42 protein-coding genes and 1 pseudogene (1 of these 43 running past the window's edge) are annotated in these 57671 nt (G+C 60.5%); 2 read left to right on the top strand and 41 right to left on the bottom strand.

The window, feature by feature from the left end; genetic code table 11:
* The 38 genes from LKX83_RS20065 to LKX83_RS19875 all read right to left on the bottom strand — a co-directional run.
* Positions 1–499 carry the start of a LacI family DNA-binding transcriptional regulator gene (locus LKX83_RS20065; protein WP_227884219.1) on the bottom strand. Its footprint begins 515 nt before the window's first position, so only the first 499 of its 1014 coding nucleotides appear in the window; it begins with the start codon at positions 497–499; the stop codon falls past the left edge of the window.
* A gap of 75 nt (positions 500–574) precedes the next feature.
* A complete protein-coding gene (locus tag LKX83_RS20060; protein ID WP_227884218.1) occupies positions 575–1468 on the bottom strand; it encodes a phosphoesterase in 894 nt (297 codons plus the stop codon).
* A gap of 24 nt (positions 1469–1492) precedes the next feature.
* Positions 1493–2401 (bottom strand): carbohydrate ABC transporter permease, encoded by a 909-nt coding sequence (locus LKX83_RS20055; protein ID WP_227884216.1) that lies wholly within the window; start codon positions 2399–2401, stop codon positions 1493–1495.
* A 104-nt stretch (positions 2402–2505) separates the two neighbouring features.
* The gene (locus tag LKX83_RS20050; RefSeq protein WP_227884215.1) at positions 2506–4218 is read right to left on the bottom strand and encodes an extracellular solute-binding protein; all 1713 of its coding nucleotides are present in this window, start codon (positions 4216–4218) and stop codon (positions 2506–2508) included.
* Between the two features lie 88 nt (positions 4219–4306).
* Entirely contained in the window at positions 4307–5251 is a 945-nt protein-coding gene (locus LKX83_RS20045) for an ABC transporter permease (protein ID WP_227884213.1), read from the bottom strand.
* Positions 5252–5427: 176 nt separating this feature from the next.
* Positions 5428–6138 (bottom strand): glycerophosphodiester phosphodiesterase, encoded by a 711-nt coding sequence (locus LKX83_RS20040; RefSeq protein WP_227884212.1) that lies wholly within the window; start codon positions 6136–6138, stop codon positions 5428–5430.
* Positions 6139–6315: 177 nt separating this feature from the next.
* Complete coding sequence (locus LKX83_RS20035; RefSeq protein WP_227884210.1) at positions 6316–7044, bottom strand: MgtC/SapB family protein; 729 nt, start codon at positions 7042–7044, stop codon at positions 6316–6318.
* 48 nt (positions 7045–7092) lie between these two features.
* Positions 7093–7857 (bottom strand): sugar phosphate isomerase/epimerase family protein, encoded by a 765-nt coding sequence (locus LKX83_RS20030; protein ID WP_227884208.1) that lies wholly within the window; start codon positions 7855–7857, stop codon positions 7093–7095.
* Entirely contained in the window at positions 7854–8783 is a 930-nt protein-coding gene (locus LKX83_RS20025) for an aldo/keto reductase (RefSeq protein WP_227884207.1), read from the bottom strand. Before LKX83_RS20025 ends, LKX83_RS20030 begins: the two co-directional genes overlap by 4 nt.
* A gap of 390 nt (positions 8784–9173) precedes the next feature.
* Positions 9174–10181: a LacI family DNA-binding transcriptional regulator gene (locus LKX83_RS20020; RefSeq protein ID WP_227884205.1), complete on the bottom strand. Its 1008-nt coding sequence runs from the start codon at positions 10179–10181 to the stop codon at positions 9174–9176.
* A gap of 76 nt (positions 10182–10257) precedes the next feature.
* Positions 10258–11082 (bottom strand): 5-deoxy-glucuronate isomerase, encoded by an 825-nt coding sequence (gene iolB / locus LKX83_RS20015; protein WP_227884204.1) that lies wholly within the window; start codon positions 11080–11082, stop codon positions 10258–10260.
* Positions 11079–12143: an inositol 2-dehydrogenase gene (gene iolG / locus LKX83_RS20010; protein WP_227884202.1), complete on the bottom strand. Its 1065-nt coding sequence runs from the start codon at positions 12141–12143 to the stop codon at positions 11079–11081. The genes iolB and iolG overlap by 4 nt, the downstream gene beginning before the upstream one ends.
* Before the next feature lie 20 nt (positions 12144–12163).
* Positions 12164–13624: a CoA-acylating methylmalonate-semialdehyde dehydrogenase gene (locus LKX83_RS20005; protein ID WP_227884197.1), complete on the bottom strand. Its 1461-nt coding sequence runs from the start codon at positions 13622–13624 to the stop codon at positions 12164–12166.
* A gap of 19 nt (positions 13625–13643) precedes the next feature.
* Positions 13644–14642 (bottom strand): 5-dehydro-2-deoxygluconokinase, encoded by a 999-nt coding sequence (gene iolC / locus LKX83_RS20000; RefSeq protein WP_227884195.1) that lies wholly within the window; start codon positions 14640–14642, stop codon positions 13644–13646.
* 16 nt (positions 14643–14658) lie between these two features.
* The gene (gene iolE / locus LKX83_RS19995; protein WP_227884194.1) at positions 14659–15567 is read right to left on the bottom strand and encodes a myo-inosose-2 dehydratase; all 909 of its coding nucleotides are present in this window, start codon (positions 15565–15567) and stop codon (positions 14659–14661) included.
* A 24-nt stretch (positions 15568–15591) separates the two neighbouring features.
* On the bottom strand, positions 15592–17460 hold the full coding sequence (gene iolD / locus LKX83_RS19990) for a 3D-(3,5/4)-trihydroxycyclohexane-1,2-dione acylhydrolase (decyclizing) (RefSeq protein ID WP_227884192.1): 1869 nt from the start codon (positions 17458–17460) through the stop codon (positions 15592–15594).
* 871 nt (positions 17461–18331) lie between these two features.
* Positions 18332–19252, bottom strand: a complete 921-nt coding sequence (locus tag LKX83_RS19985) for a carbohydrate ABC transporter permease (RefSeq protein WP_227884288.1) — start codon at positions 19250–19252, stop codon at positions 18332–18334.
* 44 nt (positions 19253–19296) lie between these two features.
* On the bottom strand, positions 19297–20271 hold the full coding sequence (locus LKX83_RS19980) for an ABC transporter permease (RefSeq protein WP_227884191.1): 975 nt from the start codon (positions 20269–20271) through the stop codon (positions 19297–19299).
* Positions 20272–20352: 81 nt separating this feature from the next.
* Positions 20353–22065 carry a type 2 periplasmic-binding domain-containing protein gene (locus LKX83_RS19975; RefSeq protein ID WP_227884189.1) on the bottom strand — a complete coding sequence of 571 codons (1713 nt, stop codon included), beginning with the start codon at positions 22063–22065 and terminating at the stop codon, positions 20353–20355.
* Between the two features lie 101 nt (positions 22066–22166).
* Positions 22167–23918, bottom strand: a complete 1752-nt coding sequence (locus LKX83_RS19970) for a sensor histidine kinase (protein WP_227884187.1) — start codon at positions 23916–23918, stop codon at positions 22167–22169.
* Between the two features lie 50 nt (positions 23919–23968).
* Positions 23969–25543, bottom strand: coding sequence for a response regulator transcription factor (locus tag LKX83_RS19965; RefSeq protein ID WP_227884185.1), 1575 nt, complete (start codon positions 25541–25543; stop codon positions 23969–23971).
* Positions 25544–25636: 93 nt separating this feature from the next.
* The gene (locus tag LKX83_RS19960; RefSeq protein ID WP_227884183.1) at positions 25637–26788 is read right to left on the bottom strand and encodes a glycosyl hydrolase family 8; all 1152 of its coding nucleotides are present in this window, start codon (positions 26786–26788) and stop codon (positions 25637–25639) included.
* Positions 26789–27011: 223 nt separating this feature from the next.
* Positions 27012–28163 carry a Ger(x)C family spore germination protein gene (locus LKX83_RS19955; protein ID WP_227884181.1) on the bottom strand — a complete coding sequence of 384 codons (1152 nt, stop codon included), beginning with the start codon at positions 28161–28163 and terminating at the stop codon, positions 27012–27014.
* Entirely contained in the window at positions 28160–29653 is a 1494-nt protein-coding gene (locus LKX83_RS19950; RefSeq protein ID WP_227884179.1) for a spore germination protein, read from the bottom strand. The genes LKX83_RS19955 and LKX83_RS19950 overlap by 4 nt, the downstream gene beginning before the upstream one ends.
* Entirely contained in the window at positions 29593–30744 is a 1152-nt protein-coding gene (locus LKX83_RS19945) for an endospore germination permease (protein ID WP_227884178.1), read from the bottom strand. Before LKX83_RS19945 ends, LKX83_RS19950 begins: the two co-directional genes overlap by 61 nt.
* 205 nt (positions 30745–30949) lie before the next feature.
* Positions 30950–31753, bottom strand: coding sequence for a sugar phosphate isomerase/epimerase family protein (locus LKX83_RS19940; RefSeq protein WP_227884176.1), 804 nt, complete (start codon positions 31751–31753; stop codon positions 30950–30952).
* Between the two features lie 890 nt (positions 31754–32643).
* A complete protein-coding gene (locus LKX83_RS19935; RefSeq protein ID WP_227884175.1) occupies positions 32644–33630 on the bottom strand; it encodes a phytanoyl-CoA dioxygenase family protein in 987 nt (328 codons plus the stop codon).
* Between the two features lie 89 nt (positions 33631–33719).
* Positions 33720–34619: an AraC family transcriptional regulator gene (locus LKX83_RS19930; RefSeq protein WP_227884174.1), complete on the bottom strand. Its 900-nt coding sequence runs from the start codon at positions 34617–34619 to the stop codon at positions 33720–33722.
* 83 nt (positions 34620–34702) lie between these two features.
* Positions 34703–35536 (bottom strand): carbohydrate ABC transporter permease, encoded by an 834-nt coding sequence (locus tag LKX83_RS19925; protein WP_227884172.1) that lies wholly within the window; start codon positions 35534–35536, stop codon positions 34703–34705.
* Positions 35537–35551: 15 nt separating this feature from the next.
* Positions 35552–37468 carry an outer membrane protein assembly factor BamB family protein gene (locus tag LKX83_RS19920; RefSeq protein ID WP_227884170.1) on the bottom strand — a complete coding sequence of 639 codons (1917 nt, stop codon included), beginning with the start codon at positions 37466–37468 and terminating at the stop codon, positions 35552–35554.
* A 129-nt stretch (positions 37469–37597) separates the two neighbouring features.
* A complete protein-coding gene (locus LKX83_RS19915; protein WP_227884167.1) occupies positions 37598–39268 on the bottom strand; it encodes an ABC transporter substrate-binding protein in 1671 nt (556 codons plus the stop codon).
* Between the two features lie 256 nt (positions 39269–39524).
* The gene (locus tag LKX83_RS19910; RefSeq protein ID WP_227884166.1) at positions 39525–40637 is read right to left on the bottom strand and encodes a GntR family transcriptional regulator; all 1113 of its coding nucleotides are present in this window, start codon (positions 40635–40637) and stop codon (positions 39525–39527) included.
* A 123-nt stretch (positions 40638–40760) separates the two neighbouring features.
* Complete coding sequence (locus LKX83_RS19905; protein ID WP_227884164.1) at positions 40761–43142, bottom strand: family 78 glycoside hydrolase catalytic domain; 2382 nt, start codon at positions 43140–43142, stop codon at positions 40761–40763.
* A 35-nt stretch (positions 43143–43177) separates the two neighbouring features.
* Positions 43178–43381, bottom strand: a complete 204-nt coding sequence (locus tag LKX83_RS19900; RefSeq protein ID WP_227884162.1) for a hypothetical protein — start codon at positions 43379–43381, stop codon at positions 43178–43180.
* Between the two features lie 1137 nt (positions 43382–44518).
* Complete coding sequence (locus LKX83_RS19890) at positions 44519–46237, bottom strand: alpha-keto acid decarboxylase family protein (protein ID WP_227884161.1); 1719 nt, start codon at positions 46235–46237, stop codon at positions 44519–44521.
* A gap of 80 nt (positions 46238–46317) precedes the next feature.
* Positions 46318–47793 (bottom strand): protein adenylyltransferase SelO, encoded by a 1476-nt coding sequence (locus LKX83_RS19885; protein ID WP_227884159.1) that lies wholly within the window; start codon positions 47791–47793, stop codon positions 46318–46320.
* Between the two features lie 281 nt (positions 47794–48074).
* On the bottom strand, positions 48075–48632 hold the full coding sequence (locus tag LKX83_RS19880) for a dihydrofolate reductase family protein (protein ID WP_227884157.1): 558 nt from the start codon (positions 48630–48632) through the stop codon (positions 48075–48077).
* A gap of 83 nt (positions 48633–48715) precedes the next feature.
* Positions 48716–50683, bottom strand: a complete 1968-nt coding sequence (locus LKX83_RS19875; RefSeq protein ID WP_227884156.1) for a glycoside hydrolase family 127 protein — start codon at positions 50681–50683, stop codon at positions 48716–48718.
* Positions 50684–50814: 131 nt separating this feature from the next.
* Between LKX83_RS19875 and LKX83_RS19870 the strand changes: the two genes are divergently transcribed.
* Entirely contained in the window at positions 50815–51684 is an 870-nt protein-coding gene (locus tag LKX83_RS19870) for a helix-turn-helix transcriptional regulator (RefSeq protein ID WP_227884154.1), read from the top strand.
* A 16-nt stretch (positions 51685–51700) separates the two neighbouring features.
* Here the strand turns inward: LKX83_RS19870 and LKX83_RS19865 are convergent, their stop codons facing one another.
* Positions 51701–52834, bottom strand: a complete 1134-nt coding sequence (locus LKX83_RS19865) for a DUF2264 domain-containing protein (RefSeq protein ID WP_227884152.1) — start codon at positions 52832–52834, stop codon at positions 51701–51703.
* A gap of 284 nt (positions 52835–53118) precedes the next feature.
* Here LKX83_RS19865 and LKX83_RS19860 point away from each other — a divergent pair, with 284 nt between their 5' ends.
* Positions 53119–54690: an MFS transporter gene (locus LKX83_RS19860; RefSeq protein ID WP_227884151.1), complete on the top strand. Its 1572-nt coding sequence runs from the start codon at positions 53119–53121 to the stop codon at positions 54688–54690.
* A gap of 67 nt (positions 54691–54757) precedes the next feature.
* On the opposite strand, the gene arfA is transcribed toward LKX83_RS19860, so the two are convergent.
* Both arfA and LKX83_RS19850 read right to left on the bottom strand, forming a co-directional pair.
* Positions 54758–56284, bottom strand: a complete 1527-nt coding sequence (gene arfA, locus LKX83_RS19855) for an arabinosylfuranosidase ArfA (RefSeq protein WP_227884149.1) — start codon at positions 56282–56284, stop codon at positions 54758–54760.
* A 1150-nt stretch (positions 56285–57434) separates the two neighbouring features.
* A pseudogene (locus LKX83_RS19850) lies at positions 57435–57671 on the bottom strand (group II intron reverse transcriptase/maturase); the annotation flags it as partial.

The raw sequence follows: 57671 nt of genomic DNA, 5'->3' as shown, positions 1-57671 counted from the left end.
CGTACGCTGCCTTGTAGTCGTCCACGATGACCGACACGAAGGTTTGGTCCATCGGCTTGACGCTGGAGAAGATCACGGGCGTTCCGATCTTGTGGATGAACTGCCGGATCGGTTCGTTGATCTTTTCGTGCATGATAATGATGCCTTCGACCCGCATCTCCTGAAATACGTTCAAGTATTTGAGCTCCTTGTCGATATCCTCGCTGATGTTGCAGACCAGCAGATTGTACTCGTTCTCGCTGGCTACGCGCTCGATGCTGCTCAGAATCGTCGAATAGAAGCTGGAAGTCAAATCGGGCACGATGACGCCGATGAGATTCGTCTTTTTGCGCACCAGACTGCGGGCGATCTGGCTCGGCGCGTAGCCCAGCTCCTCGATCACCCGGTTGACTTTGGCGCGGAGATCGTCCTTGACGTACTTCTCCCCGTTCAGCACCCGGGATACGGTCGTGACGGATACGCCGGCGCGTTTCGCCACGTCTTTGATTTTGACCGTCATCTTGCTCACCTCGTTCATCCGTCTTCTTCGTTTAACAGGATGAATTCGGCGGGAAAGCCCCTATCTCCTGTCTGATTACAGGTCTTGGCCAATAAATAATGGCTGGGAAAACGCGCTGTACCCACCTTCGAGATAGACCGCGATTCGGACGTAATCTTCGTCGCCGCGGCACACGTATTTCGCCTCGCGGATCCGGCCGGTCGTCTCCTGCAGCACGCGGCCGTCCTTGCCGAAGAAGGTGACGTATTTGTACATCCGGTCCAGCAGGTCGTTCGAGCGAAGCTCGGCGACGATCGCGTCGCCCTCCGTGCGGATCGCCTCGAAGCCGTAGCCCGTCGACACGTAGAAGTCGCCGCGCCGGATCGCCTCGAGGATCGCTTCGGGCGAATTTTCCCGCGCCCGCACGACGTTCCAAGCCCGCTTCTCCTGCCCGTAGACGTGGGAATCGTCGTTGCCGAAGCCCCATACGTGGCGCCCGGCGGACAGCAGCGCGTCCCATTTGTCAAAGGCGATGTCGTATTCCGGGTTGCCGTCCCCGTTGTAGACCTCCACGCCGAGATAGCGTTCCATTCGAAGCATGTCTTCGAGCTTCCAGTAGTTGGAGAAATACCGGTTCGGATGGACGAGCACCGCGAATCCGCCGTTCTCCGTCGCGAGGTCGACGAACCGCTGATAATTGCCGATCGTGAATTCGTTGCTGTAGTCGTCCATGATCGCGCGCGGCGGCTGAACGAGGAGCATATGCGTTTCCTTGCTGCTCACCTCGATCGCTTCAAAGACGGTCGGGATGTCGCGCTTGCCGTCCAGCGGCGTGATTTTGTCGTGATCGGAGATGCCCAGGAAGTCGTAGCCGCCGTACATTTTGTAGACCGATTCCAGCGGGAACCAGCCGTCGCTGTTGGTCGTGTGGTTGTGGAAGCTTCCGCGCAGCCACGCGCCCTCGTTCGTATACGGATTGCCGATCTTCATCGTTGTCCCGCCCTTTCGGATCCCCTATTCTTTCATCGAGCCGATCATGATCCCTTTGGCGAAGTATTTTTGCACGAAAGGATAAATGAGGATGATCGGCGTCACGACGACGATGATGGTCGCCATTTTCAAGGAATTGCCCGTGATCTGAATCTTCTCGAGCATGTCGTACTTGACGCCGGCCGCTTGGCTGAGCGTATCCCGCATCGCTTCCGCGCTCATGAGCATCTCCTGCAGCAGCGTGGATAACGGACGAAGCGCCGCTTCGCGCACGTAGAAGGCGCCCGTGAACCAATCGTTCCAGTGGCCGACGGCGTTGAACAGAGCGATGACCGCGACGACCGGGCGGCTCAGGGGCATGATGACGCGCAGAAAGATCGAAAAGTCGTTGTAGCCGTCGATTCGGGCCGACTCTTCCAGACTCGGATGGATCTGCTGGAAAAACGTCCGGATGATGATCAGGTTCCAGGCGCTGTACAAGCTCGGGATGACGTACACCCAGATCGAATTGGTCAGGTGGATCGACTTGAGGAGCATATAGTACGGAATGATGCCGCCGCTGAACAGCATCGTGAAGAAGACGAGCATCATGAGAAATTTGCCGCCCGGCAGCGTCTTGCTCTTCAGCGCGTAGGCGGCCATGGCGGTCAGGAAAACGCTCGCGATCGTGCCGACGACGGTGCGGAAGACGGAGATCGCGAACGCCGTACCGATGTTCGCCGCCTGGAACACCTTCTCGAAGTTGTCCAGCGACCAGATGCGCGGCCAGAAATAGATGCCGCCCCGCTCCGCGTCTTTGCCGGGGTTGAACGACAAGGCCAGGATGTTCAGAAAAGGAAGAATGATCGACAGGCACAAAGCGATGATGAGCAGGTAATTGACGATCTTGAACGCTCTCTCGCCCGCGCTCAGCTTATAAAATTCGTTTCCCACGGTCCTCAACCTCCAGTTGGGGCGGAACGGCGGTTCGGTCCGCGGATCGGACCGCCCGCCGTTCGACCGCCTCTGTCAGACGCAAGCTGATCTGCTTCGACTTCTTAATTGAAGTTGACTTTCGTTTTTGGATCGTTGTTTTTGTCGGCAACGAGCTTCAGGTAATCGTCGAGCCCCGCCGCTTGCATTTGCTTCAAGGCGTTGTCGAGGATTTTTTGCGCGGCTTCCGGCGTCTTGCTGTAATACGCCTGAACCAGGCTGTCTTTGTAGTTGTCGAAGGCCGCCTTCAGATCGGTCCCGCGGTCGAATTCGCCGAGGAAGGCGTTCGGCGTGTAGCCGTCGACGACGTTCGCGGCTTTGCGTTTGTCGTCCCAATGCCAGTAGTTCGCGATTTTCAACGCGCCTTGGTCTTCGCTCTTCTTCAGCTTGTCGCCGTATTCCATCTCGCCGAAGTCAGCCATGTAGTCGATGTCGGTACTGCCGAGCAGCTCGCCCCAGTAGTTGCCGACGCCGCCGAAGCCCAGCTTTTTCGCTTCGTTCGGATCCTTCGCCTTCAGGTCGAGCACCTCTTGCTTCACGAGCGGGTTGCCGTCCGCGTCCAGCGTGTAGTCGCGGCCTTCCAAGCCGTATCTCCAGAGCAGCTTGCCTTCGCGGCTGGCGAGGAAATCGGCGAACTTGACGACTTCTTCGGGCTTCTTGGTCGAGGACGGAATCGCCCACGCGGAGTAGCCCGACTTGAACGCGACTTGCATCTGGAAAGCACCGTCGACCGTGTTCAGCGGGCCGAGCGGCACGTAGTGCATGTCTTGGTTAAAGTCCAGATAATTGTGCATGTCTCCGATAATCGCCCAAGATCCGTTCAGGGCGCCTTCGGTCGCGCGGCTTTCGTCCATCGTGAAAAACTCCGGCTGCAGCAGCTTTTCCTTCAGCAGCTTTTGGACGTACTCGACTTTTTTCATCGCGTAAGGCGTCTCGGATTCATGAAGGACTTTGCCGCTTTGATCCTGCTTGATGAACTGGCCGACTTCGCCCCATTCCAGATCGCCGAAAAGCTTGCCGATCTCTTGTCCGCCCCAATAGTTCGGGCCGATCGGATATACTTCCTTGCCGTTGCTGTCCTTGAAGTGGCCGTCCTTGATCTTTTTCGCGAGCTCGTACAGTTGATCCGTCGTCTTGATCGTGCTCGGATCGAGGTTCAGCGCGTCCGCGATATCCTTGCGGATGTACGGGCCGCCGACGTACTTGCGCGTGTCGTAGCCGCCCTGGCGATTGACATTCATGTGGACGAAGTAGGTGGAGCCGTTGAACTCCGGACGGAACATGACGCCGTACTGGGTATCGAGCGGCAGGAAACCTTCTTGCTCGTATTTGCTGTAGATTTTCGTGTTTTTGAGCAGCGGGGTCAGGTCGGTGAACATGCCTTCGCGTGCCGCTTTCAGCACGACCGGCATCTCCGGCCGTCCGCTGTTGTTCAGGTAGAAGGCGATGAAGTCCGGCAGATCGTTCGCGGCGAGACCGGCGATCAGGCCGTCGATCGAGTGGTCCGCCTTCATGATCTGGATTTCGAAGTCGACGCCGGTCATCTCTTTGATCTTCGCCTTGATCTCCGGGTTCATGTCTTCGGTATAGTCGTCGGTGCCCATGAACACGAGACCCTTGATCTTGCGGTCCGCCACCCAGGTCGCCGGCTTGCCCTCGGCGCCGGCCGATGCCGTACCGCTCGCGGACGAGTCGTTGTCCTTGCCGCCCGTGCAGCCGGCCAGCAGCATCGAAGCCATGACCGGTATCGTCCATACTTTCGCCCATCTCTTGCTCATACGTTTATCCCCTTTTCAGATGATGGTGTATGAAATTCGTCCGAAGACGGCTTTCACCGAAATTGGGTGTTACGCGAATCTGGTACCGTTACCATAATGAGGTATCGGAAACTTTGCGCGAGATACGGTTCGCTACGATGACGAGCACGAGTCCGATCAAGCCTTGCATCATGCCGACCGCGGTGGCGTATCCGTACTGCCCGCTCTGCAAGCCGACGCGGATAATGTAGGTATCCAGGATGTCGGAAAGCTGCATGTTGCCCGGCGTACGGAGCAGATAGAGCTGGTCGAAGCCCGCCGAGAGAATGTTGCCGAGCGACAGGATGAACAGGATGACGATCGTCGGCGTGATGGATGGCAGCGTAATGCTCCATACCTCCCGCAGCTTGCCCGCTCCGTCGATTTTGGCCGCTTCGTACATGTCGGGGTTGACGCCCGAGATGGCGGCCATGTAGATGATCGAATCCCAGCCGATGGACTTCCACAGGTGGCTGCCGAACATGATCTGGTAGAAGTACTTGGGCTCCATCATGAAGTAGGTGCCGCCGTCGCCTCCCATGCCCGAGATCAGCTGGTTCAGCAGGCCGTTGTCCGGCGCCAGCACGCGCTGGAGGAGCCCGACGACGACGACCCAGGACAGGAAGTGCGGGAGATACATGACGCTCTGCGAAACGTTCTTGAACCATTTGGAGCGGACTTCGTTAAACATGAGCGCCAGGATGATCGGGAACGGCAGGTACAAAAACAGCTTCATCGCGCTGATGATCAGCGTGTTCTTGATCAGCTGGCCGCTCTGGTACGAGTTGAAAAACGTCTTGAAGTAGTCGAAGCCTACCCACGGGCTGCCCAGGATGCCTTTGTTGAACTTATACTCCTTGAAGGCGAGCAGCAATCCGCCCATCGGAATATACGAGAAGACGATGAAAAACGCGATGCAGGGCAACAACATGAAGTACAGGTAGCGGTGCTGCAAGATGCTTTTCCATAGGGCGCTTCCACGGTTTTCGGACGGTACGGAGCTTTTTTGCCGCATCAATCTTGGATCACCTGCTTTGTGGGATTCGGCCTTTCGCCGGTCCATCTGCGCCCGATATGGTAGCGATACCAGAAAGGGCGAAAAAAAGAGGGACGCGGACGCAGCCTATTTCTGAAAACGCTTACCTGATGTCGAGTGTAACACGTCCCGCGCGAATTGGCTACCGTTTTTTTTCACGAACGGAGCAGCTGCAGCAGCCGATCGGGCCGGCGGGTCGTGATGGCATCCACCTCCATTCCGGCGTACTTGGCCATCGCGGCCTTGCCGTTCACCGTGTAGACCCAAACGAGCAGGCCGCGGTCATGCGCCGCCTCGACCACCTCCCGGCGGCACGTCCTGGCATTCATGTTGAGTCCCGCGCAGCCGCCTTCCTCCGCCTGGCGGCAGACGGATGCCGCGTAGGACGCGTACCGGAACGCCTGCGCCGGCGTGAGGAAATCCGGCGTGTTCATCATCGCCCGGATGTCCGGGAAGCGCTCCGGGATGCCGTCCGTGCAGCCGGTGACGTAGACGCGGTCCTGCGCGCCCCTGCGCCGGACGAGCTCCATCGCGGGCGCAATGGCGTCCGCTACTTTCACGTCCAGATTGAGCCGCGTCCCCTCGCGTTCCGAGAGCGCGATCGCCTCCTCGAGCGTGGCGAGCGCATAATCGCGATAGATCGGGTCCAGCCGGCTGCGGACGTCCGCCCGATTCAGCTCCCCGAACGCGTGCTCCCGCAGCAGCGGCGAGTCGTCGTGCAGCAAAATCGGCGTACCGTCGGCCGCGATGCGGACGTCGACTTCGACGATGTCGGCGCCTGCGTGCATCCCTTCGAGAAACGACTCGATCGTGTTGTCCGGGTGTACGCCGCAGCCCGTATGCGCCGCTACGAGCGTTTGTCCCATGATAATCCCTCCCCTCGCCGTTCAGCTCGCTCCGCTCCAGCAGCCGATCGGCCGGGCGTCACGGTATCGGAAGCCCTCCAGCTCCTGCAGGCGTTCTTTGATTTTCGATTCGACAGCAGCATATCGTGCAAGTCTCCTAGCTTTGTGAAGTAAGGTATCGCTCGCAGCTTCCGCGTCTCAAACGGCCAGACTCGCCGTTTCGAGCCCGACGACGCCCTCCATGCCGATCAGCGTCGCGATGGCTTCCTCGTATTTTTGCGCCTTCTTCAGCTTCACTTGCACCCGAATCGTCAAGTAGCGGCCGCCCGGCGCGGACGATTCCGCCTCCACTTCGACCGAGAGCTGACGGATCGCGAGACCGCATTGATTCAGGTACGCCAGCATAAGGCCGACGCCGGACGAGGACTGCTCCATCTTGATGAGCAGCTCCCGCACCGCCTTCGTTCGGGAAAACAGCTTCTCGATCTTGTTGAGCACGAACAAGCTGAGCACCACCAATACCGTCGATATGACCGCGCCGTAATAAAATCCGGCGCCGGCGGACAGGCCGATCGCCGCGGACACCCATAGGGACGCCGCCGTCGTGAGCCCCGAGACGGTAAGCCCCGTCCGCATGATCGTGCCGGCGCCGAGAAAGCCGATGCCGCTGATCACTTGGGCGGCGAGCCGCGCGGGATCGAGGCGGACGTTCGGTTCGGGCGCGAATGCGGCGAAGCCGTACATCGAGAGCAGGACGATGGCCGCCGAACCCAGGCAGACCAGGATGTGCGTTCGGAAGCCGGCGGAGTGCCCGCCGAGCTCCCGCTCGAAGCCGATCAGGCCTCCCAGTCCCAGCGCCAGAAGCAGCCGCAGCGTCATCTCCACCGGGCCGATGTGCCAAACGGCCGGGTCGAACGCAAGCCCCATGCCGCCACCTCCTTCGGGAGCAGTTTCGGTTGAGCGCTTTCAGAATCGTCAGCCTGCGATTTCCGCTTCCATACGCAGCAGATTGTCGAAGCTGATCGCGAGGCTGTCCAGCGGATTCCCCGGGCAGTAGTCCTGCTCGACGGCGTACCATTCGACGCCGCTCCGCTCGCCCCAGCTCAGGATCGGGACGAAGTCGATGCTCCCCGTGCCGATCGCCGCGAACGTCCGGGCGTCGTCGTCCGTCATGTCCTTGAGATGCAGGATCGGCATCCGGTTTGCGTACGCCTCGATGTAGGACAGCGGGTCGAGTCCGGCTTTCTTCACCCAGAACGTATCGATCTCCGCGTAGACGGGGCGCTCCGCGTCCGGCTCGAGCACATAATCGAGCGCGTATCGGCCTTCCATCTGCGTGCGAAACTCGAAGTCGTGGTTATGGTAGCCTACCCGCAAGCCGAGCTCCGCGACTTTGGCCGACACCTCTCGCAGGTCGCGCCGGACGCTGGCATAGCCTTCGGGATTCATGAGCGAATCGGGCAGCGAGTGGCAGATGAAATCCCGGGTTCCGAAGAGGCGCGCCTCTTCGAGGACGGCCGGCAGATCGTGCTTCATCCGCTCCAGGCCGACGTGCATGCCCGCCGTCCGAAGTCCCATCTCGTTCATGACCGCCGCGATCTCGCGCGGGTCGTTGCCGTGCAAGCCGTCGATCTGGACGGCCGTCCAGCCCATTCGCGCCAGCTCCCGCAGCGTGCCCGGGAAGTCGCGCTTCAGTTCGTTGCGCAGCGTGTACAGCTGCGCGGCCAGTTTGCGTCTCATGGCGCAAGCTCCTCCCTCTCCAGATGGAGCCAGGCCAATTCGCCTTCGGACAGCGCAATCGCTTCGGCGTCCAGGGAATCCCGAAGCTCCGCCTCGCTGCGCGGTCCGATGATCGCGCCGGTCGGATAGGGACGCTGAAGCACATAGGCCAGCGCGATCTGCGTCGCCGAGACGCCTTTGACTTCGGCGAGGCGCTTCGCCCGGTCGTACCGGCGCCAGTTGTCCTCGCTGTAGTATACACGGACCATTTCCGCGTTCGAGCGGTCGTTCGGCGAGAAGAGGCCGGAGAAAAATCCGCCCGCCTGCGCGGACCAGGCCAGAAGCGGCAACTGCGTCCGCTCGTGCCAGGCGCGCGTCGCCGCGTCGGCCGCCACGCTGCCCGGCCATCTCGGCTCCAGCGCCTCGGCGAGCGCCAGATTCGTGCTGCTGAAGCTGAACCCGGCGAGCCCGCGCGCCGCCGCGTAATCGTTCGCCTCCTGGATGCGCTCGCGCGTCCAGTTCGAAGCGCCGAACGCGCGGATGCGGCCGGCGTCGAGATGCCGGTTCAGCGCTTCGACGACGGGGCCGACCGGTACCTGCGGATCGTCGCGATGCAGCGCGTACAGATCGATGTACGAGGTGCCGAGCCGGTCCAAGCTCTCGTGCAGGTCCTTGTCGATCGCTTCGGGGTTCACCCTCGGCCCGGGGCTGCCGTCGTCGTGATGGGCTCCCTTGGTCAGAATGACGAGCCGGTCGCGGTTGCCCCGCTCCGCCATCCAGGCGCCGAGGATTTTCTCCGCTTGGGTATATTGATGCGCCGTATCGATCGTCGTGCCGCCAGCCGCGACGAACGCGTCGAGCATGCTCGTTCCGTTCAGCTTCCGCAGATCGCCGGTTCCCAGAATCAGGCGCGACAGCCGGACGCCGTTGATGGTCATTTGTTTCATGTTCGCGCTCCCTTCCGCGGCGCGCTTGCCGCCGCCCGGATCGGGCGGACGGCCGGAGGCGCCGTTCCTTCCATGTCGACGATGCGGTTTCCTTGTCAAACCAGTCTTTTTCGTCCGTTTTGGATTTCTGGTAACGATACCAGAATCGGCACAAAGAAAATCGAGGCACCTCTTCGCATCCTCGATTCGGCCCTCGTCCTGCTTGACGGACGACGGATCGCGCCGGAGACCGCAGGCCTCCCCGCCTTGCTTGCCCTGTCGGCGAGCCGCTGCGGACTCGCCAGGGTAAGCGCTTAATTCGATTTTAAAAGATCTTCCTCCATCGCACAACTCTTTTTTTGCGATCGAGCGATCGCTGTGCCGGATTTTCTCTCCGCTCCGACTGCCCGCTTACCCCCGGAACGCTCCGGTAGAACCGCGAACGACCAGCTCGGGACGGACGACGATGCGGCTTTTCGCGGCACCCTCCGCCTCCAGGTCCTGCATGAGCAGGTTTACGGCCTGCTTGCCCATATGCTCGATCGGCTGCGCCACGGTCGTCAGCTGCGGATCGGTCACGGTCGCCAAGATCGTATTGTCGAAGCCGACGATCGAGACGTCCTCGGGGACGCGCAGCCCCAGCTCCCTCGACGCCTGAATGGCACCGATCGCGAGCAGATCGTTGCAGCAGAACAGCGCGGTCGGCCGGTCGGGCGCGCCGAGCAGGCCGATCGCCGCCGCTTTGCCGTCGGCGATCTGGAAGTCGCAGATGACCGCGTCCGCGTCGCGGAAGGCGAGCCCCCGCTCTTCGAGCGCGCGGCGAAAGCCGCGCACGCGATGACGGCTGCTCGCGACCTTCAGATCCTCCGCGAGAACGGCGAAGCGCGTATGGCCGAGCGCGAGCAGATGCTCCGCCGCCATCCGCCCGCCCAAATCGTCGTCCACGACGACCGTGTGCACGGGCAGATCCGGCATCTCGCGCGAGACGAGCGCGACGGGGATCCGTCGGCTCAGGAGCCGCTCGATCAACTCCGGATTGTCCACCCCGGTTCCGATGACGATCCCGTCGACGCTTTTCTTGAGCAGCAGGCCGATGTATTTTTCCACGCGCTCGTCCCGGTTGTCCGTGCTGCAGATGACGACGCTGTAGCCCGTCCGGTGCCCCTGGTCCTCGATCGCACGTGCCATCTCCGCGAAGTACGGATTCGAGATGTCCGGCACCAGCAGCCCAAGCGTAAACGTCTGCTTGCCCGCCAGCGCCGTCGCGATCATGCTCGGCTGGTAGTTCAGCCGCTCCATGACCTCCAGCACCTCCCGGCGCTTCTCCGAGCTGATCCGGCCTTTGCCGTTGATCACCTTGGAGACCGTGGCGATGGAGACGTTCGCCTCCTTGGCGATGTCGTAAATCGTTGCCTTCATGGCTGTCATCCCTCTTCTTCCGTCGACCCTATTAGTCTCATTATAGGTAAAAGAGGGAGCCCGCGCCACGCTTGCTTCATCGGTCGGAAGGCGCCGGCTTCGGCATGAGCCAGGCGTGGCCCGGATCGTTGCAGAATTTCCAAGTCCGCTTAGGTCCGGCCATGACGTTCAAATAGTAGACGTCGTAGCCGGGCGGCGCCGACACCGGGTGATAGCCCTTCGGCACAAGGACGGCTTCTCCGTCGCCCACGCTCAGCGTTTCGTCCAGCGTCCGGTCGTCCGTGTAGACGCGCTGCACGGCGAAGCCTTGGTTCGGCTGGACGCGGTAGTAGTATGTCTCCTCCAGCAGCGACTCCTCCGGCAGGGCGTCGCGGTCGTGCTTGTGCGGCGGATAACTGGACCAATGCCCGTTCGGGGTGAACACCTCGACGACGAGCAGGCCGTGCGCCGGCGCGGTCTCGGGCAGGATGTTGTGGACGAGCCGCGCCATGCTGCCGGAGCCGCGATGCTCCACGCCGACGTCCGAAGGCCGGATCAGGCGCGCCGGCAAACCGTTCCCGCCCGGCGCCCAACAGACGGCGAGCTGCAGGTCCGTCGCGGCCGTCACTTCAAAGCCGTCGTCGGACGGAACATAGACGGAGTAAGGGGGCGTTTGTTCGAAGACGTCCATCCGCTCGCCGATCCCCGACCAAGAGACGCTGTCCGTCGCGACGTGGGCGAGGCCGGCGAGGAGAACGAGACACGCTTCCCGCTCCTCCGTCCGCCGCGTCAGCTTGTCGTTTTTTTTCAAATGGTAGACTTCGAATCCCACATAGGTCCAGCCGGCCGACGTCGGCGTAATGCGCAGAACGTTGCCGTCCGCGTCCGGGTCCGTCTGCGGCTTAACGAGAAGCTCGCTCATGCCAGGGTCGCCTCCTTGTTCCGCGCTTCCGCCGCCAACCGATCGGAATCGTCCAGCTCTGCGAGCTTCACGCCGCGGCCGAGCCGCACCGACCATTTGGCCGCGAGCGCCGCGAGTTCGGCCTGCAGGCCGTCAAAGCCGTCGACCGGCACGCCGGCACCGTCCAGCAGGCTTTCGGCGAACCGGCGAACCTCCCGGATATAGGCCTCGTTATACCGCTCCAGGAAGAAGTGCAGCGGCTTGTCGTGCGAGACGCTGTCCGACGTGCTGATTTCCGCGGTGTTCGGATGGTCGTTCGCGACGGTCACCGAGCCTTCGGATCCGAACACCTCGACGCGCTGGTCGTAGCCGTAGACGGCCCTCCGGCTGTTGTCGATAACCCCGAGCGCGCCGCCCGCAAACTTCAGCGTGACGACGGCGGTGTCGAGATCCCCGTAGCGCGCGAACGCCGGGTCGACGAGCACCGAGCCGTGCGCGTACACTTCCTCGATATCCCGTCCGATCAGGAAGCGCGCCATGTCGAAATCGTGGATCGTCATGTCGATGAAGATGCCGCCCGACTTGGCGATGTAGTCCTCCGGCGGCGGGCTCGGATCGCGCGAGGTGATCTTGACCAGATGCGGCTCCCCGATCCGGCCTTCCAGCACCAGCTCCCGCACGCGCTCGAAATTGTGGTCGAACCGCCGGTTAAAGCCGACCTGCAGCTTGACGCCCGCCTCGCGAACCGCATCCAGCGCTTCCTTTGTCCGCGCCGGATCGAGGGAGATCGGTTTCTCGCAGAAAATGTGCTTGCCCGCTTTCGCGGCCGCGATAATGAGCGGCACGTGCGTATCCGTATGCGAGCAAATGAAGACGGCGTGGATGTCCGGGTCCTCCAACAGGTCTTCCCCTCGTTTGGTGACGACCGGCACGCCGCGCTCGGTCGCCCATTGCGAGAGCGCCTCGTCGGCGTACAAGTCGGATACGGCCGCGAGCCGGACGCGCGGCATGCGGAGCAAATTGTCGGCATGGATTCTGCCGATGCGTCCCATGCCGATGATGCCGATATGCAGCGAATTCATCTTCCCGTCCTCCTCTTTCGTTACCAGCGTGCCGTAACCATTTTTTTGCGGGTGTAGAACTCCACGCCGTCCGTGCCGTTGGCGTGCAAATCGCCGTAGAACGACTGCTTCCAGCCGGAGAACGGGAAGAATGCCATCGGCGCCGGCACGCCGAGATTGACGCCGAGCATGCCCGCGTCGATCTCTTCGCGGAACTTGCGCACGTGGCTGCCGTCGCGGGTAAAGAGGCACGCGCCGTTGGCGAACGACGAGCGGTTCGCCAGCGCGATCGCCTCGTCCAGCGTGTCGACCCGAGAAATCGACAGCACGGGCGCGAAGATCTCGTCCTTCCAGATCTTCATCTCGCTCGTCACCCGGTCGAAGATCGTCGGGCCGACGAAGTACCCTTCGCCGCTCGCCGCCGCATCCCGGCGCCCGTCGCGCAGCAGCGCGGCGCCTTCCCGCTCGCCGGCTTCAATGTAGCCGATCGCGCGCGTCTTGTGCGGATCGCGGATGACCGGGCCGAGAAAGACGCCTTCGTCCGCGCCGTTGCCGATCGTAAGCGCATCGGCCGCGGCGACGAGCTTTTGGACGAGCGGCTCGGCGGCGTCGCCGACCGCAACGACGACGGCGCACGCCATGCAGCGCTCGCCAGCGGAGCCGAAGGCCGCGTTCACGATCTGCGTGACGGCCGCGTCGAGATCGGCGTCCGGCATGACGATGCTGTGGTTTTTGGCGCCGGCCAGCGCCTGCACCCGCTTGCCATGGGCGGTGCCGGTCTTGTAGACGTATTCGGCGACCGGCTGGGATCCGACGAACGAGATCGCCTTGACGTCCGGATGCTCGAGCAGCCCGTTCACGACGTCATGCGCGCCGTGCACGACGTTCAGCACGCCGTCCGGCAATCCGGCCTCGGCCATCAGCTCGGCAAGCCGGTTCGCGAGCAGCGGCGTCCGCTCGGACGGCTTCAGGACGAAGGCGTTGCCGCAGGCGATGGCGAGCGGGAACATCCAGCAGGGCACCATCATCGGGAAATTGAACGGCGTGATGCCGCCTACGACCCCGATCGGGTAGCGGTACATGCCGGATTCGACGTTCGTTGCGATGTCGGGCAGCTGCTTGCCCATCATCAGGGTCGGGGCACCCGCGGCGAACTCGACGCACTCGATGCCGCGCTGCACTTCGCCGTAAGCCTCCGTGTAGTTTTTGCCGTTCTCGCGGGTGATGATCCGGGCGAGCTCCTCCCAGTGGTCGACGAGCAGCTGCTGATATTTGAACATCACGCGGGCGCGGCGCGGCACGGGCGTGCGGCTCCAGCCCTCGAATGCGAGCTTGGCAGCGCGGACGGCGTCGTCCAGCTCCTCCCGAGAGGAGAGCGGAACGGTCGCGATCGTCTCGCCCGTCGCCGGGTTGTACACGGCTTCCGCGCGTCCGGACGCGGAAGCGACCCAGCGGCCGCCGATATAGTTACGAAGCGCCTCTGGCGCGGTTTGCGTAGACATAAGGATCTGCACCTCTCTCTTAATCGTTCGTGCGGGAAGCCGCGATGTAGGCGTCGATCTGAGCGGCGGTCGGCATCGCGTCCGAGCAGCTGTGGCTGGAGATGACGATGGAGGCGGACGCGCTGCCGTAAGCCATGCTGCGGCTGACGGTCCAGCCCTGCATCAGGCCGTAAAGAAAGCCGGACGCGTACGCGTCGCCGGCGCCGAACGTCTTGACGACCTTCGCCGGGAAGATCGCGCCGCGATGGGCGCTTCCGTCTTTGGCGTAAGCGACGGAGCCGTCTTTGCCGTGCTTGATGACGACGAGCTCGGCATGGCAGCCGAACCAGGCGGCGGCCGTTTTCTCGTCGCTGCGCTCATCGTTGCCGTCGAACCGCTCCAGCATATCGAACTCTTCGCGGGTGCCGATGATGATGTCGCTTTTCTCCGCCGCCGCGTGGTAGTAGATCGCCGTCTCTTCCGGGTTGGTCCAGGAATAAGGCCGATAATCGATGTCGAACGCGACTTTGGTGCCGTGCTTGCGCGCGTACCGCAGGGCGAGCAGCACCGCTTCGCGGGAAGGGCTCCGGGCGAGCGCGGTGCCCGAGACGAGCAGCACCCGGCTGTTCGCGATGAGCGCCTCGTCCACCTCCGTCGGCGCGAGCTTGAGATCCGCGGCGTTGTCCCGGTACATAAGAATGCTGCACTCTTCGGGACTTTTGATTTCCGTGAACGCAAGCCCCGTGACGGCACCGGTGCGGTCGGTCGATACGCCGGACGCGTCGATGCCGTTGTCCCGCAAATACCGCAGGATGAATCGTCCCATCTGGTCGTCCGCGACTTTGCCGATAAAGCCGGTTTTCATGCCGAGACGGGACATGCCGATGCAGATGTTCGCGGGAGACCCGCCGACGTATTTCGTAAACGTGACCGTGTCTTCCATCGGCCGGTTGATCTCGTTCGCGTTCAAGTCGATGCACAGCCGGCCGATGGCGGTAAAGTCGTGCTGCCGGCCTCCGGGAAACGCTATGGACGTCATGTGCGTGCCATCCCTTCTATTCGGTAGTCGTCTTCAGCGCGTTCAAATAGTCCAACGCCCTGCGGGCGTACAAGTACGGGTCGTGAACGGCAGGGTCCTGCTCCCCTTCGAGCATCGCCCAGCCGTCATAGCCGCGGGCGTTCAGCTCGGCGACGATCGGCCCGAAGTCGAGGCAGCCGTCGCCCGGCACCGTAAAGACGCCCCGGCGGATGCAGGTGACGAAGTCCCAGCCCCCGGCTCTCGCCTCCGCGAGAATATCGTCCCGGACGTCCTTCAGGTGGACGTAGGCGATCCGGTCGTAATGCCGTTTCAGCAGCGCCAGCGGATCGGCGCCGCCGTAGTAGGCGTGGCCGGTGTCGTACAGCAGATGCACGACCTCCCGCGACGTCGACGCCAGCAGGCGGTCGATCTCCTCCGGCTGCTCGACGACGGTGCCGCCGTGGTGATGGTAGGCGAGCTTCATGCCGAGCGAGCGGGCGATTTCCCCCGCTTCCTGCAGACCGTCCGCGAACCATTTCCACTCCTCGTCCGTCAGACGCTTCACCTCGGTCTCGTTCGCCGACCGGCGGGGATCCCAGTGCAGGGAGCCGCCGATCTCCGCCGTGCTGATCACGTCGGCACCCATCTCCCGAAGGAACAGCGCGTGTTCCCGGTAAGCCTTCAGTTCTTCGGCCCGGCGGGACGGGTCGGAGAAGAACACCGACTTCCACTGGGAAACGAGGCGGATGCCTCGGCGTTCCAGCTCCCGTTTCAGCGTCGGTACGTCCTTCGGATATTTGCGCCCCATCTCCGTTCCGGTCAAGCCGAGCCGCCGAATATCGTCCGCGATTTGCTCGAATGTCGTTTCGCTGCCGTGCTCCGCCACATCCTCGCCGACCCAGTTGATCGGGTGAATGCCGAGCCGAAAAGTCCGTTTGCCGCTCAACGCCATCTCTCCTTTACGATGCGATTAATAAGGACGCGCGGCCGCGATCGTGCGCCGCATCTCGTCGTGCGCTTGCAACACTTTGGGACTCGTGGAGGCGGCGGGTACGCCGACGTTCCACCAGGATTCGTAGCCGTCGGTGTTCGTGCCCGGCACCACCTTGATCTCGACGAGCGCCGGTCCCGGCGCTTCCGCCGCCTGCGTTAGCGCGGCGCTCAGTTCCTCCGCCGTCCGCGCCGAGAAGGACGCGACGCCGAGGCTGCGGGCGTGCGCCGCGAAGTCGATCGGCAGGTAGCCGCCGGTCAGCCGGTTCGTGCCGGCCTCGCGATAGCGGAATTCGTTGCCGAACCCGTCGCTGCCGTGTCCCCGCTGCAAATTGTGAATGCATTGGAAGCCGTGGTTGTCGAACAGCAGCACCGTCAGCTTGACGCCTTCCTGCACCGCGGTCACGAGTTCCGAATGCAGCATCAGATAGCTGCCGTCGCCGACGAGCGCGTAGACGCGCCGGTCCGGTTCGGCCAGCGCTGCGCCAAAGGCGCCGCTCACCTCGTACCCCATGCAGGAGAAGCCGTATTCCATGTGATACGTCTTCGGCTGGACCGTTCGCCATACCCGATGAAGGTCGCCCGGCAGGCTGCCCGCCGCGCAGACGACGACGTCCGAAGGCTGGACGAAGGTATTGATGAGGCCGAGCGCCCGCGTCTGCGCGAGACCGTCCTCGCGCTGGATCGCATAGAGGCGGTCGACCTCCGTATCCCAAGCCGCCTTGCGGGAGGCGATCTCATCCGGCGCGTAGCCCGCCTGGTAGCCATGGGCGGACAGCTCGGCTTGGAGCGCCTCGAGCCCCGCCTTCGCGTCCGCCGTGACGGACGCAGCCTCCAGCTTAAACGCGTCGAACGGACTGACGTTGACGTTCACGAAGGCGACGTCCGGGTTGCGAAAGGCGAATTTGGAGGCGGTCGTAAAGTCGGAGTAGCGGGTGCCCACGCCGATGACGAGATCGGCTTCGGCGGCGACTTGATTCGCCGCGAGCGTCCCGGTCGTGCCGACGCCGCCGAGGGCGAGCGGGTGGTTCCAGGGCACGGCGCTTTTGCCGGCTTGCGTCTCGGCGATCGGAATGCCGAACGCCTCCGCGAAGGCGAGCAGCGTCTCCGTCGCGCCGGCATAGTGAACGCCACCGCCGGCGACGAGGATCGGCCTGCGCTTGGCCGCGATCAGCTCGGCCGCGCGCCGGATGGCTTCGGGGGCTGCCGGACGTCGGTCGAGGAAGTGCACGCGCTTGTCGAAGAAGCGGACCGGATAGTCGTACGCTTCGGTTTGCACGTCTTGCGGGAGCGCGAGCGTGACGGCGCCGGTCTCGGCCGGATCGGTGAGCACCCGCATCGCGTGCAGAAGCGACGTCATGAGCTGCTCCGGCCGGACGATGCGGTCCCAGTACCGGCTGACCGGCTTGAACGGGTCGGTAGCCGACACGGTGTAGTCGCCGGGCACCTCGAGCTGCTGCAGCACCGGATCGGGCTGGCGCGAAGCGAAGTTGTCGCCGGGCAGCAGGAGCACGGGGATGCGGTTGACCGTCGCCGTCGCCGCGCCGGTCACCATGTTCAGCGCGCCGGGGCCGATCGACGACGTGCAGGCATAGATCTGCCTGCGATTGCGCTGCTTGGCGAACGCCGTCGCTGCATGCACCATGCCTTGCTCGTTCTTGCCCTGGATATAGGTCAAGCTGCCGGGCTCGCGCTCCAGCGCCTCGCCGATTCCGGTCACGTTGCCGTGGCCGAAGATGCCCATCACGCCGCGGACGAACTTGATCTCCTCTCCGTCCACCGAAAGGTATTGCCGATCCAAGAAGCGCAGCAGCGCTTGCGCCATGGTCAGTCGTACCGTTTTCTCCATGCCGTGACCTCCGATTCATGTAGATTAAGCGCTTAACCTATTGCAAAGAAACATTCCAATCCCATTCTATAAAATATAGCTGAATTCCTGTTTCATGCCGAAAAGTTTGCGCATTCAATGGTAAAACATGAGGGAAAGCGCTTAACTCATTCTAGCAAAGAAAGCCGCTGCCTACAATCCTTTTTTCCATTTTCACGCGATTGGCGCATCTATGGCAGTCCCGCGCCGAGCCGTTCCAGTCGCCGGCGGTGGGCCAGAAAAAGGCTTACGAGGCGGCACTGACAAGTCATGCGGGAGTGCGTAAGGAGATCACGCTCGTTGTCGGCTCCGAACCGCCGAATGTACGTATGTATACTACCTACATTCGTCGCACGCAGCCCAAATCACCAAATGTGCGTATGTAAACTACCTACATTCGTCGCACGCAGCCCAAATCACCAAATGTACGTATGTAAACTACCTACATTCCTCGCACGCAGCTCAGATCGCCCAATGTGCGTATGGAAACTACATACATCCCACACAAACAGCCCAAATCGCCGAATGTACGCATTACAAGCTACCTACACCCTCGCATTTAACCCAATTCGCCAAATATGCATTTTCTAAACGATCTACTGTGTAATCGGCGACACTACGCCGGAGAAATGCTCAAACGTCAAGACCCGCGCGCCAACCTGCCGCTTCCGCATCTGCATCCGCGCCTCTACGACAGTCGGATACACCTTTTTCGCGCAAGACAGTCGTTCGACTCGCGATCAGGCCCGCAAGAAGATCATCCTTTCCCACTCCCTTTCCCCAACAAAAAAGATTGCCTCCCGGCCTGGCGGCCCCGGAGGCAATCTTCACGATTCGGCAAATCGGTGCTGAATTAACCCTTAACACCGCCGACCATCATGCCCTTGACGAAATATTTCTGCAAGAACGGATAGACCATAATAATCGGCAGGGAAGCGACGATCGTCATCGTGGCCCGAACGGACAGCGGCGTGACCGTATTCTGCTGGGCGCCGCTGGCTCCGTTGATCATCCCGTCCAAGCTTGAGGTTCCCGAAGTGGTATTAGAGTTCTGCAAGATCTTCTGAAGCTCGTATTGCAGCGTGCTCAGATTGATATGCGAGGAATTGTACAGGAACACATCGAACCATGAATTCCATTGGTACACGCCCGAAAACAAGGCGACCGTCGCCAGCACGGGAAGCGTCAGCGGAAGCACGATATGGAAGAAGGAACGGAAATCTCCCGCCCCGTCGATCCGACCGGATTCCAGAATGCTCTCCGGCAAGTTCTCGATGAAAGAGCGAATGATAATGAGGTTAAAGACGCCGATCAGTCCCGGCCAGACATAGACCCAGAAGCTGCCGAGCAAGTGCAAGTCCCGAATGAGCAGATAGTTGGGTATGAGTCCGCCGTTGAAATACATCGTCAGCACGAAGGCGATCGTCATGAATTTGCGCAGCACATAATCCTGTCGGCTGAGCGTATACGCCACCATGGCAGAGCAGAATACCGTTGTCACCGTGCCGATCACGGTCCGCAGGATCGAGATGAGCGTGGCATGGAAGATCGTGGATTCCCTGAAAATATAGCGGTAGTTATCCAACGTCCAGACCCGAGGCAATAGGAAGATGCCTCCCTTGATCGAGTCCTGAGCGTTGTTGAGCGATACGGCCAAAATATTGATAAACGGATAAAGCGTGACGATGATCAGCAGAATCATAAAGGTGTAGTTGCAATAGTCGAAAATCCGATCGCCGGCCGACGCTTTGATCCGGCTTTTCGCCTTTCTCATCGTTCTGCTTGTCGCCGCGTTGTTTTCCAATGAATGTCCCTCCCTTAGAATAATCTCGATTCGCCGGCGCGCTTGGCGATATGGTTCGCTGCGAACAGCAGCACGAAGCTGACCACCGTCTTGAACATGCCCGCCGCGATCGAAAGGGAGAAATTGCTCTGAGCAATGCCGTATTTCAACACGAAAATGTCGATATTTTCAGAATAGTCGACGTTCATGCCGTTGCCCAGCAAATATTGCGGCTCGAATCCCGATTCCAGCAAATACCCGATGTTCATGATCAGCAAGACGACAATAACGGGCTTAATTCCCGGCAGCGTGATATATCTCATCCGCTTGAGCCGGCTCGCACCGTCGATCTCCGCGGCTTCGTATTGCGAAGGGTCGATCGTCGTCATCGCAGCTAAATATACGATCGTGTTCCATCCGATATCCTTCCAGACGGAACTGGCTCCAAAGATTCCCCAGAAGTACTCGGGGATACCGAGAAACAGAATTTCGTTTCCTTTATCGACAATTCCCAACCAGATGAGCATCTGATTGAGGATGCCGTCCGGCGATAGGGTTGTTTGGATGATGCTGGCCGCGACAACCCAAGAGATAAAGTGAGGCAAATAACTGATGGTTTGGACGGTTCGTTTGAACGCGACTTGCCGGATCTCGTTTAGCAGCAGCGCAAGTACGATCGCCGTTACAAAGCCAAGTACCAGATTGATAGAGCTCATGGCGAGCGTATTGCGCAGAACCCGAACGAATCGCTCGTCGCCGAACAGAAACTTGAAATGCTCGAAGCCGATCCAAGTCTGGTCCCAGAATTTCAGGGCAGGCTTGTAATCCTGGAAGGCGATCGTCCAGCCCCATATCGGAACATACTTGAAGATGAACAGCCAGATTAAAAAAGGAACGGACATGACGACCAATGCCCGCTGCCTCGCCAGCTTGATGAAAAACAGCCGAATTCCCTTCGGCTTCTTGTTCGCCGCCGGACCGGACGTCGCCAGTATCGCTTTTGTCTCCATCCTTATCTCTCCTTCAAATGCCAACGCGAATAAACGATCGTTCGGGGAAGGCCGGTCTGACGACCGGCCTTCCTCGAACGGTTAGGAATTGCCTTGAGCCGCTTCAACCTTTTTCTTAACTTGCTCGGTCGTCCACTTCTCGTATCCTGCCGTATCCAGCTTGCCAAACTCCTTCAGGAAATCGTTCCAGATCGTATCGAATTTGTCGGATGCGGCGAGTACGAGTTTGGGGTAATACTTTTTCGTCAGTTCGTCCTTCTTTGTCTCCCACATCGCTTCCGGAGACTTGGCATCCTTCGCAAAGCCCCACGCAGGATACCAAGGCCGTTCGAGCGGCTTGGCGAACAGCTGCGTGTAGGTTTGAATGCCATATTGATCTAATATTTTCTGGTCCGCTTCCGTAAGACTCATCTGGAAAACCTCGGGCTGATACCCGACGCCTTTGGCATTCCCGTCGGAGAAGGACGAATTGGCGCCGTAGCTCGGCCAGTTCCAGCTATAATATTTGAAGCCGAATTTCTGATTGAAGGCTTCGTCGATTTTGTCGATCTGCTCTTTCGTACGATAGAAGCGGCCTTGTTCGTTCACTTCATAGGTTTCGCCTTTGATCCCCCAGGAGATCAAAATCTGGTTCTCTTCCTTTAGCAAATTGTCAAAGTACTGAATAATTCTCGCGGGGTCTTTGGCGCTTACCGTAATCCCAATCCCGCGATTGGTGATTACACTTCCAAGTCCGTCGACATAGGCGTCCGGGATATTCTCGTCAAACGTGATCGGCAGCGGAAAATAGTTGTAGGCATCCTGCGAAGGATCCTTGCGAGCTGCGTCCTTGAGCGCGTTAAACGCATTCGCCGCCTGCCATCTTTGATCAAAGAACCCGAGCACTTTGTGCGAGGTCAGCTTCGCGATATATTGGTCGTAGTTGTCGACGAAGGAAGCTTTATCGAACAACCCTTTGGCATTCAAACCGTTCAATGCTTGCAACCATTTCTTCGCCGCGTCGGAAGCCGAGTAGGTCTTTGCTTCCAACGTATTTACGTCCACCATGACATTGCCGTCGTTCGGATACCCCATGAGGTGCATTGGCGGGTTGGATGTGGCAAAGAAGCGCCAATCGTGCGTCAATGTAACCATGCCTGTCAGGTTCTCGTCTTTATGCTTGTTTGCAAAGTCTTCGATGAGCTTCAGGTATTGATCCAGCGTTCTGACTTTCGGATAGCCCGCTTCCTCCAACACGCGTCGCTGGATGTAAAACGCAGCGGCCGGTTCCGGATCCGGGACGAAGTTCCCAACCTGGGCGGACATCGGCAGAACATACAGCTTTCCGTCCTTGGCCCTCATTTGATCCAGATCCTTCCCGTACACCCTTTTGATGTTCGGGCCGTACTTGTCGATCAGGTCATCGAGCGGAATAAATGCGCCCGCGTTCAGTACTTCTTCTATCGCCGCGTCAGGGATCAGCACGTCCGGATATTCGTTTGAGGCGATCATCGTCCCGATCTTCGTATTGAGATCGCCAACCAGAAATTCGAGCTTGAAGTTGACGCCCGTCTGATCCTCCAGCATCTTGCCAATCGTCGTCTCGTTCGTATTCCCGTCCTTGGAGCCGGCCACTCCGTTGAAAATCGTAAAAGTCGCCTTGTCTTTCTTGGGCTCGGTTCCTTCGCTGACCCCCGGACTGCTTGTCCCCGGCGCCGCATTGTTGTTTTCCTTCTTGCTGCCGGAACAAGCCGTCACAACGGAGAACGACAGGACAGCGGCGAGACCCAGCAATGCTAATTTCCTTTTCCTCAACAAATGTCTACCCCTCTCAAACGTTTTCTATTGTTCCCCTCCAGTATAAAAGCGGTTACAACATTCGGTTACCCCAGCAACTATAGACTTTGCTTTCAAAATTATATATTCGTATTTATTATCGGAATTTCGAATACGATGTCAGTTCCTTCCCCAGGACGGCTGTCGACGGCAAACCGGAATCGATCCCCATAGAGGAGTTTGGCACGATAGATCACATTTTGAATGCCAATTCTCTCGCCCATCGTCCCCTCCATGCGGAGGTAACCATAGATCTTGTCCACCTGCTCTTCGCTCATCCCGACTCCATTGTCGCGAACGGAAAACCGCAAGATTTCCTTCGTTACGGAAATCCGGATCTCCATCCTCCCGCCTTGCTTCATCGGCTCGATACCGTGCATGCTCGCGTTCTCGACGAAGGGGAGAAACAGCATTTTGGGAATTTCGCAATGATACGCGTCCGGGTCGATGTCCATCTGATAGTTCAGTCGATCCCCGAATCTGTATTTCTGAATATCCAGGAAACAGACGATGAACTCCAGCTCTTCGTTCACCGTGATCCAGTCCTTATTCCAGGTCAACGAGCTCCGGAAAATTTTGGCCATGCTGTGGATAATGCCGGCGGTCTCGCGCTCTTCTTTGAGCAGGCTGCGCATTCGAATCGTCTCCAGCGCATTAAACAGGAAATGCGGATTGATCTGACTTTGCAGCGCATTCAGCTGAGCTTGGCGCCGATCTAGTTCCAACGACTTTTTCTGCAGTTCTGCCCCGTAGACGTCGTCGATCAACGATTTGATCTGCAAGGTCATCCGGTTGAACTCGAGTGTCAGCTGCCCGATTTCATCCCTAAAATCAGAATTTTGTATCGTTTCAAAATGCTGATTTCTTATTTTTTTGATATGCTTCAGGACTTGAATGATCCGCACGTTGAAGGAACGGGTAATGACCAGAATGATGACGGTCGGAATGACCATCATGACGCAGGCGGATACGAGAATGAAGTCGCGGGATTTCCGCACCTCGCGGATGACTTCGTCTTCCGCGACGGTCCCTACGATTCTCCATCCTCTTAAATAGCTGGTGACGCCGTACTCGGTCGCAAATTCGATTGCATGCTCCGTATTTATCGATGCAAAGGCCGCCTTGGGGCTGACCCGCCAATCGATCGCGGGGTCGGTGGTGAACTCGATCTCTCCGACCGGATTCAGCAGGTACATGCTTCCCTGCATATTCAGATTACGGAACAGTTCATCCAGATCCACCGTTTTAAAATCGATCTTGACTGCTTTCTCCTTGGGGAACCGTTTCGAGTAGTAGTCCATCCGGCGAATAAGCGAGAAGCTTTCGAAGTGTCCGTCAGTCGATTCCGTCCGGACAAACGCGGGTTGCGAAGGGGAGTTTCGAAGAGCTTTATACCAAGGCATTTTGCGAACATCGTCGGATAGATCTCCGACATTTCCGGAATGAAGCAAGGTCGGATTATCCACGTAGATCGTCACCGTTTGCAGCGACAGAGCAAGCGGGGTGTAATTGTTCAGCATTCGACGCAAATAAGAATCGTATGCCTCTACGTAATCCGCCGTGTTCGCGAAATCCTGATCCAGAATCTCGTTGGTCACGAAATCCGTGTAAAAGAACGAGGACAACCCTACCGCGGCGTCGACTTGAGCGCGAAAGTCGTTCTTGATCTGCTCGACGGCCCGATCGATATCCTGAATTCGTTGATCTCTCACATTGTCCGTAATTACGCGATAGAAGATGGCGTTGGTCAGGACGATCGGAGCGAATACGCATAAGAAATAAATGAGCAGCATCTTGTTGCGCAGCCGGATGTTGTTCAGCAGCCGATTCATGGGGTCCTCTTTTCTGTTCGCAAATGAAAGATTGGTCGCGGCTCCCGTTGCTATTTGGCGAGCAGCTCGTTCCGATAGGCCGTCGGCGTGCGGCCCTCCACCTTCTCGAACTTGCAGACGAAATAATCCGAATTGTCGAAGCCGACGTTCTTCGCGATCTCGTACACGCGCATCTCCGTTTGGCGAAGCAGCCGCTTGGCGTTGTGGACGCGGATCTGCAGCAGAAAATCGTTGAAATACATGCCGTACGTTTTTTTGAACAGCTGGCCGAGGTAGACCGGGTTCATATAGAACCGCGCCGCGATGCTCTTCAGGCTGATGTCTTCGTTGTAGTGCTGCTCGATGTAGGTTTTGATCTTCACGATGTCTCCCTTGGCGTTCGTGCGGCGAAGACCGGCCGCGAGATCGGCGCTCTCCTCGACGAACCGCCAAAACCGCTCCTTCAGCCCTTCCAGCGCGATCGGCAGATGGTGCCATTGCAGGATCGGCTCGAGCGACCGGAGCGTCGTTTCGTCCCCCTGCATCGAACGGATGGAGCCGATGACGCCGAAGACGAATCGGGCGACCGCATTTTGCACCGCTTCGGGCGCGTACCGCTTGCGCTTCATCTCGTCGAAGATCCAGTCGACCGTCGACCGCATCTGCTCGCGGGCTCCCTCTTCCATCTGCTCGAGCAGCTTGGCGTAATCGGCCGGCTCGAACTCCTCGTAGCGCAGCTCCACCTTCTTCATCTCGTCGTAAACGAGCGATCGGCGATCGGCGAATGCATATTTGTAGGCCGCGGCCTCTCCGGCCGCGCGGTACGATTCGTGGACGCCCGCCAAGTCGCTCGCGGGCAACCCCGCGTAGACCATCGCCGGCAGCTCGAACTGCTGTCGCAGCCTGCGGGCGAAGAGATCCGCGGCTTCGGCGATCCCGGCTTGCCGCTGCGATCCGAGGCGGAGGAGGAAGCCGTACAGTCCAGGCTTGTGCTCCAGGAGCTGGATCGGATGAACGGCCGCCCTCAGCTCCTCGGCGGCGCGGAGCACCGTCGCGGACAACCCGCGGCGCCACGGGCCGCCCGTCGCCGTATCGACCGTCGCGGGGATGCCGTTCATCTCGGCGAGAACGTAGTGGAAGCGGCCCTTCCGCTCCCAGCCGAGCAGCTTGGAGAAGGTACGCAGCTCCTCGTCCGACGCCTGCCCTTTGAGCAGCCGCTCCGTCGCTTTTTGGACGACGTTCGGCGGTTCGTCCTTCAGCAGCTTATCCTTTTCGATCTGAAGCGCCAGCTGGACGAGCGTCTGCGTCAGCTCCTCCTCGTCGATCGGCTTCAGGATGAAGTCTTTGACGTCGAACTTGATCGCCTGCTGAGCGTATTTGAAATCCCCGTATCCGCTGATGATGATGAATTTCGTCTCCCGGTTGCCGCGCTCGCGGACCGTGCGGATGAGCTCCATGCCGTCCAGCACCGGCATCCGGATGTCCGTGATGACAAGCTCGGGCGCCGTATCCGCAATGATCTGCAGCGCTTCTTCGCCGTTGTCGGCCTCGTGCGCGACTTCGTAGCCAAGCCGCTCCCAATCGATCAGATTGCGAAGTCCCTGGCGCGCGAAGATCTCGTCTTCGACCAATACGACTTTATACATGCATGTCCCCCCTTGTCTGATCTCGAAAAGGGCCGCCACGCGGCCAAAACGACCCTTCCCTCGGCGGTCGCAAGGAAGGGTCGCTGCAAATGTTCAGCGGTCGGTCTGGTGCGGCGGATGCCAGATCCGGTAACGCCCGCTGAGCGCGAGCAACGCGAACAGGTACAGGCAGTTGTCGTAATACCGGCGGTCGCCGGTACGGACGGGTGTCTCCCAAAGCAGCCGAACGCTCGCTTCGGCATGAGGGCCGTTCGCTGCGAGCGAAGCCGCGGCGTTCGTCGCCAACAGTCCGACGGGATGAAGCGCCTTCTCCTCATGCGGCCGGCCGTCAATCTCGTAGCGGCGGTAGTCGCTCGGGTCCTTGCCTTCGAAAAAAGCCTGAATGCGGTTCGCCTCTTCGATCTGCCAAGCATCCGCGGCGAACCAGGCCCAGTCGACCCCGACATTCGCCGCGACCCGGTACGAATCGCTGAAGAACTTCCCGTAGCCGCGCTCGTCATTCGGCGTGCCGTCATAGTGCGCGTATTCCGGCGCGAGTCCCGTCTCGGGATGGCAGGCGATCTGCAGGTAGGCGCGGCTGGCGGCTGCCGCCTCCCGCCAGAACGACCGGTCCTCCGGATACGCCCATCGCGCGAACAGCTCGTAAAAGTGCGGAAGATGATACGACGGATCGGAGTAGTCGCAATTCGGGATAAACTTGATCAGCTTGGTATCCGGGTCCCACATCGGATGACCGGCGCCGTCTTCGCCCTTGTGCAGGCAGGCGCGCAGCAAGTCCCGGGCCCGGCGGCCGTAATCGAACGGGGGCGGCCCGTCTCCCCAACGATGGGAGGCGAATAGCAGCGCCATGGCGAAAAACTCCTCGCCGTCGGGCGCCGGACCGTGCGACCTTTTGGATCCGTCCGGATCGCACGACCAGGCGAAATAACCCGCGTTTTCGCCTTCCGTCATGTACATGTAGGTATGCGTCCATTTCCAGATCCGGTCGAATACGTCCCGGCGATCCAGTTGGACGGCCATCATCATCCCGTAGGACATGCCTTCGGTCCGTACGTCCAAGTTCCCCGTATCCAGGAGATAGCCCATGTCGTCCCCGGCCTCGTAGTAGATCCGGGTATCCGCTCCTCCTTCGAAAAGCTTCGTCCACGTATCGGCCACTCGCTCGTCGATGTCCGCTTCGGCGTAGCCGAGCTCTCGGAAGACGTTGCGGTATTGGTCGGAATAAAATGCGCCTTGGGAATTCATCTTGCACGCCCTCTCGCCTCTCGTAATGTAACCGTTTTCATTAACCTTTGAAAATCATAGATGTCGAAAAAAGAACCGCTTCGGCAACGCCGCCAGCGATGACTTTCCTTCATCCTACCATGCCGAAACGCGCTCGCCCATTCCCAAATGGCGCGAAAGTTTACCCAAATCGGGCGAACGAAAGCGGCAAGGGCACCCGTGCGGGCGGTCCCTTGCCGCTAGCCTAATCCGTAAATCCTTTGTATTTGCCAGTGCTGGACAAATGCACACGGACCTTGATGTCCCGGATCGCATCCGGGCGCAGAAAAAACGGATCGCCCTTGTAAAGCTTTCGGAATAGCCGGGGCTGTCGGCGGTAAAGGGTTTCGCGCAGATTAAACGGGTCGCACCGGAGCTTGTAGGCCTTCTCGTAAGTCTCCAAGATCTCTCCCCGGATGACTTCGCCGGCTTGCCGCTCCAGCGTGGTCATCGAGTTGTTCTTAATCAGCTCGTTCACATAGCCATGTACCTTGACCGACAGATCGAAGCGGACGTCTCCTCCCGCCGAGACGGGTCGGATGGTCATGCGCGGGTTGCTCAGCACGACGACACTGGTCGGAGGTCCGCTCATCGGCAGACGAACGGGTGTCCGCTGGAGCTTGCTCTCGGACCATCGGATGCCCAGGAGATCGTATACGGACATCCAGCTGCGCATCTGGTGATTCTCGAAGAAGTAGGCGCCGGAAACTCTGAACATCGATTTATCCTTCGTGTCCTCTGTCCAGCTATGCCGCGCGAGCGCGAGCGACGGGAGCATGGACGCATGTGCAGGCTCGTTCAGATTGGCGACGGCGCGATTGCCCGTCACGGACAAAATGAAGGAGCGCTGCGAGTTCAATTGGGCGGCCGTAAACATGATCGTATCCAGCGGGGACAAATTCAACAGCGACTTTTGGATGAGAACATCCCGCAAATTTTCCTTTGTTCCATAGACGAGGACGTTGTAGCGAATTTCCCGGTAGCGGTTTAGCGCATTGTACGTGTCCACGACGCCTTTGCGCATCACGTTCTCGGTGAGCACGACCGCTTTCAGGTGGCCCCAAAAGAGGCGCAGCTGCGAAATGACGCTGACGTCCGAGACGGCGCCCGACACCGTCTCCCCTACGCCTTTGCCGACCCAAATCGGGATTTCCTTGCCGAGCTGGCTGTTTTCCGTGCGCGCGACGTTCGCAAAGTTAAGCACCTGCACGTAGGCGATGTATTGGCCTTCGACGAAGTCTACGCCCAAGGCGGTGACATAGGCTAGATTCTGGATGTCCTTCGCGCCTGCGCAGCCTTGCAGGACCGAAACGGCGGAAAGGATCAGGCAGAGAGCGAAGCGGCGGACGATCCTCATGGGCTCTCCTCATCTTGACGATCTTGATCCTTGGGCTTCAGGCTGGATGGCCGCTTGCTCATGTAGGACCAGGGGACGCGAAGAAACGACGAGAACAGATCCTGCACGCGAAGCGGGGACAGCGGAGCCAGGTAGCCGACGCCGAACGAACGAAGCCGCGACAAATAGCCGATCAGCAGCACCATCCCGAGGATGACGCCGTACATCCCGAGGAACGTGGACATCAAAAAGAAGAACAGCCGCAGGATGCTGACGACGGTGCTCAGCGATTGATTGACCAGCGTGACCCCCGATACGGCCGTCACCGCGCCGACGACGACCACCGACGGCGATACGAGGCCGGCGCGGATCGCCGCGTCTCCGATGATCAGCCCCCCGATCGAAGTGAGCGTTTGCCCGATCGAGCTCGGCAGCCGCACCCCCGCTTCCCGGAAGATTTCCAGCAGCATGAGCAGGATGAACATCTCGAACTGCGAGGAAAAGGGCAAGCCCATTCTGGACATCGCGACGGTTGCCATGATGCGGAAAGGGATCTGATCCTGGTGGAAGCTGGCGAGCGCGACCCAAATGCCCGGCAGGAAGATGGACAGGAACAGGCTCAGTCCCCGAATGGCTCGCGCAAACGAGACGTAGGAGTAGTTGAAATGAACGTCTTCCGGCGACTTGAGAATGAGCGACAGACCGGCGGGCCCGACCAGCACCAACGGATTGCCGTCCACGATGATAATGAATCGGCCAGCCAGGAGCGCGGTCGTCGTATAGTCCGGCCTGCCCGTAAAATCGAGGAGCGGAAAAATCTTGAAGCGGGACCCGACAAGCCACTCTTCCAGCTGATTGATGCTGTATACGCCGTCGGCGTCGATCTCCCTCAGTTTTCGGCGTACTTGCTCGAGCATGTCGGAATTCGCAATATCGCGAATGTACAGGAGCGCCGCCCTCGTGCGGGTTCGTTTGCCCAGAATATAATTCTCCACGTTCAGCGTGTTGCTGCGGATGCGTTTGCGGATCAACGCAACGTTGGTGACGACGTCCTCGATGAAGCAATCCTTCGGCCCTTTGATCGAGATCTCGACACTGGACTCCTCCGGCGTGCGCCGGGGACGGTTGGCCAGATTCGCCGCGAACAAGGCGCCTTTCTCGGGAAAGAAAAGGAGGAGATCGCCCATGTACACCGTATCGTCCACTTCCTCCGGCGCCGCCGTTTCGGAGAGGGGCTGAAGCGTCAGCAAGGAGGACAAGGCATCCAGGTGAAAACTGTCGCGATCCGGCAGCAAGTAGCCGCGTTCCAGCTCGGGCAGCACCACCTCGTAGATCAGATTCGAGTCGCACATTCCGATTTGGTAAGCCAGGATCACGCGGACAGCGTAAGGCGGCTCGCCGAACGTGCAGCCTTTCAATGCGACGTCGCCCGAGTCGGCAAAATGCCGCTTCAGCCTTTGCTCCGTCCACCGCTCGTCTCCGTTGCGCCGCTCCGAGGCGTTCGTTCGCATGACGTCCCCTCCTGACTCGGCTTGGCTATCAGCGCGATCAACGTCCACAGCACGAATAGGCCAAGCAAGGTGTAAAACGAAATCGGCACGTAGTAACGGTACATCATCAGATAAAACGAATAATCGTTGTTCGGGATCATCGACAGGACGACAAAGCTCGCCATGACGCCCAGGATGAGCCAGCCTCGGCCGCGCCCCGCCCTTAGCGAAACGATTTCCGCGAGCGTAAAGACGGCGAGGCTGATGCGCACGCACGCTCCGGACATCCACTGGAAGATCGAGAAAAAGTCGAGATGCTCCACGTACTGTCCGATCTCGACCAGTCTCCACTGCTCATAGGGCGAGATCATCTGCTTGGCCGCTTCGGTCGGGCCGAACTCCGCAAGGGCACCAACGATCGGACCGAGCGCGATCCCGATCGTAAATCCGCTATACAGGAGCAGTTGCCACGTTTTCAGCTTCGACTTCAGCCGGTGCTGAAGCAGCAGCAGGACGATCACTTCGATTAAACCGCCGCCGATATAAACGAAGCCATTCATGACCGGCCCCCATCCATGCTCCAGGACGGGCGTCAGCAGCTTGAGATCTTTGCGGTCCGTATTGGATGTGGCGACGAAGATGCCGAGCCCGATGACGATCGGCAGCAGCACTCCGGCGGCGATCGCGATCACCCGGATGCCCCACCAGGCCAACATGCAGCAAATGAAGATCAACGGAAGGACGAGTGACAGCTTCGAGCTGCCCGGCAAGTAGTTCGTAATGTTAAAGCTCACGGTATGGATCACGGTCATGGCCCCGATCAAATACAGCTGAAGGCAAATCGGAACCATCATGGCCCACGACACGGCCGGATGCGTCTGCCTCGCGAGCCAGGGCTGCCACTTCTGCCGGCCGGATCGCCTGCTGATCCATACCAGCGCGGGGCTGAACAGCAACAGGCAAGCGCCTCCGACCAACACGGTGACCCAAGCGTCTCGCCCGGACGCCTGCAGCAGCATCGGATTGCAGATGACGTGGGTGGCGAGCCCGTTCATGAGCGCCAAAATGGTGAACACTTGCAAGAAAGTGATTTTATCCGAAGCTCCGTTCAACGTTTCGCCTCCGTGCGCAGCCTCCCGCATTCGGTTTCCATCTTTTGGAGTATGGCTGATCGAACCGGATTCTATTCAGAGCCGGGAGACGCCCGGGCGGTTGTCCAACCCCGAAAGTCGGAACGGCAACAGACGCCAAAAGGCCCGCGAGCGCGTCGCGGACCTTTTGTATGGATGAGTAGGAAGAAGGATTTCGAACCGCGCCTCAAGAGCGCCAAACCGAAAATTGCGCCCGGTAGTAGTCGGTCATCCATTGGTTGACCTCCCACAGATCGGCGACCGGTACGTTCGTAAAAGGCAGCGTGGGCATATAGCCGGGCGGTCCGAACTCGGCCGTAAACGTCGTAAAGGCAGCTCCCGCTTCCGCCTGGCCGGCGACGATCCGCGCCCACCAGCCCGAGAAAAGCGCGAGCTCGGCTCCATAAGCCGGCGCGGCGGGATGCGGCACCTGCGGCCCTTCCGGATAGCCGATCCGTCCGTGAATGTGAATCGTCCGGCCGATGGCGAGCGCCAGCTCCTCCTGGAGATCCTCCAAATGCGACTCGCAGACGTTCACCCAATGGCTGAAGTCCGCGGTAATTCGAAGTTCGGGGAACTTGTCCAGCAGCCGGGCCGTCGTCCACGGCGTAAACATCGCGCGCATCCGGTGCGTCTCATGGCCGACCGGGACGCCGACCCGCGCCTCCGCCTCCAGCGCCGCGGCGAAGAAGCGATCCTGCTCCGCTTCGGTCATGCGGTCTCTTGCGCTATGCGAAACGACGAGCAGAGGCGCAAAGGACGCCGCCCTCGCGAGCTGCTCCGCGAAGGAGGAAACGTGGTCCCCCTGGGTGACGATCTGCGCGATATAGGCCAATCCGTGCCGCTCGAGCAGCGCGCGGAAGATGGCCTCCTCCCCTGCCGGCGGCAGCGGCGCTTCTACGCCCGCATAGCCCGCTTCGGCAGCGCGCGCCAGCTGTTCCGCATAAGTTCCCTCCATGCCCCATAAAGCTTTGAACGTGCGAAGTTCCATGCGCTGCATTCCTCCTTCTCCCTGTTGGCCGGGCTTTCGCACCCGGCCGTCGTTCTTATCGTAGCGCGGACGCGCGGGAGGCGCTCCGCATAACCTCCGATTTTGTGCGCTTATCTTCGGATCGCGTGGCGATCCTTCCGAAGGATCCGTCGGCAAGAGAACGTTACCCGCTTCGGGCTTCGATACTAAGGCGAGGAGGCCAAATCATAATTCTCGATTTGGCCCTAGTAGAAAGATCCTGAAATAACGTGCTTAAGCCTCAGCCCAGGGATTAACGGAAATTCCGGCTCAAAACCGAAATCGGTGCTTGACCAGAGGAGTATATGCAAGTGCGTAAAAGCGGGCAAAATCTAATGGTTGTGAGCGACGCTATTTGGACAAAAATGAGGGTTTGCAACGAGGGACGGTTGCCAGCGGGCCTATTTCCCGTTTTTTCGTAGGCAGAGAGGTTGTTTCGTCCAAATAAGCGCGCATGGAACCGTTAGAAAAGAAACCTCCGTTTTGGGGGCCGAATAAGCGCTATGACATCCGTTAGCCCCAACAATGTTCCAAACAGGTCATTCGTTCGAGACTAACCGCTATAGAGATAGCAAAGAATATGAGAATACAGCGTCGAGTAAGAAAAATATGTTGGTCGTCTCCTGCCTGTTTAATGTGAACCGGGACTCGGCTATGGCACGGTGTACCCCTATCACACCATATAAGGGTGGTTTTTTCCACGAGCTGCTATGGGACGCGTTGGAGCGGGCCGGGGGATGGTTGGAGGCCCCTCAAGAGGCTCCGCTGAAGGTCCCATTGGAGGCTACTTAAACTGAATAGAAGAAAAGAACCAGCCTGATGGCTGGCCCTCATCACGATTCGGTTGGATGATAACGTTCATTTGCACTCCGTTATCCCTGCACCGGCATCATCATGCCGTTCGGCATGCCCATCATGCGCACGCCGTCCTCCGCCTCTCCTTCCACGGACAAATACACTTCCGTGCCGAATGCCGGCTCCGCATGCGGCAGATGGGTGCTGCCGCGCGCCAGAATCTGTCGGTAGTTGCCGCTGTCGCCCTCGTATCCGTCATGGTCCCAAGGCACCCACGAACGGGCGTTGCAATAATGGCAAACGTACGAGCGGCGGTAGCGGTCGGCCGTCCGGTTCGGATAGGACCGGTGGAACAAGTGGGAGTCGAAGAACAGCACGTCCCCCGGCTCCAGCACGACCGGCACCGGCGGCGGATAATTCGCCACGATCCGCGACAGCGTATTCACTTCATCGTCCAGATGGCTGACGTTGCTCACGGCATCCAAATCGCGGAAGGCGTCCACCGCATGCACGTTGCCGCCGCCGATCTCCTCCGGCGGATAAATCGGTTCTTGGTTCGACCCCGGCACGACCCATAGACAGCCGTTGTCCTCGTCCGCCCGCTCGAGCGCGATCCACGCGCCGATCAAGGTATCCGGGTGCGTCTTGATGTAACAGGCGTCCTGATGCCACCCCTGCCCGCCTTTGCCCGGCGGATTCAGGAACATCATGGACTGAAGCGCATACACGTCCGGTCCGATGAGCGCTTCGGTCACGTCCAGGATGCGCGGATGCAGCATGCCGCGCTCGGCGTCCGGATCGCGTCTCGACACCATATGCACACGGGTCGCTTGGGCGAACTCTTCCTTTAGCGGATCGGCGCTGTCCGGATCCGCAGCGCGATGGGGATTAAGCTGATCGCGTCTGACCCGTTCGGCCAGTCCGAAAAGCGTCTCCACCTCTTCCGCCGGCAACAGCCCCCGTACGATGACGAATCCGTCCCGATGATACTGCCTGTATTCGTCTACGCTGACGAGATAACGATCTTGATGCGCTCGCGATCGGGGCGTATAGGTTCGTCCCATAGCTGATTCCTCCTTATGACGGCTAGATAGCTCTATTGTGCCGCCAGGCGCGCTTCGCCGCCATGGAGGGAACCCGCGATTCGATGGATTTATTTGATCCGCCCGTTCACGACAATATGGCAGTTGAGCGGGTAAGGCGTCTGCGGATCGACAAGGTGTGCCGTATGGCGAAATAGCGGGTCCTGGCACTGCCGGATATAGTCGGAGGCCGAGTGGCCGCGGATGCGCTTGTACATTTTTGAGAAGTGGTGCTCGTCGCGGAAGCCGACTTCATAGGCGATCTGCTTAACCGTCATCGATCCGGCCATCAGGAGGCGTTCCGCCCGCATGAGTCGGCGCTCGAGCAGCGCGCGCTTGGGTGACGTGCCGACCGCAGCGGCGAACGTGCGGGTGAAATGCTCGTGCGACCACCCGGACTGACGTGCGATTTCTTCAATCGTGAGCGGCTCCGCCAGCCGCTCGTCCATATAGGCGATCGCGCGGGCAATCGGCAGCGGGAGCGCGTCCGCCGGCTTAGCGGCCGCAGATTCGGCCGAGGCGCACAGCTCCTCCAAAGCCGCCGCGAGCAGCACGGCCAGCCGTCGCTTCCAATGCGGCGGCTGATGGTTCGCGATCCGCAGCATCTGGGCGACGATGCCCGGCAGCAGGCTGTCCGCGACCGTCAGCCGATCGCACCCCGTCCGCAGCGCGGCATATCGCGGATCCCCGTTGCGAAGCGGCTCGTAATCAAAGTGCACGAACAAATGCCGCACGCTCCGCTGCGGATCGAAGCGGTAGCGGTGCGGCGCATCTGGACGCGTGAAGACGACGCAGGGCTCATCCAGCAGGTGCGCGTCGCCTTCGACCTCGTACCAGGTCCCGGTGCCTTCGGGGAAGAAAACGAGCTCGTAATCCGGTATCGTCCGCGTGCCCAGCACGAACCCGGCTTGAATGGCGATATCGCCGACGTTGTGCACGTCCGGCCAATCGGGCTGCTGTTCGGTCGTCAAGATCTCCCGCTCCTCCGGACTCCGGCCTTGTGCCCCCTATTATACACGGTCGAGGAGTGCAGGCAAGACCCCGGGCGGCTTCGTCACAGCTTCAGCGCGCCCTGCGTCATCCCCTGAATGTAATACTTCATCCCGAAGGAGAAGATGAGGAGCAGCGGCACGGAGGAGATCGCGTAAGCCGCGAACTGGGTGCCCATGTCGGTGATGCCGAACTGCTTGGTAAAGATGGTCAGCCCGACGGAGATGACTTGGAGGCTGCTGTTCTGTATCGTCAGGAGCGGCCATACGTAATCGTTGTAGACGCCGACCGATTGCATGATGAACAGCGTCGCCATAATGGGCAGCGACAATGGGATGACGACCTGCAGGAACACCCGGATCTCTGTCGCGCCGTCGATTCGCGCCGCCTCGAACAGCTCGCTCGGCAGACCCGCCATGAACGTACGGCACAGGAATGTGCCGAACACCTGACCTCCGGCCGCGCAGGACAAGATGATGACCCAGGGCGTATTCGTCAGTCCGAGGTTTTCGTACAGGACATAGGACGGAATCAGCGTCAGAATGCCCGGAACCATCATCATGGCGAGCATGAGCATGAACAGCAGTTCTTTGCCGGGAAACGACTTTTTGGCGAAAAGGTAGCCCGATACCGCCGATAGCAGCATCACGCAGACGCTGCCGGCGACCGCGTATCCGACGGTATTGACGATATAGCGCCAAATGCTCGAGAACGCCTCGCTGTAATTGCCCCACCGCGCCGGCGAGGGCATGCCCCAGAAGTTGCCGAGGATCTGCGCGTTGCTCTTGAGCGAGCTGAACAGCATGAACAGGATCGGCACCAGCGTCAAAAAGACGAGCACCGCGAGCAGCAGGACGATGGCCAGCTGGCGGAGATCCGGTATTTTGCGAATCCACATGACGGTGCCCCTCCCTTAGTCCTCGGCCGATTTGATGAACTTCATATTGATGATGGTGATGACGAGAATGACGGCGAACATGCTGACCCCGAGCGCCGAAGCGTACCCGAGCTCGCTGAACTTCGTCGCGGCGTAGTACATCTGCAGCGCCGGCACGTAGGTGGAGTCCATCGGTCCCCCGCCGGTCACGATCATGATGCCGTTGAAGTCCTGGATGATGCCGATGAGTCCCAGGATGATCAGAAACTTGAACTGCCCCGCCAGCAGCGGCAGATGGATGGAGCGGATGATCCGGGGGAGGCTCGCTCCGTCGATCTTGGCGGATTCGATCAGCTCGCCCGAGATCGCCAGCAGCCCGGCATAGAAGACGAGCAGTTGGAGAATCCCGACGAAGGGGAAGCCCATGAAGATGAGCGCCCACAGCGCCGTCTTGGGGTCGCCGAGCCAGCCGTGCGCCCAGGAGCCCAGTCCGATCAGCTCCAGGAAGTTGTTGAACAGCCCGAGGTTCGGGTCGTAAAAATTTTGCCATATGAGCAACCCCGCTACGGCCGGAATGACCATCGACGCGGTGAAGGCGGTACGGAAGCCGTACTGCAGCCGTTTGCCGCGCAAATGGTAGATCAACTCGGCGACGATCAGCGGAGGGATGAGCGATTTGATAAGGCCGGTGACGATGAGGATGATCAAGTTGCCGAGCCCTTTGGTGACGTAAGGATCGTGCACCATGCGCTTGAAGTTGTCGAGGCCGATAAACGTCGTCCGTCCGCCCGGCTGCCATTTGTAAAGGGAATGGAACAGACCGGAAAACGCCGGAAAGTATAGAAACAAAAAGATCAGCAGGAAACTCGGCGCGAGACCGAGGTACACCCATTTGGACCGCCAAATCTCTCTGAACACGCCCAGTTTGCCTTTTTTCCTCATCGCCGTCAGCAGCACGTAGAGCAGCGCGATCGCCGCGACCGATCCGATGGCCCAAACAAGCATCCGTATGCGGGCGTCGCTCTTCGCCTGGGCTACGACGCTGCCGGTATCGAAGGGCAGGATTCGCCCGTCGTCCGTCCCGGCATACAGCGTCTTGCCTTCGGGATCGAACGCAACCGCGCGGCCCGTGTCACCTGCTTTGTACTCCCACAGCTTCTTGCCTTGTATCGTAAAAATATAGAAGTAGCCGGACAAGTCGGACACCGCGACCATCTTGCCGTCTTTCGAGAAGGCGACGGCCGACACCATGTCGCGCGTCTTCAGCTTGTGCTGTAGCTTGCCCTGTGCGTCGAACAGCTCGACCTCGCCCAGCTTCGTCCCGATCGCCGACACGCCTTCGTCCGACACCACGATTGACTGGATCTGCCCCCCGGCGCCCAGCTTGCCGAGCGGCTTGCCGGTCTTGTCCAGCAGGTAGACGAACTGGTCGCCCGAGGCGACGACGATCCGCTCGCCGTTGCCCGATACTTGGACGAACCGCAGCGCCGTCCCGATCGGCGCGCTCCCGGATGTCTCGCCGGTCTCGCCGTTCACGAACACCAGATCGTTGTTTCGCTGGAGAACGAGCGCGACGACCGAGCCGTCGGAGGAAGCGGACATGCTCTTGACCTGCCGCTTCAGATCGGCTTCCCACCGCTTGGCGCCGTCCGGGCCGTAGGCGTACAAGCGCCTATCGTCGGAGGCGGCGAGCACCGTGCCGTCCGCGAGCAGATCGACGGCGTTAACGACGTTGTTCGCCGGCGCTTCGAAAAGCTTGTTCCCTTCTTTGTCGTAGACATACGTGCGGGCGCCATGGCTGCCGATCGCGATGCGGCTGCCGTCCTCCGCCACGGCGATGGACGTGATGTCGCCCGCGCCTTCCAGCGACCATTGCGCCTGCGCGGACGCGATCTGCGGAGACGTCCCCAGCAGAAGCGCGAGCGCGAGCAGGATCCATGCGGTTCTTCTCATGAGGCTTCTCCTTCCTGAGTCCGTGCCTGCCGTCCGGCGGCGCTTCGCGCCGCATCGGACTAGGCACCGACTGCACGGACCGCGATCGGCCGTGCAGTCGGCGGAGCTGATCGAGCGGGCGGATACGGGTTACTTGCGTTCCGGCGGCCGGCGCTCCGGCGTGTCCAGGTCCGACAGCTCCTTTTTGCCCTGCTTCAACATCGGTTCAAAATACTTGTCGACGTTCGTTTGAAGCTCCTTCAGGTATTGCTCGGTCGTGAGCTTGCCGTCGAAGAATCGCTGGACGCTGCCGACCCAATCCTGCACGGACGGCTGGTAGTCCATCAAGCCGCGCGCGAGGCTGTTGCCCGGGCTCTGATAGCCTTCGGTATTGCCGATCGGAGCGAAGTCCGCAAACGCCTTCGTCATTTCGGGCGGCAGGGTGACGTCCTTGAGCGCCGGAGCGCCGGACAGCGATGCGTCGGAGCTGTCTTGGATCGCTTTCACGTAGACGCCGTAGCCTTCCGGACTGGTCAGGTACATCATGAAGTCCGCGTTCAGCGCGTTCTGCTCCGCGCTCTTGTTGACGAACCCGTAGAAGCCGATCGGAATCTGGATCGTCCGGGCGGGCGCCATAACCTCCGGCCCCTCCATCGACGGCATGTTGTAGAAGCCGTAGTCGAACGGCTTGACGCCGCCTTTGGCGCCGGTCTTGGCTTCGTCCGCGAAGTCCTTCGGCAGCTGCCAGTAGGAGGCCGGGGTGCCGACCATTGTCGCCGCCTTGCCGGTCAGGAACAGGTTGTATGCCTGGTCGTCCTTAACGCCGAAGAAGCCGTTCGGCACGTATTGGAACAATTTCTTCAAATTGTCCGCGTAGGCCGCCCACTTCGGGTTGCCCGCGATTTGGTAAGGCCCTTCCTTGTCTTTGATCGCCTTCAGCTGGCGAAGCTCGTTCTTCGTGACTTTGCTGTTCGCGTCGTTGTACGGGTCGGACAGATCGTACTTCCAGCCGTCGTCGATCTCCGGGAGGTACGTATAGTCCTGCGGCTGGGAACGGGCGATGTTGATGTAGTCGCGCAAATACTGGTCCGCATAGATCCGCACGAGCCACCCCGCCTGGCCGCTCCACATGGACGTCGCGTTGCCCGCCAAGGCGAACGGCGTATAGCCGGCTTCCTTGATCTTTTTGAAGTCGTCCATCATCTCGTTAAACGTCTTGGGAGACTCAGCGATCCCGACCTTCTGGAAGATCTCTTTGTTGTATATCCAGACAATCTGCACGGATTCGAAGTTCAGGTTGTACAGGTAATCCTCGGGTCCGACGCCTTCGAGGTTGATTCCCATGGCCGACAGATCGAACGAGTCTTTCCAGGGCTTGTCGGTATACGGATTGGTCTTGTCGAAATAAGGGTAGTAGTCCATGAACTTGCGGTCGTTCATCAAGCCGGCGACCTCGTTGTTGACGACCATGTCCACGTCGGGCGTCCCCGCCGCGAACTGCGCGGTCAACCATTCTTTGTAGCCTTCCAACGGCTTGTTGTCGACCGTCACCTTGACGCCCGGATTTTTTGCCATATAGCCTTTGGCTACGGCGTTCCAGACCGAGGACGACGCGTTCGGCAGCGAGATGCTGATCGTGCCGTTCAGCGCGGGCGCGCTCTCGGACGGACTCGCGGACGCGCTAGGCGCAGCCGACGGCGTCGCCGAGTCCGTGCCGGACGGACTCGGCGACGCCGCATCGTTCGATTGGCTGCAAGCCGCGAGCAAGGATGACGCCATCAGCACGCCGATCAGCGCGGCCGAACCATTCCTTTTCCACATGCAGATCTCCCCTTCATTTCGCCGATTGGTATAAAAGCGCTTACGCAAGCTCGTAAAAAAACACGGCCCATTCGCCGTTATAAAGTATGCTCGATTTGTTATCGTATACTTTATATTTAAAAGTATACTGTAATTGATCATGCAGCGCAACAGCTTTTTCAGCCGCGCGGAGAAAAGAAAGGCTGCCGCGAATGTCACGACAGCCTTCGGGCGCGACCGCCGGCCGGGCCGGACGAGCGCAACGTTATTTCAATCATCAGGCGGGCGCGGGACCCGTACTGTTCCGCGGAATGAGCGTCGGTACGATCTCGTCCTTGAGCAGTCCGGGACCGTCCTTCATCTCGAACAGCAGCATTTCGGCCGCCCGCTCGCCGAGCTTGCGCGTATTCTGGTTGACGGTCGACAGCCGCGGATGCGTAAATTCGCTCACTTTGACGTCGTCGTAACCCATGATGCTAATCTGCTCCGGCACCCGGAAGCCCGCCCTGCGCGCCGCGCGGATGGCTCCGAGCGCCTTGTAGTCGCTGGTCGCGAAAATCGCCGTTGGGGGATCGGCCAGCTTCATAAGCCGGGCGAATCCCTCTTCGCCCATCGCTTCCCGCTCGTCGTGCCCGCTCACGCAGGCGATGAGCTCGGGATCGAACGGGATCTGGTGCTGCGACAAGGCGAGCCGGTATCCCTGCAGCCGGAGGGAAAACTCCTGGTTCACCTCCAGAATCGAGTCGCCGGTGACGACGATGCCGATGCGGCGATGGCCGTGCGACAGCAAGTGCTGCGTGGCGAGGTAGCCCCCCGTCAAATTGTCGACGATGACGTAGGGGATGCCCAGATGCGGATAGTAGAAGTGCACCGTCACGATGCGGCGGCCTTCCCGCTGCCAGGCGCGAAGGCGATCCGGGTCGAAGGAGTCGTTCGCGCTCGCGGTGTGCAGGACGATCCCGGCATACGGGTCATCCGGCAGCTCGTAGTCCTGGCCGATGTCCCACAGGTAAAAGGCGATGCCGTTTTCCTCGCAGATCGCCCGGATCCCGTCGAACATGTCGCTGAAGAACGGATGGTCGAAGCTTTCTACCGTATGGCTCAAATGCGCGAAATAGATCGTGCGGATCGGCTTCGCGCCAGTGGCTTGCACCACCGGATTCTCCTGGATGAAACTGCCCTTGCCGCGAATGCGGTATACGTAGCCTTCCTGTACCAGATCGGACAACGCGCGGCGAGACGTAATCTCGCTCGTGTTGTACGCCTTGGCCAGCTCAATCTGGGACGGCAGCGGATCGTGCGGCTTCAGCTCGCCCGATTCGATCTTCCGTTTGATATCGTTCATCACGTACTGGTACATGGGGGTCTTGTCCAGCTTTTCTGTATCCATGCCAACCCACTCCTCCCGAGTTGGGTTAAGTATACTTTAGTATGCTCATTTTCGCAAGGGAAGAGGCGGCCCGGCGCGTTCGGCGCCAAGCCGCCTTTCGCCTCCAAGGAGGAGGAGACCCGGCTAGCGCGCGGACGCGGCCGAGCGCCCCTCCCTGTCCGGACCCGGCAAAACCGTCCCCATCACGACGGTTTTGCCGTCCCGAGCGGATTCGCGGGCAGCCTCCAGTCCTCTCCCGATCCATCGCAGCCCCTTCGGCAGCGCCGCCTCGAAACGAACCGCGCCGTCCGCCCCCCGTTTCCAGCTTGCCCGGATATCGCCGTAACGGGTCGGCACGACACCTTCCGCCCAGGATACGCCGGGCACCGCGTTCGGGCGGAGCGTCACCGCCCCGTCGCCGAGCGCGGAGACGTCGACGCCGAGCAGCGCGGCGCTCAGCAGATACGTAGGAGAAGCGCCCCATCCGTGCGAAAGGCTGACCGGGATGGCGTCCTCCAGGTACGTCGGCGTATGGCCGAGATACGGACTCGGCGTCGTCGGCCGCGGCAGCGATGGATCGAACGTCTCCCACCAGGTGGTCGCCCCGCGATCCAGCATCTCCCCCCAATAGTCGCGGATCAGTGCGATCGCTTCGTTCGCGCAACCGTGCCCGAACAGCGTCTCGAGTACGATGTGGAAGAAAAACGCGCCGCGGATCGGCGGCAGCTTGCCGGGCATATACGTTTGCCGGACGAAGGCGACCGTCTCCTCCGGCGTCATGATGCCGGACCATGCCGCCGCGAAGTTCGTCTGGGCCGTGATGCTGGGCGAGCGCCCCGCATCGGTCAGGCAATCCGCGAAGAGGCCGGTCGCTTCGTCGCGGAGCAGCGTGCGCAGCGTCCGGTGCAGCGCCTCCGCCTTGGCGTTCCAGCCGTCCGCGAGCCGCGATTCGCCCATCGCTTTCGCGAGCGGCGCCGCCGTCCGCAGAAACTTGTAATAAAAGCAGGAAATCGCCGTCACGCGGTCGCGCCGGTCGATGTCGTCCGACCAGTCGATGAAGCACCACCAGCCGTCCCGGTCCGCGCGCGCGAACAGCCCCCGTTCGTCTTCCTGGTCCGCGAACCAGTTCGCCAGCTTCCGCACGGCGGGCCAAACCTCTTCGACAAACGCGCGGTCGTGCGAATAATCGTAATAGGCCGAAACGCCGAAGAGCCAGTGCGCGCAAAAATCCGGCAGCAAAAAGGGATTGCGCTGCGGACCGGTGCCGGGGATCGAGCCGTCCTCGTTCTGGATCCGGGCCCCCTGCAGCAGCGACTTGCGCACGAGTGCGGCGTCGCTGAACGTTTGGTAGACGACCTTGGCCATGACGACGGCGTCGGCGACCCACAGGGCGCCTTCGCGGAACGGGCAATCCTCGAAGTGATGTTGGCTGTTGACGACGGTCGTATAACGCCCCGTCTCCCAAATGCGGTTCAGCCGCTCGTCGCTGCACCGGAACCGTCCGTTTCCCGCGAAGTCGTAATGGACGAACCGCATGTCCAGCCGTTCGATCCGGATCGGCGCCGGTGTCGCCATGGCCGACACTTTGAGATACCGGAACGCGCGCCGGCCGAAGGGCGCGAGCGCGTTCCGGCCTTTGCGCAGCAGAAACGTGTCCGTCAAGGCCAGTTCCAGCGACTCGCCGTAGTGCAGCTGTACGACGCCGCCCTCCGGCGCCTCGATCGCGAGCTCGGGATAACCGACCTTCTCCGCGCCGAAGTCGTACGTGATTTGCGGAACCGATCCCGGAACCGACGCGTCCAGCGTCGCGCCTCCTCCCCCTCCCGCCAATAGTGCTTCCGGTGCGGAGACCGCGCCCAGATAGCCTTCGGCGGCGATGACGGCGGCGGGCGCCACGATCGTCTCCCGCAGGGGCGGGATATCGCGCGGCAGCAGGCGGGGCCACGGCGATCCGGGCTGCGCGGCCTCGGCGACGACGACGGCAGCCGGCCACGCGCGATCGTCATAGTCCGCCCGCTTCCAGCCGTCCTCTCGCGAGAGGTCCGCCAGCTCCCGGTACCCGCCCCAGCGGTGAAGACGGCTCGCCGGCCGCCATTTGGGCGACCGGCGGCACCGCCAGTCGGGGCCGCTCGCGATCGACCGGACGGGCTCATCCGACTCCGTGCGCGGATCGAAGAGATCGAGCTGGCAGACGAGTCCGCCCGGACCCTGAAGCTGCTGCGTGACGATGGGCTCGCGCCCGAAATTGTTCGCCACGACGGCGAGCGCGTTGGTGCCCTCGCGCAGCAGGCGCGACACGTCGTACGTATCGTAGGTCGTCCAGGACAAGTCGGCCGGCGCCGGTCCCCGTCCGACCCGCTCGCCGTTCAAATAGACCTGATAGACTTGATTGGCCGAAACGCGGAGCGTCGCCTGTACCGGAGTCCCTTCCCACTCGAACGTCTTTCGCGCTTCGGCGTACACATCGTTGCTCTCTGCGGCGCCCGCCGCCCAGATCCATTTCGCCGTCCAACTGGCTGTATGCATGAAGCTGTCCCCCATTTTCGTCCGGATCTTCGCCTTCAAGGCGCTGCAGGTATCGTATAAATAAAGTTCAAACGGCCTTCCGGCGCGACGTCTCCGTGCACGTAAAAGTCCATCGCGTCGCCTTCCCGCTGCAGGTGATCTGCCCACTTGAACTCGAGCCGATGCGCCCGATCCGCCCCGTCCAGGCCAATCAGAGCGCGCGGGATCGCGAGCTGCAGCCACCGTCGACGCCGCTCCACCGATCGACACGATACGACTGATCGTCCGTCATTTCAAGGTCACCGCCGTCCTGTTGAATTGATCTAAAGTATTCTTTCTTTAATAATAATATACTTTATTTAGTTTTGGATCAACAAAATATACAAATCAGCATGCAAAAAAACTGCGCTACCGTTCGGAGCGCAGTTATGCCATGGTGAATTCGGCTGCACTTGGGTTAAAGTAAACAGATACATCCTTTCGTGCGCAGTAACGAAAATGTCAGCTTATGGGTGCTGGACTGGCGCTTTCGCGTAATGTAACCCGAAATTATCGGCTTTCAACCTCAAACTGGACGTTTTTGCTAGCAATATCCGTTCACGCGCTGAACTTTCGTTAACCGCAGTACTACCAACTTGCTTATTGATCACTTCTTTTGAAGACAAATACACAATCCAAGGCCACCCACACCTCCTAATTTCTCGCCCAAACCTGCCTCCTCCGTCCTCCCATCTACATTGCGTGCGCCCAGCAGCACCGTCAGGTGTCCCGCCCATCCATGGCGTTATACGGTTTTTCCGCATAACTCCGAGCCATACCTCCACGCACACCCGGAGTTATGCGGTTTTTCCGCATAACTCCAAGCCATACCACCGTGTGCACCAAGAGTTATGCGGTTTTTCCGCACATCTCCGAGCGATACCCCCGCGTGCACCCGGAGTTATGCGGTTTTTCCGCATAACTCCAAGCCATACCCCCGTGTGCATCCGGAGTTATGCGGTTTTCCGCATATCTCGCCGCAAAATCCCGTCAACGCGCTCTGATGTGCGGTTTTTCCGCACATCTCATCTCGATCGTTCGTCCGCCCCGCGGCCGCTTGGATCGACTGAAAGGCGGACAGCCGGTGGCCCGGCATCAAATAGACGAACCGCCCCAGCCCGTAGGCGTGAGCCCAGGCCGCCGGCCACAAGGCGCCTTCGTGCTCGTACAGTATCCCCATTATATCCCAATCTAGCAACACCTGGTAGAAACGGAACAGAAGAAAAACGGTCCGAAAAAGGCCCCGTTCCTTGGGATCCTTGGGAACGAGGCCTTTTTTAAACGAGCTGCTAGGGGATTGCACGACCGGTCCTTCTACCGCCCCATCCGGTCGGCAAGAAAACCGCGAGTACGCCCGGTTAACGAGGCGCATTCATCATCCGTTCCTGCTTCTCCAAATGGCTCCTGAGCCGATGCAAATAATCCGGCGCGTCCATCGGATCGGGAACGATCAGCTCGACGATGCAGAGCCTGCGAAGCTGCTCTCTCTCGACAGCCGCGATCGCGTCCTCCAGCTCCCCGTTCGTCCGGACTTGAAGCGAAAATGCTTCCCCGCCGAACGCCTCCGCCAGCTTCGTATAACGCCAATCGGGAATACGGTTGTAGCGCTGGTCCGCGGTTTTCACGTTCAGATATTTCTCGATCGTATAGCCATGATTGTTCAAAATGAACAAGATCGGGCGGCAGCCGTTGTCCAGCATCGTGCTGATCTCTTGAACGGTCAGCTGCAGGGAACCGTCGCCCGTGAACAGAAGCACGCGCCTGTTCGGAGCCGCAATCATGGCGCCCAGAGCCGCCGGGGTCGCGTAGCCGATGCTTTGCCATCCTTGCTGGCAAATATAATCCGCTCCCGCGGGCAGCCTGATCTGCGAAAAGCCGTAGGCAAGCGTCCCCGTCTCGACCACCACGACGTCCTGGTCCTTCAGCATCCGCTGCAAGCGGGGGTAATACGTAGCCGCGCGAATCGGCTCGTCCCGCTCTCCGGGCACGACGTCGTAGGGGAAAGCGACGGTGGGCATCGCCTCGCTTAGCCGCCACCCCATCCCGTTCCAAGCCGCGAACAAATCTTCCGCCCGAACCCCGTCGTACGACGCTTCTCCGACCCTCACCGCATTCGGTTGAATCTCGATCATCCGCCCCCGATCGAGCTTGGCCGTTTCGTTCGCGGAATTGATATCGGTCCAAACGAGGCCGACCGCGATGACGCAGTCGGCGCTCTCGACGATTCTCCGTACCTGTTCGCCCCCAAAGGCCCCACCGTAAACCCCGATGTAGTTGGGATGCCGTTCGTCGAACGCGCTCTTGCCCAGCAGCATGGAGGCGGCAGGCACGTTCAGGCTCGTCGCAAGCCCATGAACCGCTTCGCGCCATCCGTATCGGAGGGAAAGCAGATCGGATAGCAGCACCGCGCTGGCCGCACCGTTCAGCTTTTCGCGAATGTGCCGGAGCGCGGATTCCAGCGTCGCGGAATTGGTAGCCGCGGGCATGGGCGCCGTCAAGGACCGTCTGACGATCGGCTTGTCGACGAGATCGATCGCAACCGACAAATAAACCGGCTTGCGTATGCGCTTGGCGACGAAAAGGGCTTGCGTGATTTCGGCTTCCGCGTTCTCGGGCGTCAAATCGGCCGTATAGGCGCACAGCTGACCGTAGATTTGGCGAAACACCTCGTAATGGCCGTTCAAAAGCGTATGATGCAAAAGCTTGTGCGCCTGCTGATCGGCGGCTTTCGGGGCGCCCACGAGGTGAACGACCGGCACGTTTTCGCTATTGGCGCCGGCAATCGTGTTGCACGCGCTCATTTCTCCCACCCCGAACGTGGTGATCAAGGCCGACATACCTCGGAGGCGCGCGTAACCGTCGGCCGCGTATCCCGCGCCCAGCTCGTTGCGGCCGTTGACGAACCGAATGCCTGCCTCGCGTTCCAGCGCGTCCAGCAAGCTGAAGTTGTAGTCGCCCGGAATGCCGAAGATTTCGGTGATGCCTTCCGCCTTCAACCGGTCGAATATATATTGTCCGAGCGTAAGGGAAGTCGTCTCCCGCGCCGGAGGAGGCGCGGCGGGCATTTTCGTTGACATCCGTATCCACCTTCCGTATGGGTCGTCGCCGACTTAATGTACCCGGCGGGACGGTGCCTATACGAAAAGGGCAATCCCGATCAAGTCCCGCAGAATGTCCGGTACGGCCGGTCGGACGAAGGCGGCGGGGCCGCATACTCCGCTTGCTCGGGCGAATAGGCGTACGGAACCGCGAGGACGCCGAGCAGCCGGTGCATGACGCCGTAGTCGTCCTCCTCCACCGCCGCCCGGAGCGCCTCTTCGACGCGGTGATTGCGCGGGATGACCGAGGGATTGCGTGCCCGCATCGCCCGGCGGACGTCCTCGCGCGAGGCGGACTGCCTAGCGAGTCTCTCCTCCCACGACGCCTGCCAGCGCGCGAAGTCCGTTGTCGAAAACAATCCTATCCCTGCGGGGACTTCCGAGGACAAAGCGACGAACGTATTCGTATAGTCGGCGCGGTGCCGCTGCATCAGCTCGAGCAGCTCCGCAATCAGCGTCTCGTCGTCCGCTTCCTCGCCCAAGAGACCGAGCTTGGCTCGCATGCCCGAAAGCCAGTGGCCGCGGTACAGCTCGGAATAAGCCGAGAGCGCCTCCTCGGCCAACCCGATCGCCCGCTCCTCGTCCGGATCGAACAGCGGGAGCATCGCCTCGGCCAGCCGGGCGAGATTCCAGCCGCCGATGTGCGGCTGGTTGCCGTATGCATACCGTCCGTGGGCGTCGATCGAGCTGAATACGGTGGCCGGATCGTAAACGTCCAGAAACGCGCATGGGCCGTAATCGATCGTCTCGCCGGCAATCGACATGTTATCCGTGTTCATAACCCCATGTACGAACCCGACCAGCTGCCACCGCGCGATCAGCTCCGCCTGACGAGCAATGACGCGCCGGAACAGCGCCAGATAGCGGTCGTCTTCGGCAGCCGCATCGGGATCGTGCCGGGCCAGCGCGTAATCCGCCAGCGTCCGCAGCGCCTCCGCGCCTTGCCAAGCGGATACGTACTGGAACGTGCCGATCCGCAGATGGCTCGCCGCCACGCGCGTCAAGATCGCGCCGGGCAGCTCGGTCTCCCGGTAAACGGGTTCCCCCGTCGCTACGACCGCCAAGCTCCGGGTCGTCGGGATACCTAGGCCGTGCATCGCCTCGCTGATGATGTACTCGCGCAGCATCGGCCCGAGCGCGGCCCGGCCGTCCCCGCCGCGGGAGTACGGCGTTCGGCCCGAGCCTTTGAGCTGGATGTCGAACCGCGCGCCCGAAGGCGCGATCTGCTCGCCGAGCAGGATCGCCCGGCCGTCGCCCAGCATCGTGAAGTGGCCGAATTGGTGGCCCGCATACGCTTGGGCGATCGGCTCCGCCCCGGAGGGCGCGCGATTGCCCGCGAGCGCCGCGATCCCCTCTTCGCCGCGCAGCGCCTCGGCGTTCAGGCCGAGAGCTTCCGCGAGCGGGCCGTTCAGGACCGCCAAACTGGGCGAGCGTACGGGAGTCGGGTCGACGCGGGTCGAAAACGACTGCGGCAGCCGCGCGTAGCTATTGTCGAACTTCCAACCTGCATCGGTCATCGCCTTGTTTTCCGTCATGCGGCCTCCTAATGGCATCGCTCGGCCGCCAAACCCTGCGGTCGAGCGGAACGTTGAATTCGGTACCGACGAGAGAGCTTTGCTCCCTCTCTCGTCAAACTTATTATACACGCCCGCATACAAGTAAAAACGGCTTTGCCGTCTTCCCAGACGACGACACGTTTTTATCGAAGGTCATACAGAAATATAGGGGTAAAACTTAACTTATGCATTCTGTATGACCGAAAAGACGCCCCCGCTCTCGCGATGGGCGCCTTTTCGGCGGAACCGGGCTCCGCTTGTTATTTTCGGTAATGCAGACCGACCACTCCGTTTTCATACGTTTTGCTCTCGGTCAAAGTCAGAGAAGCCGGGTTTCGGGCAAACGCGAACAACCGCTCGCCATGCGACGCGACGACGGGATGAACCAGCAGCCAAAGCTCGTCGTACAGCTCGTTTTGAATGAAACGCTGCCACGTCCAGACGCCGCTCTCCACGGAGACGATCCCCGGGCTTTCTCTCAGAAGCTCGATTTCGCGAACGACGGATTCCACGTCAACGGACAGCAGCTGTCTGGAATTTCGCCATACCAGGTCGACCTCGGAGCCGGTAATGACCACTTTCGGGATTTCGTTGATTCGGATGGCGATCTCGCGCTCCAGGTCGTCGTCGGACTGCTCCGCCTGCTGCCAATACTGTGCCAGCGAGGCGTAGGAATGGCTACCGACGACTATCGTCCCTACCGATCGGTAATAGTCGAGGTAATCCCGTAATATTTCCTCGCTCATCGACATCCACTCGTGTTCATGGGATACGACGCCGTCCAGCGACATTTGCATCGTCAAAACCACTTTGCCCATGTGCTCGTCCTCCTTGCGTTGCGGCTAGGACGAGCTTAACATAGGAAACCGCGGCAGGTTTCTTACGGATTGCGGAATCGCCTTCAGCACTCCCGCACCCAGACGGCCATCTCGCCTTCGCCCCGGTTTGCCCAAGCGTAGTATGGAATGAAGGTCAAGTTTTGGCCCGTCTCGCGCAGGATGGCGTCCGGACGGTACAAGCCGCCGTTCCACGGCTCCGCCCGCGCCCGGATCCCCTCGGCTTCGATTACGCGCACGCCGCCCAGCAGGTGCGCTGCCTCCCTTACCTTCAGCTCGCCGGTAGCCGGCAAGACAAGCTCGTGCAGCGCTTCGCCGTTGTCCGCCTGCTCGAGGCAGTAGACGAGCGGCCCGCGCTGAATCGCCGTCTTGCCGACGTTGGCGCGGACGGCCGGATGGCAGCGCAGCCGCATCGCCGGCATCTCCAGCTCGAGAGAGACGATGTCGCCCGCGCGCCAAGTCCGCTCGATTCGGGCATAACCGTTCGCCGTGCGGTAGTCGATGGGCTCGCCGTTCACCCGCAGCACCGCCGAGGGGCTCCAGCCGGGGAGACGCAGCGCGAGCGTAAACGATGCGTCGGCTTGGTTGGGATGCACTTCAAAGGATATGCTGCCGCTCCAGGGGTAATCGGAACGCTGGATCAGCTTAAGTTCCGTCCGGGGCAGCCGGAAGTCGGCCTCCCCGCCCACGTAAAGGTGGACGTAGACGGTGTCGTCTTTGACCGCGTACACGTACTCGCCCAGCGATGCGAGCAGCCTGGCCACGTTCGGCGGGCAGCAGGCGCAGCCGAACCACTCCTGCCGGACGGGCTTCACGTGATCGAATTTTTTGTTGCGGCCGCCGCATGCCTTCGGGTCGACCTCGAGCGGATTGACGTAGAAAAAGTGCTTGCCGTCGAGCGACATCCCGCCCACGACGGTATTGTACAGCGCGCGCTCCATCTCGTCCGCGTATTTGGCGTCGGGTTCGATCTGAAGCATCCGGTGCGCCACGAAGACGAGGCCGATCGATGCGCACGTCTCGGCATAGACCGTGTCGTTCGGCAAGTCGTAATCGAAGGAGAACGCCTCTCCCTGCGCCATCGAGCCGATGCCGCCGGTAACGTACATTTGCCGCTCCGTCATGTTGTCCCACAGCCTGCGGCAGGCCGCCAGCAGCGCCTCGTCCCCCGTCTCGGCCGCGACGTCCGCCATCCCGGCGACCATGTAGGCGAACCGCACCGCGTGGCCGACCGCCTCCGTCTGCTCGCGCACCGGACGATGCGCCTGAAAGTAGGCGAGTTCCAGCTCCCGGTGCGTGAAGCCCCAGTGGCTGCGGCGCCCCCTGCCATCCGCTTCATGCTCGAAGAAGCTCGGCGACGTGCCGCGCGCGTCGAGGAAATATTGCGCGAGCCGTAAATATTTGCGGTCCTCGGTCGCTTCGTACAGCTTGACCAAGGCGAGCTCGACCTCCTGGTGCCCATCATACCCGTTCAGCCGGCCTTCCTCCGGTCCGAACACCGAATCGATGTAGTCGGCGAACCGGATGACGACGTCGAGCAGTCGGCGCTTGCCCGTCGCCCGGTAATAAGAGACGGCCGCCTCGATCATATGCCCCGCGCAGTACAGCTCGTGGCAGTCCATCAGATTCGTCCAGCGGCGCCCGGGCTCTTTGATCGTGAAGTACGTGTTGAGATAACCGTCGGGCTGCTGCGCTTGGGCGATGATCTCGATCATTCCGTCGGCGACCGCTTCGAGATCCGGGTCCCGCTCCTTGGCGAGCAGGTAGCCGACGGCCTCCAGCCATTTGGCGACGTCGCTGTCCTGAAAGACGAAGCCGTAGAAGTCGCCTTGCGCAAGCCCCGCGGCGATCTTGAAGTTGCGCACGGCTCCGCTCGGCTCCGCGCCCGGGACGCGGTCGTTGATCGCCTCCCATTGATAGGGAACGACCACGTCTTTGACCAGCCGGATATAGTCGTCCCAAAAGGCGTCCGCGATGCGCACCTGCGTCATCGGGACCGGCTTCGCCTTCGCTAGCGCTGCGGTTTCCGCCATGTCCATCTTCCTCCTTCGATTTTCCTTATTTCATCTTCACACCCTTATTGTAAGCGGGACTCCGCTAGGATAAAATCAACGATAACAACCTAAAACTTACGCTATATTACACTGAATGGGAGGCTATCCCCTTGAATCCGACATCGGATGTCCTCGTCTTCGCCACGCCCCCCGCCCCCTATTTCCTCGAATGCGGAGAGACCCGCTACGTCCCGGGAGACCAGCATCCGAACCGGCGCCAGCTCGGCGTGTTCGATCTGATCCTGGTTGCGTCGGGACGCCTCCACCTCGGGGAAGAAGATCGAACATGGACGCTGACTCCCGGACAGACGCTGCTGCTCCGCCCGGACTTGTACCACTATTCCGCGAAGCCGTGCGAGGAGGATACCCGCTTTTACTGGATTCACTTCCAAGGCGAGTTCGCGAACGGCGAACATGCGGAGGCCTCGGCCGATCCGGCCGTCGATCGCCGCGCGGGTTATCCGGCGCCTGCATACGCGCTGCGGATCGCCAAGCGCTGGCAGATGCCCGACCCGGCGGCGGCGTACCGGCTGTTGGAGCAGATGCTGCAAGCGTCGGGCGAGCGGCAGTCGAGCGCCTTTTGGGCGCAGCAGGCCTCGTTCCTCGAGCTGCTGCGCATGATGGATCTGCAGCGCTCCGAGGAATACGCGGCGCCGACGGTTGCCGTAGCGGAGCAAGCGGAGGCCTACATCCGCAATCGTTACCGCTCGGAAGTCACGGGCCAGGCGCTGTCCGAGGCGCTGAGCTACCACTACAACTACATCACCCGCTGCATGAAGCAGGTGTACGGCATGACGCCGAACGCGTATTTGATCCATTACCGGCTGATGCAAGCCAAGCTGCTGCTGCTGAAGACGGAGCGGCCCGTGGCGGAGATCGCGAGAGCCGTCGGCTTCGAGCACATCCCCTATTTCACCAGCTGCTTTACCGCCAAAAACGGCATGTCCCCGCGCGCGTTCCGGCAGCAGTACGCGGAGTAAGAATCGACGCGCGTTACTACTCTTGCAGGGCATGATCGGCGGCCAAATCGCCGCCGGAAGCGATGATCTTCGCCGTCCAAGGCGCGTCGGGGGCCGACCAGAACGGGTCCTCCGGCGGCAGGCCGAGCGGCAGGAAGACCGCGGCGCACAGATACAGGCTGCCGGTATTGATGTACGGTTCCGCGAGTCCGGGCTGCCAACCATACACACCGGGACGCAGCCAGCCGTCCTCGTCGAAATTACCCGGCGCCTGCATGACGCGCCGGATGACCGCCGTCAAGGCGCAGCGCACCTGCGCGGGCTGAAGCTCCGACGGCAGGAAATGCTGGAGCGCCGCTTGGGAAAGCAGCTGAAACGCGCCAAAGCGGTACGTGACGGATCGCCCGACGATCGGGTATGCGCCTTCCGGCGATATCATCCGCTCCAATATGCCGGCATACCGCCGGGCGCGCCGGAGAATGGCGGGCCGCAGCTCCGCGTAGTCGTCGGACTGCCGCACCAGGTCGACCAGCATCGGGTGGATGACGAAGCTGTTGTAGTAATCCCAATGGAAATCAGGCCCGTCCCCGTAGGCGCCGTCGCCCTTGTACCACGCCTCGAACGACCGGATCGCGTACGCCACGCGCAGCCGATCGTAGTCTGGATCCCCCAGCAGCCCCAGCGTTGCCTCTACCATCGCGCTGAAGCAGAGCCAATTGCTGGTTCCCGGCACCGTGCGCCTCGTCATCTTTAACGCCGCGATCAAGTTCATCTTCACGCCGGCGTTCAAAGCGCCGGCCAGCCGCCTGGGCGCCCGCAGCAGCGCATGCGCGAGAAAGGCCGCATCCACGAGCGGCTGCCCTTCCGTCGCGAAATCCATCCGGTCGGGCGAGTCGGGATCGACCGCCGCCTCCACCGCCCCCAACATCATACCGGCGTATCGTTCCCGAAGCCGCTCTTCTTCGCCCGCCAGTCCTTCCAGCTCGAGCCATGGCGCCATGCCGCACGCGAGCCTCGCGAACGCCTCCAGCGGCGCGAATCGGCTGCGGCCGGGATTCCAATCCGACGGCAGCCTCTTGGCCAACTCCCGATCCGCCAGCGCGGTCAACACGGGCGTACCGATCTTCAGCATCGTATCCAGCCAATACGCTCTTTGCTCTGCAAGGTTCATGTGCACGTCTCCTCGTTTTCGTATTCATCTCCGGATTCTCGCAAACGGCATCCGCAACGATATCCGAATTCAGCTTCCTTGTCCGTTCCCCTCCCGGCCTTTTGGAAGCTCCCCTTTTTACGGCTAAGGCCTTGAGGCTTACGCGTCGTCATGGTTTACGATACGGAGAACGGCAGACAACCTGCCGAACCGAAGGAGGATGAGGACATGTACAATCGAAGCGATCGTCCAGCCATCCGCGCGAATCGCTGCGACGCTCGAATCGCGACCGGACGGGGTGCACGATGAGGAGCCGCGAACGGCGCGCGGGCGTGCGGGAATGGATCGGGCTCGCGGTATTGGCTTTGCCCGCCATGCTCGTCTCCATCGACCTCTCCGTCATGATCCTCGCGCTGCCCCATATCGGGCAGGACCTCGGCGCGAACAGCGTCCAGCAGTTGTGGATCGTCGATATTTACGGCTTTATGCTCTCCGGGTTCTTGATCACGATGGGGACGATCGGGGATCGATATGGCAGGCGCAGATTGCTGTTGATCGGGGGAACGGTCTTCGTCGCCGCCTCCCTGATGGCCGCCTTCGCCCGTTCCGCCGAGATGCTGATCTTCGCGCGCGCGATGATGGGCGTCGCCGGGGCAACGGTCGCCCCTTCGTCGCTTGCTTTGATCGGCCATATGTTTACCGCGCCCCGACAGCGGTCGCTCGCGATCGGCGTCTGGCTCATGTGCTTCATGGGCGGCATGGTGCTCGGTCCCGTGGTCGGCGGGGTCTTGCTGAATGAATTCCGCTGGGGGTCGATTTTTTTGCTCGGCGTCCCCGTCATGGCGCTGCTCTTGATCGCCGGACCTCTTCTGCTGCCCGAATCCCGCCACCCCGCATCCGGCAGGCCGGACCCGCTCAGCGTCGCCTTGTCGCTCGGCGCCATCCTGCCCTTAATCGTAGGTCTGAAGGAGATCGCCCAGCGCGGCCTGGATCTGAGGGCTTTGCTCGGGATCGCTGTCGGCGTCATGCTGGGCGCCGCGTTCGTCTCGCGCCAGCGAAGGCTGACCAACCCATTGCTCGATCTTCGCATGCTCTCGATTCCCGGCTTCGGGGCCGCGCTGGGCGGCATGTTCGGAATTACGCTTACGGGAGCGACCATGCTCTTCGTCGCGCAATATCTCCAATACGTCAATGGATTATCGCCCCTTGCGGCAGGCTTGCTCATGATCCCCGGCGCGATCGCCTCGATGGCCGGGATGGTGCTCTCGCCGCTCATCGCCCGCCGAATTCGTCCGGCACGGCTGATCGGGGCGGGTCTCCTCGTCTCGGTAGCAGGCTGCGTGCTGCTGACGCAGGCAGGAACCGAGTCCGGCCTATCGACGATCCTGATCGGGTATATCTGCTTCAACCTGGGAGCCGCGCCGCTGCCGAGTCTATCCAACGAACTGGTCATCGGTTCGGCGCCGCCCGAAAAAGCGGGATCGGCCGCCGCCTTGCTGCAAACCAGCGGAGAATTCGCCTTCGCGGCGGGCATCGCCGTGCTTGGCAGCATCGGGACTGTCGTTTATCGCAGCCGGATGGCGAGCGACCTGCCCGCCGACCTGCCGACCGAGGCGGCCAGCGTCTCCCGCGATAGCTTGGCCGGCGCCGCTGCCGCCGCGGAGAAGCTCCCCGGGGAGGCCGGGGATGCGCTCCTAGCGACCGCCCGCGAGGCGTTTGCCGGCGGCATGCATGTTGTTGCAACCGTCAGCGGCGTGCTCTTTCTCAGCGTGCTCTGCCTGACAGTGGCAAGGCTGCGGCATGTAGGGCCGATCGGCGCGACGGCGAAGGCCCCGGACGGCCGCGGCGATAAACGTTCTGCTGCCGACGCCGGTTGAATGAGAGATTCGTCCTCGACCGACCCTCATGCGGCAAAAGCGCCCTCAGAGGGCGCTTTTCTCGGTACTATCGGGCTTCGGCGCTCCGCTTCGCCAATCGCAGGACGTTCCACGAAGCCTGCGGCAGGCGCGCCGTCAGCCGTCCGGCGTCCAGAACGGCGCCGGTCAGCGTCTGCGGCTTCACCCGTTCCTCTCCGGCCGTATTGACGGCCTTCAGGTCGTCGTGCGTCAGCGTCAGATGCTCGATTACGGCGAAGTCTTCGAAGCTCCGCAAGTCGCATTCGAGCGAGAGCCCCTCGGTCAGATGGCGATTGACGGCAAAGATCGTCAGCGCCTCCTCCTCTTCGCAATAGACGACCGCACTGTCCAAATACGGGACATCCGTGAAGTCTTTGGCGTCGTACTTGGGCGAATCCACGACCGGCTGCAGGGACACGCCGCGCCCGTAGCGCGAAGCGTGCAAATACGGGTAATAGATCGTTTGCTTCCAGGATCGGCCGCCGTTTTCCGTCATGATCGGCGCGATGACGTTGACGAGCTGCGCGAGGCAGGCCATCCGCACGCGGTCGGCGTGGCGGAGGAAGCTGACCAGCATGCTGCCGACGAGCAGCGCGTCCTCGAAGGTATAGACGTCCTCCAGCTGCGGCGGGGCGATCGACCACGGCTCGATCCGGCGGTCCGCATCGTTCGAGTGGAACCAGACGTTCCATTCGTCGAAGCTGAGCTGGATGCGCTTTTTGCTGCGTTTTTTCGCTTGGACGTAGTCGCATGTAGCGATCACTGTTCGGATGAACCTGTCCATGTCGAGCGAAAGCGCCAAATAGTTCGCGGTATCCTGATCGCGGTTGCCGTAATACTGATGCAGCGAGATGTAGTCAACGGCGTCGTACGTATGCTCGAGCGTCGTCGCCTCCCATTGCGGGAACGTCGGCATGGACGAGTTCGAGCTGCCGCAGGCCACGAGCTCGATGTCCGGATCGATGAGCCGCATCGCCCTGGCGGTCTCGGCCGCCAGCCGGCCGTATTCTTCCGCCGTCTTGTGCCCGACCTGCCACGGACCGTCCATCTCGTTGCCCAGGCACCAGGTCTTGAAGCGATGGGGCTCCGCGAAGCCGTGCTTGATCCGCAGGTCGCTCCAATGCGTGCCGCCCGGATGATTGGCGTATTCGAGCAGCTGGCAGGCTTCGGCGATGCCGCGCGTCCCCAGATTGACGGCCATCATGACCTCGGCGCCCGCTCCTTTCGCCCACCCGGCGAACTCGTTCAAGCCGACCTCGTTCGTCTCGATCGTCCGCCACGCCAGCTCGAGCCTGCGGGGACGTTCGCCGACGGGACCGACGCCGTCTTCCCAATGGTAGCTGGAAACGAAATTGCCGCCGGGATAGCGGATGATCGGCACGTTCAAGTCTCGGACGAGTTGCCGGACGTCTTGACGGAAGCCGTCGGCGTCGGCCGTCTGGTGGCCGGGCTCGTAAATGCCGCCGTATACGGCGCGCCCCAAATGCTCGATAAACGAGCCGTAGATGCGGTTGTCCACCTCGGCAATTCGGAAGGCTTTGTCGACGATCATCCTGGCTTTGAACGTTGCGGTCATGGGTATGCGCTCCTTTTGGTGTTGGCCTGGTACTACGGCTGCAACCATTTGTTAATAATTATATTAATAATAAAACATACTTATTATTTATTCATAATATAAGCGCATTCATCTATTTTGTAAAGAATGGACTCCGCTTGATCGGACAGTCATAACCACCGGCTTAGCCGGTGGCTTCCATCAGCCCAATAAGGGCACGTTGCAAGCAAGCGCCTCTAAGACGCTACTTAAAGAATTGCCAACCGCGTATTGCCTCGGGCTAGCCCCTGAAAAGGGACTTGATTATACGACCACCGACTCACCCGTAAAACGGGTCGAACAGTTCTTTCAACCTGAGTTGTTCAGACTTCTTATCTTCTTTTAGCTGATTGCGATTGTATACGGTAAATCGAAGTCATATCGTCCCTGAGGTGCGTATGGTGTGCTAAAATCGAATACATTCGTCATCTATCAACCTGGAGGGACTATTGTATTCTAAAAATCGATTACATTTCGTCATCTAGCCCCCTGAGATGCGCATTGTGTGCTAAAAATCGAATACATTCGATCATCTATCGCCCTGTGGGGCCTATTGTATGCTAATCATCGAATACATTTTGAACTTCAGGCGATCATCATGGCGTTCAAATGATTTAGATGCAAATGTACATCTATTTTTGCTATATTTCCTTCTTCATGGTCATTTAGTTGCAATCGTACAACTAATTAATCCATTTTCCGCCAATAAGACGGATTTACGCTAAATTAGATGTACTTTTACAAGTAAACCGCTCCACACTCCCGAAATGACCCTAAATAGATGTACGAATGCAACTATTTTACAGAGCGACCCGAACCGAGCGCAAACAAGGCCAATTGGCATACACCAGTGGCGAACCATCGGCCAAAATCCGACGAATTTTCACGAAGACCCAACTGATTCGTTCGAAACCAGCCTCGCAGATTGCCACGCGTTAGAGGCAGCCGCCATGAATGGAAAGATCGTCAATGGATGCCCATTCATCCGCATTGAAAACCGCGCTGCTGACTCTCGGGCCCCTATTACAACCTTATGAGACAGCCTCTTTCGTAATCGAGTAAGAGGGGGCGACTAACCCCCGTCTTCTCACACCACCGTACATGCGGGTCCGCATACGGCGGTTCCAAAAGGTTAACAGAGCTCTAGATAACGAGAAAGCAGACTTTTCAGCCCTTTCGCCTCCCAATAGGAGGTCGGAAGGGCACTGTTTATGTTGCGGGACATTTCCCACGGGCCGCGCCGGGAGTTGGCCATGACAAAGCAGGCCCAATCCGGCATCTTCAGCGCCCTGAGTTCGCGGACTCGCGTTCGTTCTCGCTTCCATTGCTTCCACAGGCACATGCGCAGCCGCCTGCGAATCCAGCCGTC

This window comes from Cohnella baijiui (assembly GCF_020731285.1).
In the GTDB taxonomy this organism is placed as follows: Bacteria; Bacillota; Bacilli; order Paenibacillales; family Paenibacillaceae; genus Cohnella.
Note: the sequence above shows the minus strand (reverse complement) of the source record. Positions and strands in the feature narration are given on the sequence as shown.

Bases quoted from the DNA above. Each gene is read 5' to 3' on its own strand.
- LKX83_RS19860 (WP_227884151.1), top strand. From the start codon at position 53,119: ATGAGGAGCCGCGAACGGCGCGCGGGCGTGCGGGAATGGATCGGGCTC.
- LKX83_RS19960 (WP_227884183.1), bottom strand. From the start codon at position 26,788: ATGAATTCCCAAGGCGCATTTTATTCCGACCAATACCGCAACGTCTTC.
- LKX83_RS19985 (WP_227884288.1), bottom strand. From the start codon at position 19,252: ATGAGAAAGGCGAAAAGCCGGATCAAAGCGTCGGCCGGCGATCGGATT.
- LKX83_RS19875 (WP_227884156.1), bottom strand. From the start codon at position 50,683: ATGGCGGAAACCGCAGCGCTAGCGAAGGCGAAGCCGGTCCCGATGACG.
- LKX83_RS19910 (WP_227884166.1), bottom strand. From the start codon at position 40,637: ATGGATACAGAAAAGCTGGACAAGACCCCCATGTACCAGTACGTGATG.
- LKX83_RS20025 (WP_227884207.1), bottom strand. From the start codon at position 8,783: ATGAAACAAATGACCATCAACGGCGTCCGGCTGTCGCGCCTGATTCTG.
- LKX83_RS19885 (WP_227884159.1), bottom strand. From the start codon at position 47,793: ATGACGGAAAACAAGGCGATGACCGATGCAGGTTGGAAGTTCGACAAT.
- LKX83_RS20030 (WP_227884208.1), bottom strand. From the start codon at position 7,857: ATGAGACGCAAACTGGCCGCGCAGCTGTACACGCTGCGCAACGAACTG.
- LKX83_RS20050 (WP_227884215.1), bottom strand. From the start codon at position 4,218: ATGAGCAAGAGATGGGCGAAAGTATGGACGATACCGGTCATGGCTTCG.
- LKX83_RS20040 (WP_227884212.1), bottom strand. From the start codon at position 6,138: ATGGGACAAACGCTCGTAGCGGCGCATACGGGCTGCGGCGTACACCCG.
- iolG (WP_227884202.1), bottom strand. From the start codon at position 12,143: ATGAATTCGCTGCATATCGGCATCATCGGCATGGGACGCATCGGCAGA.
- LKX83_RS20045 (WP_227884213.1), bottom strand. From the start codon at position 5,251: ATGCGGCAAAAAAGCTCCGTACCGTCCGAAAACCGTGGAAGCGCCCTA.
- LKX83_RS19955 (WP_227884181.1), bottom strand. From the start codon at position 28,163: ATGAGGATCGTCCGCCGCTTCGCTCTCTGCCTGATCCTTTCCGCCGTT.
- LKX83_RS19980 (WP_227884191.1), bottom strand. From the start codon at position 20,271: ATGGAGACAAAAGCGATACTGGCGACGTCCGGTCCGGCGGCGAACAAG.
- LKX83_RS19880 (WP_227884157.1), bottom strand. From the start codon at position 48,632: ATGGGCAAAGTGGTTTTGACGATGCAAATGTCGCTGGACGGCGTCGTA.
- LKX83_RS20060 (WP_227884218.1), bottom strand. From the start codon at position 1,468: ATGAAGATCGGCAATCCGTATACGAACGAGGGCGCGTGGCTGCGCGGA.
- iolD (WP_227884192.1), bottom strand. From the start codon at position 17,460: ATGGAGAAAACGGTACGACTGACCATGGCGCAAGCGCTGCTGCGCTTC.
- LKX83_RS19940 (WP_227884176.1), bottom strand. From the start codon at position 31,753: ATGGAACTTCGCACGTTCAAAGCTTTATGGGGCATGGAGGGAACTTAT.
- LKX83_RS19965 (WP_227884185.1), bottom strand. From the start codon at position 25,543: ATGTATAAAGTCGTATTGGTCGAAGACGAGATCTTCGCGCGCCAGGGA.
- iolC (WP_227884195.1), bottom strand. From the start codon at position 14,642: ATGACGTCCATAGCGTTTCCCGGAGGCCGGCAGCACGACTTTACCGCC.
- LKX83_RS19970 (WP_227884187.1), bottom strand. From the start codon at position 23,918: ATGAATCGGCTGCTGAACAACATCCGGCTGCGCAACAAGATGCTGCTC.
- LKX83_RS19935 (WP_227884175.1), bottom strand. From the start codon at position 33,630: ATGGGACGAACCTATACGCCCCGATCGCGAGCGCATCAAGATCGTTAT.
- LKX83_RS19925 (WP_227884172.1), bottom strand. From the start codon at position 35,536: ATGTGGATTCGCAAAATACCGGATCTCCGCCAGCTGGCCATCGTCCTG.
- LKX83_RS20005 (WP_227884197.1), bottom strand. From the start codon at position 13,624: ATGTCTACGCAAACCGCGCCAGAGGCGCTTCGTAACTATATCGGCGGC.
- LKX83_RS20035 (WP_227884210.1), bottom strand. From the start codon at position 7,044: ATGGGGCTTGCGTTCGACCCGGCCGTTTGGCACATCGGCCCGGTGGAG.
- arfA (WP_227884149.1), bottom strand. From the start codon at position 56,284: ATGACCGCAACGTTCAAAGCCAGGATGATCGTCGACAAAGCCTTCCGA.
- LKX83_RS19920 (WP_227884170.1), bottom strand. From the start codon at position 37,468: ATGAGAAGAACCGCATGGATCCTGCTCGCGCTCGCGCTTCTGCTGGGG.
- LKX83_RS19890 (WP_227884161.1), bottom strand. From the start codon at position 46,237: ATGTCAACGAAAATGCCCGCCGCGCCTCCTCCGGCGCGGGAGACGACT.
- LKX83_RS19915 (WP_227884167.1), bottom strand. From the start codon at position 39,268: ATGTGGAAAAGGAATGGTTCGGCCGCGCTGATCGGCGTGCTGATGGCG.
- LKX83_RS19905 (WP_227884164.1), bottom strand. From the start codon at position 43,142: ATGCATACAGCCAGTTGGACGGCGAAATGGATCTGGGCGGCGGGCGCC.
- LKX83_RS19865 (WP_227884152.1), bottom strand. From the start codon at position 52,834: ATGAACCTTGCAGAGCAAAGAGCGTATTGGCTGGATACGATGCTGAAG.
- LKX83_RS19950 (WP_227884179.1), bottom strand. From the start codon at position 29,653: ATGCGAACGAACGCCTCGGAGCGGCGCAACGGAGACGAGCGGTGGACG.
- iolB (WP_227884204.1), bottom strand. From the start codon at position 11,082: ATGAGCGAGCTTCTCGTTAAGCCGCAGACGGACCCGGACGCGGACGGC.
- LKX83_RS20020 (WP_227884205.1), bottom strand. From the start codon at position 10,181: ATGAAGGCAACGATTTACGACATCGCCAAGGAGGCGAACGTCTCCATC.